This window comes from Portibacter marinus (assembly GCF_021533195.1).
Taxonomy (GTDB): Bacteria; Bacteroidota; Bacteroidia; order Chitinophagales; family Saprospiraceae; genus Portibacter; species Portibacter marinus.
Genome location: NZ_JAJNKB010000010.1, coordinates 1 through 57,671, shown reverse-complemented (window position 1 = coordinate 57,671; position 57,671 = coordinate 1). Strand labels below are relative to the sequence as shown.

At 39.3% G+C, this 57,671-nt stretch carries 54 protein-coding genes (1 of these 54 running past the window's edge); 18 read left to right on the top strand and 36 right to left on the bottom strand.

All coding sequences use genetic code 11. The features are described 5' to 3' along the window. The 8 genes in view from L2567_RS18170 to L2567_RS18135 are tightly spaced (at most 56 nt apart) and all read right to left on the bottom strand, a layout consistent with a single transcriptional unit that may run on beyond the window. Positions 1 to 915, bottom strand: partial view of a hypothetical protein gene (locus tag L2567_RS18170; protein ID WP_235299251.1) — the 5' portion only. 852 nt of this gene lie to the left of the window's left edge; 915 of the gene's 1,767 nt are visible here — the first part of the coding sequence; its start codon is at positions 913 to 915; its stop codon lies beyond the left edge, outside the window. 56 nt (positions 916 to 971) lie between these two features. Beyond that, the gene (locus L2567_RS18165; protein WP_235299250.1) at positions 972 to 2,366 is read right to left on the bottom strand and encodes a hypothetical protein; all 1,395 of its coding nucleotides are present in this window, start codon (positions 2,364 to 2,366) and stop codon (positions 972 to 974) included. Next, complete coding sequence (locus L2567_RS18160) at positions 2,350 to 4,215, bottom strand: lamin tail domain-containing protein (RefSeq protein ID WP_235299249.1); 1,866 nt, start codon at positions 4,213 to 4,215, stop codon at positions 2,350 to 2,352. The genes L2567_RS18165 and L2567_RS18160 overlap by 17 nt, the downstream gene beginning before the upstream one ends. A gap of 27 nt (positions 4,216 to 4,242) precedes the next feature. After that, on the bottom strand, positions 4,243 to 4,395 hold the full coding sequence (locus L2567_RS18155; RefSeq protein ID WP_235299248.1) for a hypothetical protein: 153 nt from the start codon (positions 4,393 to 4,395) through the stop codon (positions 4,243 to 4,245). Between the two features lie 26 nt (positions 4,396 to 4,421). Continuing rightward, complete coding sequence (locus L2567_RS18150) at positions 4,422 to 5,663, bottom strand: SusD/RagB family nutrient-binding outer membrane lipoprotein (protein WP_235299247.1); 1,242 nt, start codon at positions 5,661 to 5,663, stop codon at positions 4,422 to 4,424. A gap of 9 nt (positions 5,664 to 5,672) precedes the next feature. Beyond that, a complete protein-coding gene (locus L2567_RS18145) occupies positions 5,673 to 8,915 on the bottom strand; it encodes a SusC/RagA family TonB-linked outer membrane protein (protein ID WP_235299246.1) in 3,243 nt (1,080 codons plus the stop codon). A gap of 10 nt (positions 8,916 to 8,925) precedes the next feature. Next, complete coding sequence (locus tag L2567_RS18140; RefSeq protein ID WP_235299244.1) at positions 8,926 to 10,419, bottom strand: SLC13 family permease; 1,494 nt, start codon at positions 10,417 to 10,419, stop codon at positions 8,926 to 8,928. Continuing rightward, complete coding sequence (locus L2567_RS18135) at positions 10,406 to 11,017, bottom strand: DUF4886 domain-containing protein (RefSeq protein WP_235299243.1); 612 nt, start codon at positions 11,015 to 11,017, stop codon at positions 10,406 to 10,408. The genes L2567_RS18140 and L2567_RS18135 overlap by 14 nt, the downstream gene beginning before the upstream one ends. A 308-nt stretch (positions 11,018 to 11,325) precedes the next feature. Here L2567_RS18135 and L2567_RS18130 point away from each other — a divergent pair, with 308 nt between their 5' ends. Next, a complete protein-coding gene (locus L2567_RS18130) occupies positions 11,326 to 12,501 on the top strand; it encodes a hypothetical protein (RefSeq protein ID WP_235299242.1) in 1,176 nt (391 codons plus the stop codon). Here L2567_RS18130 and rfbA read toward each other — a convergent pair. Continuing rightward, positions 12,498 to 13,358, bottom strand: coding sequence for a glucose-1-phosphate thymidylyltransferase RfbA (rfbA, locus tag L2567_RS18125; protein WP_235299241.1), 861 nt, complete (start codon positions 13,356 to 13,358; stop codon positions 12,498 to 12,500). The two genes, L2567_RS18130 and rfbA, sit on opposite strands and share 4 nt — an antisense overlap. 158 nt (positions 13,359 to 13,516) lie before the next feature. Here rfbA and L2567_RS18120 point away from each other — a divergent pair, with 158 nt between their 5' ends. Further along, on the top strand, positions 13,517 to 14,644 hold the full coding sequence (locus tag L2567_RS18120) for an ATP-binding protein (protein WP_235299240.1): 1,128 nt from the start codon (positions 13,517 to 13,519) through the stop codon (positions 14,642 to 14,644). Here L2567_RS18120 and rfbB read toward each other — a convergent pair. The 8 genes from rfbB to L2567_RS18080 form a co-directional block, all read right to left on the bottom strand. After that, a complete protein-coding gene (gene rfbB, locus L2567_RS18115) occupies positions 14,637 to 15,695 on the bottom strand; it encodes a dTDP-glucose 4,6-dehydratase (protein WP_235299239.1) in 1,059 nt (352 codons plus the stop codon). The genes L2567_RS18120 and rfbB overlap by 8 nt on opposite strands. Positions 15,696 to 15,697: 2 nt before the next feature. Next, positions 15,698 to 16,957 (bottom strand): sulfate adenylyltransferase subunit 1, encoded by a 1,260-nt coding sequence (locus tag L2567_RS18110; protein WP_235299238.1) that lies wholly within the window; start codon positions 16,955 to 16,957, stop codon positions 15,698 to 15,700. A gap of 130 nt (positions 16,958 to 17,087) precedes the next feature. Then, positions 17,088 to 17,990 carry a sulfate adenylyltransferase subunit CysD gene (cysD, locus tag L2567_RS18105; protein WP_235299237.1) on the bottom strand — a complete coding sequence of 301 codons (903 nt, stop codon included), beginning with the start codon at positions 17,988 to 17,990 and terminating at the stop codon, positions 17,088 to 17,090. Positions 17,991 to 18,014: 24 nt separating this feature from the next. Further along, positions 18,015 to 19,316: a nucleotide sugar dehydrogenase gene (locus L2567_RS18100; RefSeq protein ID WP_235299235.1), complete on the bottom strand. Its 1,302-nt coding sequence runs from the start codon at positions 19,314 to 19,316 to the stop codon at positions 18,015 to 18,017. Next, positions 19,313 to 19,903: an adenylyl-sulfate kinase gene (gene cysC, locus L2567_RS18095; protein WP_235299234.1), complete on the bottom strand. Its 591-nt coding sequence runs from the start codon at positions 19,901 to 19,903 to the stop codon at positions 19,313 to 19,315. The genes L2567_RS18100 and cysC overlap by 4 nt, the downstream gene beginning before the upstream one ends. 6 nt (positions 19,904 to 19,909) lie before the next feature. Then, entirely contained in the window at positions 19,910 to 20,977 is a 1,068-nt protein-coding gene (gene lpxK / locus L2567_RS18090) for a tetraacyldisaccharide 4'-kinase (protein WP_235299232.1), read from the bottom strand. Between the two features lie 83 nt (positions 20,978 to 21,060). Continuing rightward, positions 21,061 to 21,690, bottom strand: coding sequence for an outer membrane beta-barrel protein (locus L2567_RS18085; RefSeq protein ID WP_235299231.1), 630 nt, complete (start codon positions 21,688 to 21,690; stop codon positions 21,061 to 21,063). Between the two features lie 16 nt (positions 21,691 to 21,706). Beyond that, positions 21,707 to 21,931, bottom strand: a complete 225-nt coding sequence (locus tag L2567_RS18080; protein WP_235299230.1) for a hypothetical protein — start codon at positions 21,929 to 21,931, stop codon at positions 21,707 to 21,709. A gap of 235 nt (positions 21,932 to 22,166) precedes the next feature. Here L2567_RS18080 and pgi point away from each other — a divergent pair, with 235 nt between their 5' ends. Beyond that, a complete protein-coding gene (pgi, locus tag L2567_RS18075) occupies positions 22,167 to 23,816 on the top strand; it encodes a glucose-6-phosphate isomerase (protein WP_235299229.1) in 1,650 nt (549 codons plus the stop codon). 16 nt (positions 23,817 to 23,832) lie between these two features. Here pgi and L2567_RS18070 read toward each other — a convergent pair whose 3' ends face one another. The 10 genes from L2567_RS18070 to rho form a co-directional block, all read right to left on the bottom strand. Beyond that, positions 23,833 to 24,372, bottom strand: a complete 540-nt coding sequence (locus tag L2567_RS18070; protein ID WP_235299227.1) for a YkgJ family cysteine cluster protein — start codon at positions 24,370 to 24,372, stop codon at positions 23,833 to 23,835. Next, a complete protein-coding gene (locus L2567_RS18065) occupies positions 24,365 to 25,681 on the bottom strand; it encodes a TolC family protein (RefSeq protein ID WP_235299226.1) in 1,317 nt (438 codons plus the stop codon). The genes L2567_RS18070 and L2567_RS18065 overlap by 8 nt, the downstream gene beginning before the upstream one ends. 5 nt (positions 25,682 to 25,686) lie before the next feature. Further along, positions 25,687 to 28,923, bottom strand: a complete 3,237-nt coding sequence (locus L2567_RS18060; RefSeq protein WP_235299225.1) for an efflux RND transporter permease subunit — start codon at positions 28,921 to 28,923, stop codon at positions 25,687 to 25,689. After that, entirely contained in the window at positions 28,920 to 30,041 is a 1,122-nt protein-coding gene (locus L2567_RS18055) for an efflux RND transporter periplasmic adaptor subunit (RefSeq protein WP_235299224.1), read from the bottom strand. Before L2567_RS18055 ends, L2567_RS18060 begins: the two co-directional genes overlap by 4 nt. Positions 30,042 to 30,043: 2 nt before the next feature. After that, positions 30,044 to 30,499 (bottom strand): MarR family winged helix-turn-helix transcriptional regulator, encoded by a 456-nt coding sequence (locus tag L2567_RS18050; RefSeq protein WP_235299223.1) that lies wholly within the window; start codon positions 30,497 to 30,499, stop codon positions 30,044 to 30,046. A gap of 304 nt (positions 30,500 to 30,803) precedes the next feature. Further along, the gene (locus L2567_RS18045; RefSeq protein WP_235299222.1) at positions 30,804 to 31,580 is read right to left on the bottom strand and encodes a hypothetical protein; all 777 of its coding nucleotides are present in this window, start codon (positions 31,578 to 31,580) and stop codon (positions 30,804 to 30,806) included. A gap of 42 nt (positions 31,581 to 31,622) precedes the next feature. Further along, on the bottom strand, positions 31,623 to 32,357 hold the full coding sequence (locus L2567_RS18040; RefSeq protein WP_235299221.1) for a T9SS type A sorting domain-containing protein: 735 nt from the start codon (positions 32,355 to 32,357) through the stop codon (positions 31,623 to 31,625). A gap of 67 nt (positions 32,358 to 32,424) precedes the next feature. Then, a complete protein-coding gene (locus L2567_RS18035; RefSeq protein ID WP_235299220.1) occupies positions 32,425 to 32,805 on the bottom strand; it encodes a ribonuclease P protein component in 381 nt (126 codons plus the stop codon). A gap of 220 nt (positions 32,806 to 33,025) precedes the next feature. Then, positions 33,026 to 33,181: a 50S ribosomal protein L34 gene (rpmH, locus tag L2567_RS18030; RefSeq protein WP_235299219.1), complete on the bottom strand. Its 156-nt coding sequence runs from the start codon at positions 33,179 to 33,181 to the stop codon at positions 33,026 to 33,028. Between the two features lie 85 nt (positions 33,182 to 33,266). Continuing rightward, positions 33,267 to 34,874: a transcription termination factor Rho gene (rho, locus tag L2567_RS18025; protein ID WP_262913207.1), complete on the bottom strand. Its 1,608-nt coding sequence runs from the start codon at positions 34,872 to 34,874 to the stop codon at positions 33,267 to 33,269. Between the two features lie 254 nt (positions 34,875 to 35,128). Here rho and serS point away from each other — a divergent pair, with 254 nt between their 5' ends. Then, the gene (gene serS / locus L2567_RS18020; RefSeq protein ID WP_235299218.1) at positions 35,129 to 36,406 is read left to right on the top strand and encodes a serine--tRNA ligase; all 1,278 of its coding nucleotides are present in this window, start codon (positions 35,129 to 35,131) and stop codon (positions 36,404 to 36,406) included. A gap of 35 nt (positions 36,407 to 36,441) precedes the next feature. After that, positions 36,442 to 37,011, top strand: coding sequence for a ribosome recycling factor (gene frr, locus L2567_RS18015; protein ID WP_235299217.1), 570 nt, complete (start codon positions 36,442 to 36,444; stop codon positions 37,009 to 37,011). On the opposite strand, the gene L2567_RS18010 is transcribed toward frr, so the two are convergent. Next, complete coding sequence (locus tag L2567_RS18010) at positions 37,008 to 37,808, bottom strand: hypothetical protein (protein ID WP_235299216.1); 801 nt, start codon at positions 37,806 to 37,808, stop codon at positions 37,008 to 37,010. The two genes, frr and L2567_RS18010, sit on opposite strands and share 4 nt — an antisense overlap. After that, the gene (locus L2567_RS18005; protein WP_235299215.1) at positions 37,783 to 38,559 is read right to left on the bottom strand and encodes a UDP-2,3-diacylglucosamine diphosphatase; all 777 of its coding nucleotides are present in this window, start codon (positions 38,557 to 38,559) and stop codon (positions 37,783 to 37,785) included. Before L2567_RS18005 ends, L2567_RS18010 begins: the two co-directional genes overlap by 26 nt. A 72-nt stretch (positions 38,560 to 38,631) precedes the next feature. Between L2567_RS18005 and L2567_RS18000 the strand changes: the two genes are divergently transcribed. The 7 genes from L2567_RS18000 to L2567_RS17970 all read left to right on the top strand — a co-directional run bounded on the left by L2567_RS18000 (position 38,632) and on the right by L2567_RS17970 (position 45,769). Continuing rightward, on the top strand, positions 38,632 to 39,297 hold the full coding sequence (locus L2567_RS18000; protein ID WP_235299214.1) for a GDSL-type esterase/lipase family protein: 666 nt from the start codon (positions 38,632 to 38,634) through the stop codon (positions 39,295 to 39,297). Positions 39,298 to 39,348: 51 nt separating this feature from the next. Beyond that, on the top strand, positions 39,349 to 40,398 hold the full coding sequence (locus tag L2567_RS17995) for an isocitrate/isopropylmalate dehydrogenase family protein (protein WP_235299213.1): 1,050 nt from the start codon (positions 39,349 to 39,351) through the stop codon (positions 40,396 to 40,398). Continuing rightward, a complete protein-coding gene (locus L2567_RS17990; RefSeq protein ID WP_235299212.1) occupies positions 40,395 to 41,030 on the top strand; it encodes a cyclase family protein in 636 nt (211 codons plus the stop codon). Before L2567_RS17995 ends, L2567_RS17990 begins: the two co-directional genes overlap by 4 nt. Before the next feature lies 1 nt (position 41,031). Next, on the top strand, positions 41,032 to 42,363 hold the full coding sequence (locus L2567_RS17985) for a four-carbon acid sugar kinase family protein (protein ID WP_235299211.1): 1,332 nt from the start codon (positions 41,032 to 41,034) through the stop codon (positions 42,361 to 42,363). Continuing rightward, a complete protein-coding gene (locus tag L2567_RS17980) occupies positions 42,360 to 43,604 on the top strand; it encodes an MFS transporter (protein ID WP_235299210.1) in 1,245 nt (414 codons plus the stop codon). The genes L2567_RS17985 and L2567_RS17980 overlap by 4 nt, the downstream gene beginning before the upstream one ends. Beyond that, positions 43,597 to 44,586, top strand: coding sequence for a Gfo/Idh/MocA family protein (locus L2567_RS17975; protein ID WP_235299209.1), 990 nt, complete (start codon positions 43,597 to 43,599; stop codon positions 44,584 to 44,586). Before L2567_RS17980 ends, L2567_RS17975 begins: the two co-directional genes overlap by 8 nt. A 91-nt stretch (positions 44,587 to 44,677) precedes the next feature. Beyond that, positions 44,678 to 45,769, top strand: a complete 1,092-nt coding sequence (locus L2567_RS17970) for a TlpA family protein disulfide reductase (RefSeq protein WP_235299208.1) — start codon at positions 44,678 to 44,680, stop codon at positions 45,767 to 45,769. A 5-nt stretch (positions 45,770 to 45,774) separates the two neighbouring features. On the opposite strand, the gene L2567_RS17965 is transcribed toward L2567_RS17970, so the two are convergent. The 7 genes from L2567_RS17965 to xerD form a co-directional block, all read right to left on the bottom strand. Then, complete coding sequence (locus L2567_RS17965) at positions 45,775 to 46,824, bottom strand: DmpA family aminopeptidase (RefSeq protein WP_235299207.1); 1,050 nt, start codon at positions 46,822 to 46,824, stop codon at positions 45,775 to 45,777. A gap of 130 nt (positions 46,825 to 46,954) precedes the next feature. Continuing rightward, positions 46,955 to 47,305 (bottom strand): hypothetical protein, encoded by a 351-nt coding sequence (locus L2567_RS17960; RefSeq protein ID WP_235299205.1) that lies wholly within the window; start codon positions 47,303 to 47,305, stop codon positions 46,955 to 46,957. Beyond that, positions 47,302 to 47,568 (bottom strand): hypothetical protein, encoded by a 267-nt coding sequence (locus tag L2567_RS17955; RefSeq protein WP_235299204.1) that lies wholly within the window; start codon positions 47,566 to 47,568, stop codon positions 47,302 to 47,304. The genes L2567_RS17960 and L2567_RS17955 overlap by 4 nt, the downstream gene beginning before the upstream one ends. Continuing rightward, positions 47,561 to 48,310 (bottom strand): LPS export ABC transporter ATP-binding protein, encoded by a 750-nt coding sequence (gene lptB, locus L2567_RS17950; RefSeq protein ID WP_235299203.1) that lies wholly within the window; start codon positions 48,308 to 48,310, stop codon positions 47,561 to 47,563. The genes L2567_RS17955 and lptB overlap by 8 nt, the downstream gene beginning before the upstream one ends. 9 nt (positions 48,311 to 48,319) lie before the next feature. Next, positions 48,320 to 49,837 carry an Ig-like domain-containing protein gene (locus L2567_RS17945; RefSeq protein ID WP_235299202.1) on the bottom strand — a complete coding sequence of 506 codons (1,518 nt, stop codon included), beginning with the start codon at positions 49,835 to 49,837 and terminating at the stop codon, positions 48,320 to 48,322. Positions 49,838 to 50,000: 163 nt separating this feature from the next. Beyond that, the gene (locus tag L2567_RS17940) at positions 50,001 to 50,510 is read right to left on the bottom strand and encodes a hypothetical protein (protein WP_235299201.1); all 510 of its coding nucleotides are present in this window, start codon (positions 50,508 to 50,510) and stop codon (positions 50,001 to 50,003) included. Between the two features lie 122 nt (positions 50,511 to 50,632). Then, positions 50,633 to 51,541, bottom strand: coding sequence for a site-specific tyrosine recombinase XerD (gene xerD / locus L2567_RS17935; RefSeq protein WP_235299200.1), 909 nt, complete (start codon positions 51,539 to 51,541; stop codon positions 50,633 to 50,635). 108 nt (positions 51,542 to 51,649) lie between these two features. On the opposite strand from xerD, the gene L2567_RS17930 reads away from it, so the two are divergent. The 6 genes from L2567_RS17930 (at position 51,650) to L2567_RS17905 (ending at position 57,592) form a co-directional block, all read left to right on the top strand. Then, the gene (locus L2567_RS17930) at positions 51,650 to 53,233 is read left to right on the top strand and encodes a peptide chain release factor 3 (protein ID WP_235299199.1); all 1,584 of its coding nucleotides are present in this window, start codon (positions 51,650 to 51,652) and stop codon (positions 53,231 to 53,233) included. A 68-nt stretch (positions 53,234 to 53,301) separates the two neighbouring features. Beyond that, positions 53,302 to 54,108: a pyrroline-5-carboxylate reductase gene (proC, locus tag L2567_RS17925; protein ID WP_235299198.1), complete on the top strand. Its 807-nt coding sequence runs from the start codon at positions 53,302 to 53,304 to the stop codon at positions 54,106 to 54,108. Positions 54,109 to 54,121: 13 nt separating this feature from the next. Beyond that, positions 54,122 to 54,637, top strand: coding sequence for a DinB family protein (locus tag L2567_RS17920; protein WP_235299197.1), 516 nt, complete (start codon positions 54,122 to 54,124; stop codon positions 54,635 to 54,637). A 102-nt stretch (positions 54,638 to 54,739) separates the two neighbouring features. Further along, entirely contained in the window at positions 54,740 to 56,800 is a 2,061-nt protein-coding gene (locus L2567_RS17915) for a heparinase II/III domain-containing protein (RefSeq protein WP_235299196.1), read from the top strand. A gap of 12 nt (positions 56,801 to 56,812) precedes the next feature. Next, entirely contained in the window at positions 56,813 to 57,148 is a 336-nt protein-coding gene (locus L2567_RS17910) for a cupin domain-containing protein (protein WP_235299195.1), read from the top strand. A gap of 45 nt (positions 57,149 to 57,193) precedes the next feature. Next, positions 57,194 to 57,592 carry a DUF2231 domain-containing protein gene (locus L2567_RS17905; protein ID WP_235299194.1) on the top strand — a complete coding sequence of 133 codons (399 nt, stop codon included), beginning with the start codon at positions 57,194 to 57,196 and terminating at the stop codon, positions 57,590 to 57,592. Positions 57,593 to 57,671 lie beyond the last annotated feature (79 nt).

Sequence of the window (57,671 nt, the reverse complement as noted above, 5' to 3'; positions counted from 1 at the left end):
AGGTACATCCTTAGGTGAAATGGGTATTAACTCCGCAAAAATGTTTTGATAATGTAGTTTCCAGATCTTGGTGTTCAGTTTCAAATAGAGATAATTATTCGTAAAGTCAGAAAGCAAAAGTGACCGTTGACCATTTCCCAGAAACTGATTATTATTACCAAATTCTACACCGATATTTTTAGAGATATTGACATTGATGTAGGCTGTTGCATTTAGAAAATCATATCCTCTCAAGGATTCAACCACCCCGGAATTGTAGTTTTTATAAAAGCCATTTCCGGGAATAGCTTTGAATTTGTTAACGTAGTTATTGACATAAGTTGGAAAAACGGCCTGAGATTCAAGTATGTCGGAATAGAAATATACTTTGTCATTGATATGCCCACTTAGAGCTATCCCTCTGCGGTTCTCAAAAGTCAGTTTTTGCTGAGCCAAATCCTGACCTGCCCCGAAATACAAAACAGGATTGATTTTAAGTAAAAACCCTTTGGCTTTAATGAGTGCCAAGTGATTTCTGTTGGCGTAAAAATATTTGAGAATTGGCTTTTCAGGTTCAATAATGTTCAAAATCTCCGAATACTGGTATTCTTTGGACGTATAAAAGGTCTGAGTACTGTCAATGTATTCAGCCTGGAAAACTTCTGAAGTAGAAATATCGTCCCAGAATTCTGGATATGTTTTTATAAGCTTTGTGGCAAGGTACTTTTGGGAACCGGAAAGAGAAACAAAAGTATCAATGGTTTCTCTAAATACACTTCGGGATGAATATTCACCGATGGCTGCATGTAAATCCGACTTGCCTTGTATTTCTAGTTTTCGTGCATAGTCATGGAGGTCCGAATGAAGAGGAATATGAGTGTATTGTGCACTGGACAGTAAAGGCAGAAAAACAAGTATAATTAGAATATATTTCATTTGACACAAATATAGAAAATGGACTCTAACAATACTGAAAGGGAAATAGAGAAGATTTAATCCAGGTTCCCATCTAGCCATGATCTGAATTGCTGAGCATTAAACATGGAATCATAATTATGACCTACGCCGTAGACTATTATTTTTTCACTTTGGTTTGCTTCAGGATAGTATTCCTTTAAAAAGCGAATGTAATTCTCCCCTCTATTAAAACGACTTTTTCCTAAAACAGTGGCAGCACAATCATCGGTATTCAAGGAACCGGTAGTCACTACATCATTATTTCCTAACAAGTACAAAACACGATTTGTGGTAATATTTGTTTCTGTATTACCCAACAATATGTCAGTCATGTAGTCCGGAAAGTTTACATTTCCGTAGGGCCACCAATTGTAGTTAGGGCAATTATTAACATTTTGAAACTCGTTTGACATTTCATCAAATCTAAAGTCTAAAGGGTAATAGAAATATTGGCTGTTTGCAACAGTAAACATCAGATCGAAATCATTAAGATAACGCTCTGGATTTATGAGTGTAGCCAGTATCTGTGACATCATTGCACCGGAAGAATGACCTGCTATTACTACTTGTTCAAGATTGGGAAATACATTCTTGTCTTTAAAATGGTCCAAAAAGCTATAAATAACTTTAGCTGAGCTAACAGACCCACTCCCTTGTGAAAGAGCACCCTGTCTCCAACTGGTCGTCGGCCAAAATATATTGTTTCCCGTGGAGCTAGTATTGGTTTCAAAGAGTGGAGCCAATATCAAAGTAGAGTTGGTTTTGTTTAAACTCTTTATAGTTTTGATCATTGAATTATAGTATTCATCGCCATTTCTGTTTTGGCCATGAATTACCATCACTACATTTCTTACAGAATCTAGTTTTAAGTTCTCTTGAAATATAGGAAAGCTAGCATAATAGGCAAAGTCTAAAAAAATCTCATCTTGTTTTATTCTTAATATCTGGAGACAATCCGCCGCCGCAGACAGGCAAGGTGGCAAATAAGTTGCCACCCCTTCTTCTTGTGTTGTGAATTGAAACAATATAGCTTCATCAAGCTTAAAGCCTTCTTTGCCAATTTCCAGGTTACTAAGCTTGATTTCATAGCGGGTGCTATATTCAAGCTCTCTTTCAATATTAACCTTAGTTGAGGCATTTCTGTATCTAAAATTTAAATTGTTTATTACTTCGACACCATCTTTCAAAAGTTGAAATGAATTTTCAAATTTATTTGTCTCTAATTGACCTGAAAACACTAGTTCCAGATTTAGGTTAATAGACACATTTTCAACTTGATCCATCAGCGGTAAACCATTGACAGAGACGCTAAGCAAATTTAGGTTGTTTTCGGTATCAACATCTTTCTTAGAGCAGCTCAAGCCAAAGGTAATCCACAAAAAGCCTAGTATCCATATTTCCTTACGCACGTTTTTAAAACGATGTGCCATCCGCTTTTGTTCCTGGTGAATATAGAAGCGCTGGATTGACAGTGGTATGCAAAGTAAAACTTCCCTCCAAGTCCGGAGACCTGGTAACAGATTGGTCAGATCCAAAGTCTATTCCGGCACCTTCATCCTGTGTGTCAAAAGTCATAAAAACATTATTATCAGTATCCAGAATAGTAATGACATCATCTGAATTAGATAAATTCATATTTCCTGTTGTTGAAACAGCAACTTGTGCTTCACCGAACGAACCCGTAGGTGTTCCACCCCCGAACAAAACATAAACACCACCTGGTGGTATCACAGTACCTTCAGCAAAAATATGTCGAGGCTCCATAGTTTCTAAATTATTGGCATCAAACAATGTATATCCACTAAGGTCAACTGATTCATCAGAGTCGTTCACAAACTCAATGAATTCATCTTCAGATGCACTTCTCGTTCCATCACCATTGGCATCGCCTGCATCTCCTCCAGGTGGGTCAAACAATACTTCATTGATTATAAATCCTACACCATTGTTTACCGAACCACCTGCAAAATTGGTTCCGTCAGCTTTTTTACCTGGGGAGAAAAAAGACTCTGCATTAGCATTCGTGTGGAGGGTATATGCTCCGTTAATATCAGGACTTCTTGTAATAGATTGATCTTCCCCAAATGATATACCCGCTCCTTCAATCTGAGTATCGAAACTCAGAAAAACATTGCCTTGATTATCTAAAATGGTGATCACATCATCTGCATTTGATAAATTCATATTTCCTGTCGTACTCACAGCAACTTCCGCCGTTCCAAAGTCGCCGCTTGGATTCCCCCCGCCAAACAAAACATAGATGCCACCACTAGGAATGACTGTGCCGTCAGGAAATGTATGTCGAGGTTCGAGAGTTTCTAAGTTATTGGCATCATATAGTGTAAAACCACTTAAGTCAACTTCTCTATCAGAGTCATTTACAAATTCAATGAATTCGTCTTCTGATGGGCTTCTTGTTCCATCTCCATTAGCGTCTCCAGCATCTCCTCCAGGTGGGTCAAACAAAACTTCGTTAATGATAAATCCGCGATCCGGAAATCCATCCATATTGGTATCTACGTCATCATCCAGAATAACAATGGAGAGGACTTGGGGTTCAAGCTCGACAGCGTTTGTAATATTTGCAATAGCAATTTCAACAGACTCAGAACCTTCTATTTCTCCATCTTGAATGGTAGATAAAATGATGGTATCTGTGGTCATGCCAATAGGCAATATCACTTCAGTTTTGCTCAAAGTGTAATCAATATTCTGGGTAGCCTCCCCTGAGATTTCTAAATCAACCGTAACTTGCTCCTCTACTGCCTGACTTAGCGAAACAATAATTACCGCGCTTTCTTGATTTTCACTTACAGATGCATTATCAACTTCTAGCGTCACATTGGGTGGTATAAAAGGAGCAGTGGTGAAGGAAAACTCGAAGTTTTCCTCTAATTCTGTTCCATCCTGACCATAGATTCCCGGCGCAAGACTGATGGTATAATTGGTTTCGAAATCTAAAGGATCATTCGGTTGAATTGTGATGGTTGAATTGGTATTGGCATATTCAATGTCATATGCATTCGAAGACAAGCCTGAAAAAGATAGACCAGACTCGAGCGCTGTTGTATTCAGTGTATGCGAAAACACAATGGTAATTTGAGGATTTTTTGATATGTCTTCTGCACTATTGGAAACATCTTCGCCATCTATAGAAATCGCTAAAATTTTAAGGGTATTATCAGTCAGCAATTCTTCGCGATCACCACATGATATCGCGATTAGTAAAAGTATGAGACTTAGATATATGGTCGTATGAATCTTGTTAAAATATTTCATTGTCAATTTTTTTTCTTCAAGCAATAATTACTGATTGATATCTGTAGGAGTGAACAATCCAGGTATAGGATTAGGAACACTTGTATTTCTGTCTATTTCACTCTGTGGATATAGGAATCTTTGTGGAAGTTCAGACCCCATGTTAGGCTGAACGGGAACTCTAACACCGATTTCATTCAATGTCCTTCTGATATCATTAAAACCCTCTATTTGATTAAAGAAGGTGACAAATCTTCTTCTAAAATTTCCCTTAGAAGCGCGGCTTCCTTATCAATACCATCCATGTTTTCGATTCCTCCGGACGTGAAATCAGCTTCTTCAAATGGATCGTATAGCAAATCAGGAGCAGGCCCGTCGGCAATGTAACCACCTTCGTTCATAAATGCCCTAAAATCATTAAGTCTTATGAGTGCCTCCTCAAATCCTTCACTTCTAAATCCAGCTTCGGCCAGGATTAATAAATTTTCCTGATAGGTAATCAAAGGTGCAGAGGCTGTAGCAGCAGCAAAACCATCTATAGTGTTGGGCTGAACTCCTAGATTATTTCTGTTAAAATAGAAGTTAAATCTTGCGGTTTCATCTGTCTTCGAATGGCCTCTATATAGACCGGGATCTGTATTCTCAAGAGGATCCGAATCAACCAAACTGCTCATAAAATCTGAAACAATCACATCTGCGCCCCTTACTTCTACTGCGAAAAATAAATAAGTCAAATTGGATTCTTCTAATCCACTACCATGTGGAGCATACATGGAACTGCCAAAAGAACTGACCCCATTTTGAGCAGCGCTGTATGCTTGTGCGTATTCCTGAGTGTGCATGAAAAACCTGGCTTTAAGTGTATAGGCCGCTTCTCTCCATCGTTCAGGATCTCCATTGTAATATATATCTGCACCAGAAGCAGGACGGCCGCCTCCGCTTTCCAAATTAGAAATAGCTTGATCTAAAAGGCTTTGCACCGAATTATATACTGCCAATTGTTCCTCATATGCAGGATTTTCGATTTCTATCTTTCCGGCTTCTTCAAAAGGAACATCACCATATAGAGAGGCTGCAGTACCGATAGCATAGGCACGCATCACCTGGGTTATTCCAAGTGTAATACCTTCTATTCCTTCCTGTTCAGCGGCATCCGCAGCTACTAGTGCATTTCGATAGGTATCAACGTAAATATCAGACCACAAAGCGTTAAAGTCACTAGTGGTCAAGGAATAATTGCTAAAACCCAAGTGCTGACGATCAAGTCCGGTGTAATATCCGCTAAAAATTCCTGCTCTTCTGGCGGTTTCTCCCGTTTGTAGTATGATATTCCCTACCTGAGATCCTGTAAGGATGTTTTCATAAGACGCACTTGTTGGATTATTGGGATCCTGATTAATTCCGTCTACTAATCCACTGCAAGCATATAGCAAAGTGGAAAGTAGTATAATGGTTATTATTTTAGTCATAATTTATTTTTAAAAATCAAGAAGAAGACTTAATACATAAGATTTGGTTCCAGGATTATTAAAATAATCAATACCTCTCGCTACGCTTACTCCAGAAAGATTGGTATCCGGATCATTTCCCTCGAAAGGCGACCATAATAGAAGATTGCGACCAGTCAAGGTGAGTTCCATGCCACCTTTTCCAAGAGTGCTATTGGTCCATCCGGGATTCAATCGATAAGACAGGCTCATTTCACGTAGTCTGGACCAGGAGCCGTCTTCAATAAACAATTCATCATTTCCATTGCTAAAAAACCCTCCATCTCCATTATACCAAGACTCAGTTAAAGCGACAGGTCCTGCACCAAAGTCTTGAACATTACCTCTAAAGGTTTCACCTATAAAAATGATATTGCCATTGTATTCTTTGAGATTCCTAGATGCAGTGATTTCGTTGTCAGTACCTTTCCATCTTCCCAAATCAGTTAAGACTGACTTCGTTCCTGCGAAAATATCAGCCCCCTGAAAGGTTTCAAATAGTAAACTTAAGGTAAAGTTTTTGTAGCTGAAACTTGAAATTAACGATCCCTGCCAATCTGGATTAGGGTCGCCGATTACGCCTTCTAGTTCATCTTGCTCAGGAAATCCATTTTCATCATACACGATTGCACCATTTTCATCTCGCAATGTTCTCGATCCCCATAATACACCTAGTGGTTGGCCTTCAATTGCCCTTGAATTCACAGCAGCCAATCCTCCTAAGTTGATGGATTGAATTCCGTTCAGATCAGTGACTTCATTTCTTACTCTGGTAAATGTTGCAGTCAGGTTCCAATTCATGTTTTGATTACGGATGATATCGTAACCTAAGTCCAGTTCAAACCCATCATTTCTGATCTCTGCCCCATTCGCATAAATTTGACTATATCCTCTAGAATTAGCGACTGGAAAGTCAAGTAGTACGTCCTCAGTTACGTTATCAAAGTAGGTAGCACTGAATGAAAGTCTATTCTTTAGGAATCTGAGGTCCGTGCCAACTTCAAACTCCTTCTTGCGCTCAGGCAAGAGTGAAGAATTTCCTCTAAATGCGCTAGGTACAAAACCTCCATTTCCATACAATCCCAAATTCAGACCTCCCCCAAATGAATCATTGAAGGTAGGTGAAACATACACATTAGAGGTATTGTATCTTGCCGGTTGGACCCCCACTTCACCATATGAAGCCCTTAGTTTACCAAAAGAGAAAATATCATTCTGAAGACTACCTAATTTATTAAAATGCCATGCGGCTGAAACTGAAGGAAAAAGAAAAGTATTGTTCGCCGCATCTCCAAATGTAGAAGCAGATTCTACTCTAAGAGTACCATTAACAAACAACATATCGAAGGCATCCAAAGAAAGTGAAGAGTAAACCCCAGCTGTGCGCTCCTGTCCCTGTGAACTCGCGGTTGTGACATTCTCAGGAAGTGCATTGTCCTTATCTCTTACAACACTCGCTACATCCACAAATTGAATGAAATTTACGGTGTTGACACCATTAACATTTCTTGATTTTTGATTATAATTAAACCCTACTAGTGCCGTTGCGTTCAAATTATTGGTCAGATTTCTGGTAGCCTTAGCGATATAATCCATATTAAAAACAGTATTGGTAGCAATGGATTGCTCATAAAGTCCTGAATTGAATGCACCTGCTGCTGATCCCGGAGTAAAGAATTCATTTCTTTTCTCAGAATAATGATCCAATCCCACTCTTCCTATCAAATCTATCCACGAGGTGGGTGATACCGTTAATTCTGCACTGCTAATGAAACGGTCCACTTTTGCTTTATTTTCTTGCTCATTAATCGTCCAAGATGGATTGTTGTATGTGGGAGTTCCATCCGCCGCAATAGGTTCTCTATAAGATCTGTGTCTGTTGGGAACTGGAGAAGCATCTGAATTTCTAAAGTATTCACCACGGTATCCTGTATTATCAAAATCAGGAGGTGTTCGAAGTAAACCCAGATAGAGACCAGAAGAATTTGCTCCTTTTTGTATTCGATTTGACGCCGTACGCGTATAATTAGAAGTTACATTCAATTTAACTTTGTCAGAGAAAAGATGCTTGACATTCATTCTTGAAGTTGTTCGACGGTAATCTGAGTTGTTTCGTATAATTCCTTGTTGATTCATATCACTCAGACTGAAGTAAACTGCAGTTGATTTGTTACCTCCATTGACACTCAAGTTATTTTCAAGAAATTGACCATTTTGAAAAATTTGATCAAAATTACTTTGATCATAAATGGTCTGAGAAGTTTTATCGATAATGGGATAGTAAATGTTTCCTTCCTGGTCCACAAAATACTCACCAGAGGTATCGAAATTGTCTGTACCTCCACTACGATCAGCTATTTTATCTCCCCACGAATCCCTAGCTCTTTGATTCCAAACGCCTCGATCTCCCTGTCCATAGGTTGTTTGTAGGGGATAAATTCTATTGATCACATCCAATGAATAAGTACTTTTCAAGGAGACCCTGGTTTTGGATTGAAAGCTTCCACTTTTGGTAGTTATCAAAATCACACCTCCTAAAGCCTGTGTCCCATACAAGGCTGCAGCTGAAGCCCCTTTCAGTACAGATATACTTTCAATATCATTCGGGTTTATATCATTTAATCTAGACTCCTGACTGACACCTCCTCTGTCGCTATTTCCTCTTACATCATTGCTGATAGGTATACCATCGACAACTATCAATGGCTGATTATCCCTTGTAATGGTGGAAAGTCCACGAATTTGAATATAGGATCCAGCTCCGGGATCTCCTGAATTTCTTGTAATCCTTACACCGGAAGATTTTCCAGCTAATGAATTAAGAACAGTAGGCTCCCCAGATTTTACTATACTTTGTCCGTCTACATTTGAACTGGCATATCCAAGATTATCCTTGTCTTGTTCTAATCCAAGTGCCGTCACCACTACTTCATCTAACACTTTTGCATCTTCAGACATGATGACGTCGATGTTCGATTTTTGTCCTACAATTCGCTCGACTTCCTGCATACCTATGTAAGAATAAGTGAGAACAGCATTTTCGTTTTGGACTTCTATGGTATAAGTACCTTCGATTGAAGTAGTCGTACCATTATCAGTGCCTTTTTCAAAAATATTGACACCAATGAGTGGTAATCCATCGTTTCCTGTCACCAAGCCAGTAACTGTTTGCTGGGCTGTGAGAATGCAACAGGTAAGCATGAATAAAATAGTAAATTGAGTAATTTTCAACATATTCTAAATTTTAGCGATTCTTTAAAAATTGAGGATAATTCATAGGATCGAAATCCCAGAGAAAAGGGAGAAGGTAGTAGACAAACATAGTCAATAAGAGAATGGAGATAATGTTCATCCAGATTCCCACTTTGACCATATCAAATATTTTAAGGTATCCTGATCCAAAGACTACTGCATTGGGTGGGGTTGCAACAGGAAGCATGAATGCACAGGATGCGGCAACAGTCGCACCTACCATCAGAAGATAAGGATGTACATTAATTCCAAGTGCCAAAGGCGCTAGTATAGGAAGCATCATTGCAGTTGTTGCAAGATTAGAGGTTATTTCAGTAAGGAAATTGACAGCGGCTACCAAAATGAGCAGTAAAAGGATGATGGCAATTCCGTCTAAAAGAGACATCTTATTTCCAATAAACCCTGCCAAACCACTGGTGCTGAATCCTTCCGCTAGCGCCAGACCTCCTCCAAATAAAAGCAATATTCCCCAAGGCAAATTGACGGCCTCTTCCCAAGTCAGCAGCTTTCTACCTTTTCCTTTGGCTGCAGGAAGTAAAAAAAGAAGCAAACCACCTACTACCGCGATAATTGTGTCGTCAAGATCGGGTACGAAGCTTTGCAGTAAAAATGATCGGGTAATCCATGCAAATCCAGTCAAAGCGAAAACAATCAAGACTGATTTCTCTTCATAGCTTATCTTCCCAAGCTCTTTTAATTGTCTTTGAATTTCTGGCTTGCCCCCTGGAAAGGATACCACATTCAATTTAAATGCATATTCAGTTAAATATTTCCAACATATAAAAAGAAGAACAATGGCGACTGGTAGTCCGAAAATGATCCATTTGGCAAAGGATAGTTCAACATGATACAGCTCCTCCAGAATACCCGCAAGTACTAGGTTGGGTGGAGTACCAATTAGAGTAGCTACTCCCCCGATCGATGCACTGTAGGCAATAGCTAACATCAACATTTTCCCAAAAATCTGGTTTTCGTTTTCAGGTGTGGAAAGATTATCTTTCAACTGTGCCACAATGGCCATTCCAATAGGCACCATCATGACAGAAGTTGCAGTATTCGAAATCCACATGGAAAGAAACGCAGTGGCGACCATGAATCCAAGCACAATACGCTTCATATTGGTTCCGATATAATTGATAATGGTCAAGGCTATCCTTCGATGTAAATTCCACCTTTCTATGGCAATAGCAATGATAAATCCCCCTATGTAAAGGAATATATATTTATGACCAAATGAAGCAGTGGTTTCAGAAAGACCTAGAGCGCCTGTAAGTGGAAACAAAACAATAGGAAGGATAGAAGTAATTGCAATAGGAATGGCTTCGGTGATCCACCAAATGGCTATCCATAATGTACTGGCTAGCACAGCATGCCCCTGATCACTGAGACCTTCCAATTGAACACCAAAGTGAACGACCAGAAAAACTACCGGCCCAAGAATCAAACCTATTCTTTCTTTACTATATTTTGTTTTAGTTGTTATCAATGCTGTATATTTCGTGCGCTACTTTTTGACAAAAGAGAGCATCTTCAGGTGATAAAATATTGAGATATAACTTTTGCCCGAATTTATCTTCATCTATCAATCGATATGGCAACCCAATAGGATTTTCACCGGATAGAAATTCAAGAAAAACACACGCTGTTAAGTAAGTGCCAATGGTTGATGGATGAGAACCATCTGGATCGTAGAGATCTAATTCCGGTCGTAACTCTCGTGCTCTTTTCCAAGCTAAACCTACTGGAACCACTATCGATTTTATCTCTTTGCCTATATTTTCGTATTCCTTAGAAATGGTGGAAATCATATAAGGATCCCATTTTCTTGACCAGGTCATATACAAATAAACTTCGCCACCTTTTGATCGAATCAGATCGGACCATAATTTAACATAGTAATTCAGGCTATCTGGATGATCAATTGCCCTGAGACTATGATCCTGTAAGATTACCATGTCATATGACTGGGTATTTACCAACTCCTTTGTCTGAAGATTCTTTTCGCCTCTCCAATGCTGACCAAGGTTGGTTCCACCGGCTGTTGATTGAGTAGCGAACAGGTTGATACCCTTTGCCTTGGCCATGGCATTAATCTGCTGAGGTAAATTCCAAAAATATGTATAACTATTTCCTATAAATAAAATATCTGTTGGGGTCTCTTCTTGACTATATGCACAAAGGGAGGATAACAGTAAAATAAGATTTATAAAAAAAAGGATATGCTTCTTCAAAGTAAATTTAGTTCTATATATTTAGTAAATGAGGTTCAATAGCGGCGGTGAAATTAGTTAACTCAAGCGCTATAACAAAAAATATAATTTGTTTGTTTTAAAATTTTACAATATTTTATACTGATTCACACATTTTCACACCTGATATTGCTTGGCATTAAATGGATTTGACAGAAAAATTTATAAGTAAGCTTGAGGAGCGCTATGGTGTTTGGAATAAAAATACCAGCAGATTCGGCACAACGACCTTTGGCGTAATTTCTAAGGATTTAAGCATTAGTGCAAGTCAATTTACAAAATTGATTTATGGCAATGGAACGCAAGGGATGTATGAACGTTCGATCGATAATATTCAAAGACTCATTGAAAAAGAAAATCTTGCCCAGGCACTTGTCAATATCGAAAGGGAAAATCAGCAGATCAAATCTGAATTGGAAAAAAACAGGGCATCTTCAACTATGCTGAGGACTAGATTGGCTCTTTATTGTGTGGGATTTGTAGTTGTAGGGGCAATCTTAGGATGGGTAAGCCAGTATTTCAGTGAATCTTCAAAAGAAGGTCTGGAAATAGGAGTTCATCCTCTTTCTGATTTTTTTGACAAAGACTTCAACGATAGTTATAATTCGCCTTATTTGGATATCAATGAAGTACAAACTTATTGTCCATGTAGTGCATATGAGGGATCATGGTCTCTCAGCGAAGATTATAAACTGCCTATTCCGGGATCACGAAAGCCAGGCGTATACTATCTAGCAAAAAGTGCAGATGTTCGAATGAAGTGTTCACGATTTGATACCATAGGTGTTGGAAAAGGCAGGGTACTCAATGCTTTTGAATACTTAATTAACGAGATTTGGGTTGATACTGAAATGGCAGAGTTATCACCTCAGTTTTTTGATATGGAAGATAAAACCTTTACAGAGGAGTTTAGAAATTTGAATTTTGAAGAGAATAACCAGTTTCAAAAGGTGGCGACCATACATTCCTTTTTCATTGATAAATTTGAGATATACCCTGATTCAATCGTGAGAAAAGGTGAACCTGCCGGTAGATATGCGACCGACATTGATGAGACACTTGCTTCTACCTATGAAATAGACATTAAGTTTATTTTGAATAATGTATTAGGAAATTTAATTACTACCAATTGTTCTGCGACTGAAAACGAATATTGTGACCCCAATGATCTAAAGGAGAATGAGAGCACGATTGATTTTCAATGTCAATATACCATCAAAGCAGAAAATTTAGGAATAGGTGGGGGATACCCATATACTAAAGGATACAGGTTAGTGAAGCAGAATTACGGAGACAATCTAATTTGTTCGTGTGATTAACAAACTCGCATCAGGTACTCACCATAACCACTTTTAATAAGCGGGGCTGCCAGACTTTTAAGTTGGTCACAATCTATAAAACCCATTCTATAAGCGACCTCTTCGATACATCCGATCTTATAATCCTGGCGTTGCTCGATGACTCTGACAAATTCAGAGGCGTCTGCCAGGGACTGAAAAGTTCCAGTATCTAACCAGGCAGTACCTCTATTCATTATTCCCACACTGAGTTGATCCGCTTGAAGGTAAGCTTGATTCACGGAAGTGATTTCATATTCACCACGAGCAGAAGGTTCTAGATTTCGCGCAATATTCACCACCTGATTGTCATAGTAATATAATCCAGGCACGGCATAATTAGATTTAGGTTTTGCTGGTTTTTCTTCAATAGAGATGGCCTTTTTTTCTTTGTCGAATTCAACCACCCCATATCTTTCCGGATCATGAACCGGAAAAGCAAATACTCTCGCGCCTTTCTGGATACGCGCACTTTCCTGTAGAAGTTGAGACAACCCCGAACCCCAAAAGATATTATCACCTAGTATTAATGCAACGGAATCTTTTCCAATAAAATCGGCTCCAATTACGAACGCCTGAGCTAATCCATTAGGTGTATGCTGCACCGCGTATTCGAATCGGCAACCCAATTCTTTACCATCTCCCAGTAGTCTTTTAAAAGAAGCCTGATCTTCAGTTGTAGTGATGATTAGTATTTCTTTGATTCCGGATAGCATAAGCACTGAGAGCGGGTAGTAAATCATCGGCTTATCGTAGATAGGCATCAGTTGTTTGGATATGGCCTTTGTGATAGGGTATAACCTTGTTCCTGATCCACCAGCGAGAATAATTCCCTTCATTGATTTATACTTTTTATGAAGAGGGTGCAAAAATGAAACCAAACCTAAGTGTGCTTAGTAAAAGATTAATAGATTCATAAAATATATACCGTAATGTATGTTTCATAATATATGAATCATATAATATGAATTTTACTTAAAAAGGCTTATATTAGAGTATGGATAACCCATTCGAATTGTTTAATTATAGAGGTCCAGACTATTTTTGTGACCGAGAGGATGATCTCGAGCTGCTAAATGAGGCCTTTCAGAATAGGAGAAACCTGGTGCTTTTTTCTGATCGCCGACTGGGTAAAAGTCATCTTATTCATCATTTTCATCACCATCTGGAAACCCAAAAGAATGTTATCACCATATATCTTGATGTTTTAAATACAAGATCTGATGAAGATTTTATCAATGCATTTGTATCCGCGGTCACCAGAAAATTTTCAGAAGAGGAATCTAAGCTATCCAAAATAATCAAAACATTTCAAAGATTTCAACCAAGCATTAAGATTGATGCCATTACCGGTAACCCTGAATTGAAATTAGAAATTAAAGATGGTTCGGATGTAAGTGCCTCCATGACCGGTGTGATGGAGTTGTTAGAAGAATCCCGGCAGACCATCCAAATTGCCATCGATGAATTTCAGGTTATTGAAACCTATAAGAACGGGTCATTGATAGATGCAACCCTAAGAAGTCACCTCATTAGTTCTCCAAAATTACACTTACTTTTTTCCGGTAGCGAGACCCATCTCTTAGCTGGATTATTCAGTACTCAGAAAAAACCTCTTTTTGGGTCTACCGCACAAATGACCATCCACAAAATTGGATATGCGCCCTATTTTGAATTTATTAAGAAACACTTTGAAGAGAATGAAAAAACCATTAGAGATCAACATATACATGAAATCTTGACCTGGAGTGAAACTTATACTTTTTACACCCATTTTCTTTGTAATCAAGTATTCGGCAATACCAACAAGGAAGTAGACCCATACATCTTGAATAAATCAAAACTACAGTGCCTGAAACAATTTGAGGTGAGCTTTTTACAATTGGAGAATATTCTTCCTAAGAATCAGTGGAATTTATTGGTTGCAGTGGCTAAAGAAGGTCAGGTAGATCAAATAACCAAACAATCTTTCCTGTCTAAATATGGATTTTCAGGATCCTCAGCACTTCAATCTGTTGAAGCTTTGCAAAGTAAACATCTGCTTTTTGAAAAACTGGATAACAACGAGAACTACTATTATACTAATGATATATTCTTCAAAAGATGGGTAGAGCAATTCAGGTAAGCTTTCCTTCGTACATTTTTTCATAATAATCGCGATATGAGCCACTGGTTACATTCTCCAGCCAATCCTTATTCTCCAAGTACCAGTCTATGGTCAGACTTAGTCCCTCCTCAAACTGTAAAGAAGGCTCCCAGCCTAGTTCTTTCTTAATTTTACTTGCATCAATGGCATAGCGCATGTCATGACCGGCTCGGTCTTTAACATACGTGATCAATTTTTCAGAAGTGCCTGGTGAACGTCCCAGTTTTTGATCCATCAACTTACACAGCAACTTTATAAGATCGATGTTTCTCCACTCATTATGACCTCCTATATTGTAAGTTTCACCCACGGAACCTTTATGAAAAATGTTGTCAATTGCTCGCGCATGGTCTACTACATACAACCAGTCTCTCACATTAACTCCTTTGCCATATACCGGAAGTGATTTCTTCTCTAGTATATTATTGATAAAAAGGGGTATCAATTTTTCAGGAAACTGATGCGGACCGTAATTGTTGGAGCAATTAGACAGTACCACTGGAAGTCCATATGTATGGTGAAAGGCTCTTACAAAGTGATCAGAACTTGCCTTCGAAGCTGAATAGGGACTTCTGGGATCATAGGCCGTATCTTCATAAAAAAAGCCTTTCTCTCCGAGCGAGCCATATACTTCATCTGTGGAAACATGGTAAAATAAATGTCCAGGTTGAGATCCCCAGTTATCTCTAGCTGCTTGAAGAAGACTCGCAGTCCCTAAAACATTAGTTTTTATGAAAATCAAAGGATCAGAAATAGATCTGTCGACGTGAGATTCTGCTGCGAGATGTATAACGTCAGATATAGCGTGCTTTTTAAAACATTGACCTATAAAATCCAGATCTGTAATATCTCCGTGAATAAAATGATAATTATCTGCACTTTCTATATCCTTGAGACTTTCCAAATTACCAGCATAAGTCAATGCATCTAAATTGTAAATCTGGTAATTCGGGTATTTTTGAACAAATAACTTAATGAGGTGTGAACCAATGAAGCCTGCTCCGCCTGTAATTAGAATGTTTTTTCCCATAATTAGATGATCATACCAGCAGCCACGGTATTGTTGGTTGCTTCGTCAATAATGATAACGCTTCCTGTAATGCGATTCTTGCGATAGGCATCAACGAAAAGTGGTTTGGTAGTTCTGATGGTTATCCGGGCAATCTCGTTCATGTTTATTTCCTTATTTTCCATATCTCTGTGAAGAGTATTGATGTCCAGGCGATATTTGATTTCTTTTACGATACATCTTACTTCCTGGGTGGTATGTAAAACTGCATATTTACCTCTTAACTGCAGCGATTTATCTGAGCTGAACCAACAAATCATCAAATCTATATCCTGAGCAACTGTTGCTGAATTATTAGGCCTCACAATCATATCACCCCGACTGATATCGATGTCATCTTCAATAAGAATGGTTACGGACTGGGGTGGAAAGGCTTCTTCCTGTTCGCCATCAGGTCCCTGAATCTTGGAAATTTTTGAGGTAAAACCGGAAGGAAGCAACATCACTTCATCTCCCTTTTTCAGAACGCCTCCTGCCACCCTACCGGCGTAACCTCTATAATCGTGAAAATCGTCATTATACGGTCTGATGACTGATTGTACGGGAAATCGGACATCAATAAAATTATGATCACTTGAAATATGCACATTCTCAAGGTAGTAAATTAGCGTAGGACCTTCATACCACGTTGTCTTTTTAGAGCGATTTACTACATTGTCACCTACCAGAGCTGAGATAGGGATAAAAGTGACATCGTTGATGTCGAGCTTTGCTGCGAATGACTCAAAATCATCATGGACCTGATCGTATATTTCCTGGCTATAATCCACCAGATCCATTTTATTGATACAAACTACAAGATGTGGAATTTGAAGTAAGGAAGCGATTATGGCGTGACGTTTGGTTTGTTCGACGACACCATTTCGGGCATCAACGATAATCAGTGCAACATTCGCTGTAGAGGCACCAGTCACCATGTTACGGGTATATTGTATATGCCCTGGTGTATCCGCAATAATAAATTTCCTTTTCGGAGTGGAAAAATAGCGGTAGGCAACATCTATGGTGATGCCTTGTTCCCTTTCTGACTTCAATCCGTCTGTCAGCAATGCGAGGTTCACATTTTCCTCACCTCTTTTTTCACTTGCCGTCTTGATGGCGTCATATTGATCCTGATAAATCGATTTACTATCATAAAGCAATCTTCCGATTAAGGTTGATTTCCCATCGTCCACGCTACCAGCGGTGGTGAATCTTAGTAATTCTGAACTCTTATATTCCATTTAGATCTATGTCTATTTTTTATATGGTATTCCTGTTTTATTTGCGGACTGAAGCCCAAAAAGTGGTTTTCATCTTGGACTAAAGTCCGGGGTCCCGTACTTAATAGGACTAAGGTCCATGGTTCTATTTCTAGAAATAACCGTGTTTCTTTCTATCCTCCATGCTCGTTTCACTCCTTTTATCATCGGTTCGTCCACCCCTTTCTGTCATTCTGGTGGTCGATACTTCTTTAATGATGTCTTCAATTGTAGCAGCATCCGACTTCCAAACGCCCGTACATGTCATGTCACCAATAGTCCTACATCTAACCACCTCCTCGAACACTTCTTCCTCCGGTCGTTTGTTAATGTATTCACAATCAGCCAGTAATGTACCGTCTCGTTTAAAAACCTTTCTTTTGTGAGAAAAATAAAGTGATGGAAGTTCTACCTGTTCCACAGCCAGATACTGCCAAACGTCCAGCTCTGTCCAATTACTGATGGGGAAAACCCTGAAGTGCTCTCCGAATTGATGTTTATTGTTGAATAGATTCCAAAGTTCAGGGCGTTGATTCTTCGGATCCCATTGTCCAAACTCATCTCTATGTGAAAAGAAACGCTCTTTAGCTCTGGCCTTTTCTTCATCTCTTCTGGCTCCTCCAAGCGCTGCATCAAACTTTCCTTTTTCTAATTCGTCCAGGAGGATGGCGGTTTGTAATCCATTTCTCATGGCATTAAACCCCTTCTCCTCTGTAACCAGACCATTTTTGATCCCTTCCTCTACTGAGCCTACAATCAATTTTAACCCTAATTTTTCAACAAGGTCATCTCGATATTTAATGGTCTCCGGAAAATTATGACCGGTATCAACATGAAGCAAAGGAAAAGGAATCTTAGCCGGGTAAAATGCCTTGTAAGCTAAGTGTACCATCAGGATAGAATCTTTTCCTCCTGAAAACATCAAGACCGGATTTTCAAACTTAGCAGCCACTTCTCTGAGTATGAAAATGGACTCAGACTCCAGCTCTTTTAAGTGGTTAATATGATAGCTCATAAATAAAATTGAGCCGCAAAATTACTATAACCTCCAATAAGTCATAGCTTTTTCCCACTTTTCTTTGTCGTATATACCTCTAAGATCGATGAGAATGGGGTTTTCCTTAGTCATTGATTCATAGGAAGATATGTTCATATGTTTGTACTTTTCGTGACCCACAGCAACAATCACCAGGTCATAATCGGTAGAGATTTGATCCACCATCGAAACACCATACTCATGTGCCACTTCATTAGGTGAAGCGTGCTCATCTGTGATATGTACATGAATGCTGTATGAGGTCAATTCTTTATAAAGATCGATAACTTTTGAGTTCCTAATATCGGCAACATCTTCTTTAAAAGTAACACCCATGATCAAAGCTTTGCACTCTCCCGGGTTCTTTCCTTTTTCGATCAACATTTGCGTAGCTTTTTTAGCAACAAACGCTGGCATACCATCATTGATCCGCCTTCCTGCAGCAATCACCTGCGGATCGATACCTAATTGTTTGGACTTGTGAAGCAGATAGTAAGGGTCTACCGAAATACAGTGCCCACCAACCAGGCCAGGGTGAAAGTTAAGGAAGTTCCACTTGGTCCCAGCTGCCTTTAGAACTTCATTGGTATCAATGTTCATTCTTTCGAAGATCATGGACAGTTCATTCATCAATGAGATATTCAGATCTCGTTGCGTATTTTCGATAACTTTAGCAGCTTCTGCAACCTTGATTGATGAAGCCTTGTGAACTCCTTCTTCTAAAATATGATTATAAATCTTTGCAATTTGCTTTAGAGATTCTGCATCACTTCCACTTACGATCTTAGTAATTTTTGTCAATGTTCTGACTTTGTCCCCCGGATTGATCCTCTCTGGAGAGTAGCCTAGTTTAAAGTCTTTGTTGACTTTCAATCCACTGAGCTTTTCCAGAATCGGAAGGCAGTCTTCTTCCGTGCAACCAGGATAGACTGTAGATTCATAAATGACATAGTCGCCCTTTTTTAAGACTTTTCCCACAGATTTAGAAGCACCCAGGATAGGTTTAAGATTGGGTACTCGAGACTCATCGATGTCAGTAGGCACAGCAATCACATAGAAATGCGCTTCCCTTATGTCTTCTGGATCTGATGTGAAGATGATGGATTTATCTTTAAATGCTGATGAATCTAATTCTTTCGAAGGATCTATTTTATTTTTCATCAATTCTATTCGATGCTCTGCGATATCGAATCCAATTACATCAAAATATTTAGCAAATTCTAAAGCAATCGGTAGGCCAACATATCCAAGGCCAACCACACATATTTTCTTCTTTCTCTCCTGAAGCTCTTTATAAAAACTCATGTAATCTTATCTTTAATAAATGTATATAGTTGTAACGAAGATTCTTCTACGCTATAATTTTCTGTATCAATTTCTAATGATGGGTTGTGTGGAATCTCATATGGTGAATCAATTCCCGTAAAGTTTTTTATTTCACCTGATCTGGCTTTAGCGTAAAGTCCTTTTACATCTCTCGATTCACATTCAGCTAAAGATGTACTTATATAGACTTCATAGAAGTCATCTTCACCTATGATTTGTTGGGCTTTTTGTCGAATTTCTTTTGTGGGGCTAACGAAACTATTGATACAGACGATACCACAGTTGACAAACAACTTGCTTACTTCTGCTATCCTGCGTATATTCTCAGCACGATCATCGAGGCTGAATCCAAGGTTATTACAAATTCCGGACCTGATGTTGTCTCCATCAATGATTTGCACCAAATATCCTTCATTGAAAAGCAATCTCTCTACCTTTTCACCTATTGTGCTCTTACCCGAACCGGATAAACCTGTAAGCCAGAATACTTTTGCTTTTTGATTTAATAATTGCTCCTTTTCGCTCCGGCTGACGATGCGATCAAATATGGGATGTATGTTGTCCAATCTTTTCTACACTTTAAAGTTAAGAAGGTGACTCTTGATCATATCATCAAAAAGCTTGCCTTCTTCGAATAAAAACTCAACCTTAATAGGGAGCGCGAAAATAGGAAGTTGATTTGACAAAATAAAGTCGCGGTGGAGATCTAGTCTCATCGCATCTTTTTCGGAACTGAGTAAGATCTTTTTAGGATTGGAAATTTGATCATAAGTTTCCTTGATGACAGAAATTTCATGTTCGGTAAAGTAGTGGTGGTCTTCATACTGAACATGTTCAACTTCACAACCTAACGATTCTAAATAATAACTTAGATAATCCGTATTGGCAATGGCTGAGACCATTAGAATAGTCTGATCATCTTGTATTTTTACCCGCTCTGAGGGTTTGTATATATGGTAAGGATCCCCGTACAAATATTGTGAAAAAAATATTTTCTGGTGAGGCTCAGGATTGATTTGCGAAATGATTTCATCTCTATGGGTTTTATCAAATCCAGGTCGACACTTAGTCACTATAATGACATCAGCCCTTCTATATGCTGATCTCCATTCCCGTAGCCGACCTGAAGGCAGTAGGAAATCATTGGTAAAAAGCTTGGTTTGTTCGGTCAATAGAATATTTAAGCTGGGATCTACAGCCAGATGTTGAAAGGCATCATCTAACAAAACGGTATTGATCTGGGGATACTTTTTTATCATTTCAGGAATGCCTAAGGCCCTTGACTCAGAAACAGCTACGATGATATCTTTAAATTTTCTTCTAAACTGAAGCGGTTCATCTCCAAATTGGTTGGCATCGCCTTTCGTTTCTACAAACAAAAAGCCTTTGGTTTTTCGTCCATAACCTCGACTGAGCACTGATACATTGATATAAGGTCTTAGAAGGTTGATTAAATATTCCACATGTGGTGTTTTTCCGGCTCCGCCAATGGATAAATTACCTATGCTGATCACCGGAATATTGAACTCTGATTGTCTGATCAGACCTATTTGAAAGAAGAAATTTCTCATGCTGATGGCCATACCATAAAGCAATGAAAAGGGCGCAAGCAGTATTTTTATTAAAACATTCTGAACCATAGAGATTATTGCTAAGATGCAAGGTAAGAACAATTGAAATGGAAATTGTTTTCAAAGGGCAAAAGATATCAATGGATTGAAACTCACCTAGGCTCCCAAATGAAATAGTGATATGCCAATTGAAGGCCGGTGCTAACCACTCTCCTGGAGGGCGCCTGTGTTGAAATGGGATCTAAAGATGCAGAATTGTACCACAGAAAATTAAGATTACCCCCTCTGCTGAGATTCAGTTGTAATCCTAAACCTAAAGCACCTCCTGTCAGAAATCTATTGTAGTCACCAAGAACTGGAACTGGATCTTCAGAGTTAACGGTCAAAGTAGCTTCGTTAAGTAAGCTAAAATAAGGGCCCGCTATCATTATAAATGAAAAAGATCTTTCAATAGAAGAATTCAGTTTAAGATAGACTGGTAATTGGATGTAGGAAAGATTCAATTCATAAGATACTTCTGGATCAACAGCTATATCATTATATTTCTCGCCAAGTGGGCTATATAGAAATCCTGTTCTTAATCCGATATAATCGTTGAAATTAAAACCTGCATCTACCCCTATTGCGAAGGAATAGGGAATTTTGATGGCTCTATCTGATGGAGACTGATCGTAATATAATCCATAAATCTGAGGAAGTATGGTCGCACCTGCTTCTATTCCTCTTTGACCTTGTAGGCCGGTCGTCAACAGTAAAATGATGAAGATCAATTGGGTTTTCATCTCTTAAAGCTACGACTTATTCATTAGGGTCGCAACCTTGTAAAGTCATTTTTACCAGAGCTCCGGCTGCTATATCAAAAAGGTGTTTTACATCTATGATGTTTGCATTAAATTCAGCTCCAACGTTGACCTGTATTGCTTCACTCAGCATAATGGAGTCCCTGGCAAAATACATGGCGTATTCTGCAATCATACTAAGTCTTTGATTCAGGGGACCATAAATTTTTTCATAGTCACCCATGTCTAAATCATCGTTTTGGGGTCTGGAAATACCGATGATCTCCGTTGATGGTCAATTTGTCAGTCCTGAAATATCAGCATCGATGGACTTAGCAAAGAAGGCTAAGAAAAAGTAAAAGGGTAAAGAACTTCATCATTGTTCAATATCTAATTTATCATACATTTATGAAATCGTTTTGAAGACAAATGCAAAAAGAAATAGGCTTTTCCGTAAAATTGTATCAAATCAATAGAAAATGTTAGATAGAATCAGCCCCAATAATACAGATGCCTGGAAAGCACTTGGGAGCCATTATGATGAAATGGTAGATGTGGAGATGAAAGATTTATTCAAGGACAAAAATCGATTTAAAAGTTTTTCTTTACGTCTGGACGATGTTTTGGTAGATTATTCTAAAAACATCATCAGCGAAAAAACGATGAGTTTGCTTGGGAATCTGGCTCGCGAGTGTGGAATCCACGATGGCATAAAATCCATGTATTCAGGAGAGAAAATTAATGAAACCGAAGACAGAGCGGTGCTTCACATTGCATTGAGGAACTTATCTAATGATCCTATCATCGTAGATGGTGAGGACGTGATGCCAGAGGTTAAAAAGGTGATGCAGCAGGTTGAAAAATTTGTAGGGAAGCTTCACTCTGGAGATTGGAAAGGGTATTCGGGGAAGAAAATCAAGCATATTATAAACATTGGAATCGGAGGATCTGATCTTGGTCCTGTGATGGTATCTGAGGCATTAAAACCGTACTGGGTAGAGGGTATAGAATTACATTTTGTTTCAAATATCGATGGAACGCATATTGCAGAAACTTTTAAAAAGATAGATCCCGAGACATCATTGTTCATCATAGCATCCAAGTCTTTTACGACCCAGGAGACGATGACGAACGCAAGGACTGCAAGAAAATGGTTTTTGGATAATGGAGGATCAGAAGAAGTTATTGCCAAACATTTCGTAGCAGTTTCAACAAATGAAAAAGATGTTCGTGAGTTTGGGATCGACACTGCAAACATGTTTGAATTCTGGGATTGGGTAGGAGGAAGGTTTTCCCTTTCCTCAGCTATTGGACTACCCATTGCCTGTGCAATTGGGTTTGACCATTTTCGTAGTTTGCAGAAAGGCATGCACAAGATGGATCTGCATTTTAAGACTGTGGAGATCAGTAATAATATACCCATAACATTGGCCTTAATAGGGATTTGGTATACAAATTTTATGGGCGCGTCCACTGAAGCTATTCTTCCTTATGATCAGTATTTGCATCGATTTGCTGCCTATTTTCAACAGGGTAACATGGAGAGTAATGGAAAATCGGTGGACAGGTCCGGACAACCGGTAGATTATGAAACGGGACCGATCATATGGGGTGAACCAGGGACCAATGGTCAACATGCCTTCTATCAATTGATTCACCAAGGCACGAGACTCATACCATGCGACTTTATTGCCCCGGCCATCAGTCATAATCCCATTGGAGATCATCATAAAATTTTACTGAGCAATTTTTTTGCGCAAACGGAAGCATTGATGAAGGGAAAATCGGAGGATGAAGTGAGACAGGATCTGGAAAAATCAGGCAAGTCACCGGATGAAATCGAAGAGTTGTTGCCGTTTAAAGTATTTGATGGGAACCGGCCTACAAATTCCATCTTGGTCAAAAAAATCACACCTGAAACTCTGGGCATGCTCATTGCTATGTATGAACATAAGATTTTTGTACAAGGCTTTATTTGGAACATTTTCAGTTTTGATCAATGGGGAGTTGAACTTGGAAAAGTTTTGGCGAGCAATATACTGCCTGAGCTGAAAAATGATCAAAAGATCAGTTCGCATGATTCCAGTACCAATGGGTTGATCAATACCTATAAGGAAATGAGGAAATAGTGAGTTGGTGATTTCCCTATCCTTCACCTTGAAAATCAGGGTTGTTAAAGTGTTCCTGAATGTATTCAAGGTTCAATTCCATTTTGTCGAAATCTTTCCAAATGCGGTCATCAGTCGCACAAGAATACTCTGAGCACACTCTTGGCCTGTTTTCATATATGGTACATGCTCCTGAAACTTTATCTTTATGCGTGCAACAGCCACCTTCGTGTCTGATAAAGTAGGGACAATTTACTGCTACATATTCTTTTGCAGTTTCTTTATCTATTCTTACCTGGATTTCTGGATGTAATTGTTCCTGATTTTCAATCATTCGCTGTTTTAGGTTTTCAACAACCTTGTAAATGGCTTTGGAAGAAAGTAAACCATTCTCAATCAAAGCGTCTGCAATACCATAGGTAAAAGCTTCAATTTCATTGATGCGCGCGGAGTAATTGCTCAGATTGGTATGCGTATGCATTGAGCAACTGAAGTTATTACAACCATATTGGATCACAATCAATGTCTTTCTCTGATAAACCTTATACAAATGATTGTGAAATATGATTTTACTCAAATTTTCCCACTAAAAAGTCAATCTCGCTTTTAGTCACTATAATGGAATATATCGCATTGACCTTAGCAAACGCAGCATTGATGTATTGGTTTTGAACGTTTCTGAAATCGATAGAACTGATCAGTCCTCCCTTAAAGCGCTCTTCTGTAATCGTCAGGTTTCTTTCTGCCAATGCTATTTGATCATCAGATAACTTTAAGATTCTCCTTTGATTATTATAATTGTCCACCAATATCTCAAGTTGGTTGCCGATAGTAGCCACTGCTTGTTCTATAGAAAGCCGATCGATATCTTCCTGAATAATCGCACTGGCGATATTATCTTTTCTGATGCCGCCGTCGTATAATCGCCAACTGGCAGAAGCTCCTGCACTTCCATTTAAGCGGTTGCTAAAGAGTAAGTCATAAGGTTCACCAGTCATAGGATTTTCAGCAAATATTTTGAAGGCGTTTTCAGCGGCACCCACAGATGCGCTTACGCTTACCGTAGGGAGCATGCTTGTTCTTTCAATTTGGGTATTGAGTCGATCGAGGTCTGCTATTAATTGAAGGCTTTTTAAAGTGTAATTCTCTTCCTGTAGAACTTCTTGTAATGCTTCAAGTCTTATCTCTTCATCCTGTAATTGCAATCTTTCAGGGAAAATATAATTGGCAAAGCCGATAATATTCAGGGTATTGTAAAGATTGCGCTTGGCAATTTCTACCTGTTGATCTTGATTAACCAGGTTAATAGAATCCGATAACACAGCATTTTGAAATTGTATCAGGTTAAAGCTATTGGTAGCGCCGAAGTCCCTGCGTGTTTCCTCATAAGCAAGTCTGACTTTAGATAAGTTTAAAGTGGACTGCAATACAAGAAGTCGCTCTTTTTGAAAAAGTACTTCGTGATAGTCCTGATAGATATTTCGCATTAATTCATGAATTCCACTTTGCTTATTTAACTGCTGTTGTGTAACTGCGAGGTCTAATTGGTCCTTTACAATTTGCACTCTACCTCCGGCATATACTACCCAGTTTATACCCAGATTGGCACTCAGGGAACCATTGTAAAATTCTCCTCGAAGGAAACTTGCAGGGTTATTATCCTGAGTAATGGTATTGTTAAAATTAGCAGTGAGGTCAATTGTAGGCAGCTTTCCTGCCCGAGCCCAGGTATTGTTGTTCTCAGCAATTAAAATTGACTTCTCATCAATACTGATTTGAAAGTTATTTTCTAGTCCTATCGCTATGGCTTTAGGAAGTGTCATAACCTCCTGCCCATTGACATAAAGACCAGTCAAAAAAAGGATGGAATATAAAATTGATTTCATTTTGTTCATATTAATGCAAATACCGAGCTCGCCTTGAATAATCCAAAAACCAGCATTCCAAAAATGAGTAAGGCAACCAGACCGGCAAATAGAAATACCAGGAAGTTGGATTGACGTCCCGGATAGGCTGGTTCTACCATTTCTCTGCTGGGCTTTTCACCTTCATAGGCATGTATGGCCGTCCGTTTAATTCTATTGACAATCATTAGTAATGCCGGGATTAGGACCAGGAGTACAAAAGTTCCGAAAAGTAAGCCATATGCAACAGAAATAGCCATTGGTATTAAGAATTGTGCCTGAAAGCTCTTCTCCAGAATCAGCGGTGCCAAGCCAGCAATGGTAGTTATAGAGGTCAATAAAATAGGTCTGAATCTAGAACGTCCAGTTTCTATAACCGCTTGTTGCTGCGGGACGCCGTTCTTTATCTTTTCATTATAAGTGGTGATAAAGACCAGGGCATCATTAACAAAAATACCGATGAGCGCAATGACTCCGAGTATTGAAAATAAGGATATGGGCAAACCATGTATATAATGACCGGCTCCCACACCGATAAAACCAAAGGGTAGCAAAGCGAAGACGATCAGGGCCTGGCTGACTGATTTAAAGGTTAAAATGATGACAAAAAGCATCATAAGAAAAATGATGGGCATCACCAGTTGTAAAGAATCCCTTGTTTTAGCCTGTTCCCGTTCCTGACCTTCAAATGAAGCAACAACTCCGGGAAATTCTTTTAGTGTTTCCGGAAGAATGACATTTCTGACATCTGACGTTACATCACTGATACTTACCTGATCATTAGCCACGTCTGCTTCAATTCTTACTTCTCGGGCTCCCTCTATTCTATTTATATTGATAACCCCTCTTTCTGTGTTAAAGGTGGCCAATTCTTCCAATGGAATGGACTGACCATCCGGAGTTCGAATGCGCATGTCTGAAAGATCCGAAATATCAGACCTATCTTCTTCACCATAGCGCACCCAGATTCTGACTTCATCCTCACCTCGTTGAATTCTTTGAGCCTCTGCACCAAAGAATCCCTGGCGAACCTGGCTGATAATATCACTTAGCGTAAAACCGAGGTTGTAGGCTTTCTGAGTCAATTCCAATTCAATTTCCTTAAGACCTTCCTGATTGTTGTCTACGATGTCCTTTAGATCAGGAATTTTTTCCAGATTGGCCTTGACCGCATCCACAGCCGCAGAAAGTTGGTCTCCATCTTCTCCCAGTAGAGATAGGGATAATGCCTTTCCAAAAGGAGAACCGCTTCCAAAAGTAAAAGTTTCTGCCATGGGCAATGGCCCTACTTTTTCCCTGATTCGTCCGATGATTACATTTGCAGTGACATCTCCCCTGGTTTCTCCTTCTAACAAGGCCACATTCAAATTGCCTTCATAACTTGAAGGCCCTATCGTTTTCTGAATATTCTCTATGGGATTGATGCTATCACCGAAAAATTCCTCTTTAAGCTCATCATTTACCGCTACAACTGCATCCTCTATTCTATTCAAAACATCGAGTGTGATGTCTTCCCGAGTACCTGAGGCTAATTTCAACTGTACCTGAAAATTTTCTCTAGGGATCACAGGGAAGAAAGTAGACTTGATTAACCCTCCTGATAAAGCTCCGGCAACAACGAATAATCCCGCACAACAGATGGCCAGTGTAGGCCAATTATACCGTACCGCCCAGTTCAATATCGGACCATATAATCGGTCCTTTAGAAAAAGCATCATATTGTCCAGGCCTCTCTGAATCATATTAGGCTTTCGGTCTCTAGCCAAGGCTTTCGAATGTGCAATATGTGCAGGGAGAATTAATGCACCTTCCACCAAAGAGAAAACCAATGAAAAAATTACGACAATGGCCATTTCGCGGAAGAAGTCACCCAATCGGCCATCTATGAAAAAGAAGGCGGAAAAAGCGATAACGGTAGTGATGATTGCTGAAAATACAGCTGGAAGCACTTCCATGGTGCCATTCAACGCAGCTTTAAATGCAGGCTCGCCATCCTCATAATGCTGATAAATGTTCTCTGCGATTACAATACCATCATCCACTAAGATACCAATGACGATGATCATCCCGAAAAGTGAGATGACATTGATGGTAACACCTATCAAACTCGCAAAAATAAACATGCCTGCAAAGGAGATTGGAATGGCAAGTGCTACCCAGAAGGCCAACCTGTAATGGAGAAACATGGCTAAAAGAATCAAAACGATAATGAATCCTGTAATTCCATTGCTGGTTAAAAGGTCAATCCTTTGTCTTAAAGTGATAGATCCGTCACGCAATATGGTGGCATCTACTTCCGGGAATTTCTTTTCGAACTCTTGGAGATAGGTTTTGACCTTGTCGGTCACATCGAGCATGTCCTCTTCTAATGTGTTTTGCACCACCACGACTACGGCAGGGTTGCCATCAACGTATGTTCTTTGTGGTCGGTCGGTAAATCGATCTTTAATGTCTGCTATCTCGTAAAGTCTGACCACACCTCCGTCTGGATTTGTTTTGATAACGATGTCTTGTAGATCGGCAGCATTGTATTGTTTATTATTGGCACGAATCAACAACTCCTCCGTTTCAGTCTTAATGGTACCTCCAGTCACCTCCAAATTGGTTAATCTGATTCTGTTTGCAGCCTCTGAAAATGTGATATTGTTGGCTCGTAAATCTTCCTCCCGAAAAGTAATTTCAATTTCCTCATCTGGGAAACCAGATAACTCCACTTTTGACACATCCTCTAAGGCTCTGATGTCATCTTCTGCTTGCCTGGCTATGGTCTTGAGTGTTTTTAGGGGTACATCTCCTGAAATAGCAAAATTGATGGCAAAACCCAGGTTTTCTTGTTTGAAAATGACCAGTGGTTCCATGTCCACAGGAAAACTACTGATTCTGTCTACCGCATTCTTGACATCTTGCAAAATGACGTCAGTGTCGAAACCCTTTAATACTTCGACATTAATATTGGCAGAATTTTCAGAAGACACTGAAGTGACTCGTTCCACACCAGTTAGACCTTTAAGGTTTTCTTCAATTTTGGAAACAATGCCTTCCTCCACCTCCTCAGGTGATGATCCCGGATAAATGGCTTGAATGGCGATTAATCTGCTTTCCACTTCCGGGAAAAACGTGGTCTTCATCTGCAAGAGTCCGATGATGCCTACAACGAATAGTAAGATCATCAGTATATTTCCTGCGATCTCGTTATTGATAAAGTACTTTACTACACCTTTCATATCTTCACTTTTTGTCCTTCGTAAAGACCCGCCAATGAACCCGTAACTACCGCTTCATCTGGCTCAAGGCCCCTTACTAAAACATAATCGGAAACCCGCTTTATGGATTCAATTTCCTTTGCCCTAACGATGGAATCTTTAACCACATAGATAGTCTCAGGATTTAAGAAAATATCTTTTGGAAGCTTGATGACATCTTCAAGTGTGGAACCACTTAATGTCCCTTGTAGGTACATACCATTTGTAAGCCCTCTACCCGAAACGGTGATGTAAATAGGTATGTTCTGAGTAGTCGGATCTATCTGGTTGCCAATTCTGCTCACTCGTCCGGTCCAATCCTGACCGAGTTCTCTGGATTCTAATTTGACGCTTTGACCTGTCTTGATATACTTTAATTGGTTCAGCGGTATCGGCGAGGTCATCTCATAAACAGAGGTGTTGATCATGGTGGCTAGAACTTGTCCGGGACTGATGATAGAACCGGGAAAAACATTGGACTGGGTGACGATACCTGAAAACGGTGCGTAAATTTTATAATCTTTTAACCTGGTTTCCAGACTTTTAATATTATAGTATTGATTGTAAATGTTGCGACCTGCCACAAAATACTTTTCCTGGTCAGATGTGGGATCGGGAAGCGGTTGAATGGGTTGATCTACTTCAAAACCACTTAGATATTTTTCCCACTTCGTAAAGGCTTCCTCGTAATCGAATTTCAGGTCAGGCATCATCTGGGCAATGCTTGTAAAAAGTGCACTCTTTTGTGATTGAAGATTGAAAATGGCCTCTCTGTCATCAATAGCGTATAATAAATCACCTTTTTTAAAGTATCTTCCCTCTCTTACGTTTGCTGAATTTTCTTCCATTACACCTGTCACTTTAGAACTGATGGAGACGCGTTCGTAAGCCTGAATTCTTCCATCTACCTCGATCGTATTGGGGATGTCTTCTCCGGAAAAATAGTCGACCTTTACAGTTCTTAATTCTTTCTTTACTTCAGCACTTCCTACTGTTGATTCTTTCTGGCTGGAAAACTTTCTGAAAATGAATAGTCCCGCCAACAATATTATGATGGTTATGATGGCAGAAATGATGTTTTTTCTTGTGCCTTTTTTCATATTTAATACGCAGTTTTGACTTTGTCTTTAAGGTTTAGGTAAATGGATTTGAGTACGCTTTTAGCGATGTTGATTTCTTCGTCTGAGTGTTCTTGTAAATATTTTGATTGGTAAAAAAGGGATTGCTTCTCTAACAGCTCTCTGAATTCATGACCTTTTGCTGTCAGAAAAATAAGCTTATTTCTTTTATCATCAGGATCAACTTTTTTGGTGACCAGACCATGGTTCTCCAGCGCTTCTAACATTTTATTTACACTACTTTTAGTTTTCACCATTGAGGTGCCTAGTTCTTTTTGAGTAATGCCATCGCCAGACCATAGATCTGCCAGTATTCCTATACACGAGACCGGGAAATGATAACCTTTGCTTTTCAACATAGGCTCCATAAATTGATCCATTAAACGCGCCACTCGATGTGTTAAAAAACCAAAATGATGATAAGGGTTAAAATCTGCCAACAATATTAGTTCATTTATGAACTATTAGGACAGACAAATGTGGGAAAGGTTTAAAAAATGTGATTTTTTTGTGCTTTAGAGCCGTGATTTAACATATTTCGTGGTGACACTCTTTAATTCATCAGAAATTCTAATGAGATCCATTGCAGAAGGATAGTTCTCAAAATTAAATGTCTTAATGGACTTTTATTCTAGCATCAGGTGTCATATACAATTGTACAACTTTTACCTGAATGGTAATTTTTTTTATAGTTATTGATCTATATATATAGACACCATTTATTGTTAAAAGCTTTGATTTCCCTTAAAAATGACCTTGTAGGCCAAGCGTCAATGAGATTCCACTTAATTGGCTTGCACTGAGGCGAGCACCGGCGCCAAATTTAATCCCTTTGCCCTGCTTGGCCAGGTCTCCTGCCATTTTTGCAGCTTTGGAGATGTCTGCTATGTTGTCTTTGTTGTGATCGTAATATCCCATAGGATCATTTAATGGGGCCATGGGTCCCTGCATCATCATGTTGGTAGCTGCATCTCCTCCTGATTGCATGGCCATACTGAAGGGTTCAGGCATGGGAGCCAATGGTGCGCCCAGGCCAAGACTTAGAGAAGCTGATTGTCCAAGTGGATTTACGGAGAGGCCAGCATTAAAAGCTCCTTGCTTATAACCTGCACCTAGTGTGAAATCAGAAGCTCCGGGTTGGTAGGAAGCACTTCCTGAAAAGGGCCCTTTAGAGACGCCTAAACTTAATGATGAACCATATTTATAACCCAGTCCTGTGCTAAAGTCGCCCTGTGAATACTTAAATTTTGTACCGCCTGTATCGGCCATCAACTTAAATCTCCAGAATGACATTTGTAATTTTGGAGGAAGTAGTTTGATATCAATATCCACACCTGAATCATCACCTGATTTCTTCTTTTCATTTTTTGTCTCTTTCTTTTGAATGGGTGATTTAGAGGAAGAAACCGGACTAGCTGGTGGTTTGAGCATGGCGGTTTGTTGGGCTGTTTCCTTTGTTGGTTCAGCAAAGGCAATGCTTTCGGCTTTTCTTTTATCCTCTTTTTCTAAGAAGTCAGACATGATACAAACCTAAGCTATATCTTTTTCATTGTCAAGTGGTTATCAATATGTCAGTGCTACAGCCGTCACCATACTGACACCTCTATATTCAAATTGTACAAAGTAAACAGCAGATGACCAATCAGCAGCTTGAATGATCATATGATCTTGGTGGTCGTTCATTTTTTTTGAAAATATCAATTGGCCCAGAGAATTATAGATATTGACATTACTGTGGTTAAGAGGGTTGGTCAAAACAATATGGATTTCATTATATTTTACGAATATTCGATCTACCAGAGAATTATACACTGATAATCTAGCATTACACAGATCGTGAATTTTCAGTCTAAATTCATCGATATGAATTCTTTGGTAAAGACGACCATTGTCAAGAATAGTACCATGTATCCAATTTCCCATTCTTCTGAGCATCACTTCAGTGCAATTGAAAACTTTAAAAATAGGATATTTTGTATCAGGACTACTTTCAGTATTTCCAATGACAAAAATTAATCGATCTCCTATATTCGCGAAATTTTGGAGATTATACGAACAATCACCTTGAGCTTTATATGATAAGTATTTTGGAAATGTATTCTTTATAGCCTTAAATACCTCCGTAACTTTGAAATCTATTGTATGATAATAATCTTTCTTACTAATTTCCAAAACCTCCAGCTCTACTATGTTTGCAGAGTTTTGCGCATTGATGCAAAACGAATTAAAGTAGCAGTCACAAGCATATAAAAAGTTGGGAAACATCGCTAATAGGAAAATATAGATACAGGTTTTCATCTATAGTTTATAGACGTGAGTGATCGTCCAATGGTTGGTCAGATCCGAAGAAAAAGAAACCTCAACATTATTTTAGTACAAACTTCCTTTCTATTTTTTTCCAGGCCTTCTCGATTTGGTGAAAGGTCATTTTCTCTTGTCCGGTATAAATCATGATTCCGTAGCCACTCAATTGTCGCTGGTCAATGTGATCAATAAATGAATGTTTATTTAACCTGTAAGCTTCTCTCATTCTTCGTTTCAAAAAGTTTCTGTCAACCGCTTTTTTAACTTTACGTTTTGGAACCGTAAATGCAATTTGAAACGTAGGCAAATGCTCATCTCTGTCATGGAGAATATATATTAAGCGCAGTGGATATGCAGAAACAGTTTCAGCATCTGAGAATAAGGACTCAAACTTTTTCTTGTTGGTAAGTCTTTCAGATTTAGGAAATGAAAAATCCTGCATGTTGCAAGTTAAAGATAATTTGTTGTATGTATAACGATAAAAAAGGATGAGCTCTCTGGTATTGATTTTAATACAGAATGGTTCTATTTCAGGAGATGTGCATTAAAAAGGGGAGGTTATTAAGCAAATCTCCAGATAAGTTAGAATTTAAGGCAAAAAAAATCTGAAAGCAGCGTGAACCACTTTCAGATATATATCATAGTATAAAGTAAGATGAAACTTACTTCAATTTACTTTCGTCAGAAACTGTAAGTTTAAGTCTGCCTTTAGCTCTTCTAGAGGCCAACACTCTTCTTCCATTCTTCGTGCTCATTCTTGATCTGAACCCGTGCTTGTTCGCTCTCTTTCTTCTGGATGGTTGAAATGTCCTTTTCATAACTATAAAATTTTCTTAATTCTAACCTCTTTTTCTCAAGGGAGTGCAAAGGTAGAATTAATTATCGAATTTCCAAAGCTTTAGACTAAGAATTCATTGATATCAAGAACTCCTCATTGTTTCTGGTTCCCAACATATGCTTTCTAAGGAACTCCATCGCTTCATCCGGCTTCATATCTGCCAGATGCTTTCTGAGGATGAACATCTTCTTAAGCACTGTTTCTCCAAGCAATAATTCTTCTCTTCTGGTACTGGATTTCGTGAGATCAATGGCTGGATACAGACGCTTGTTGGCCAGTGATCTGTCCAATTGTAATTCCATGTTACCCGTACCTTTAAATTCTTCAAAGATCACCTCGTCCATCTTAGAACCTGTATCAATTAAGGCTGTTGCCAGAATAGTAAGTGATCCTCCGCCTTCTATATTTCTAGCTGCTCCGAAGAACTTCTTAGGCTTATGAAGTGCATTGGCCTCCACACCACCTGATAGTACTTTTCCACTCGAAGGTGAAACAGTATTGTATGCCCTTGCTAATCTGGTAATCGAATCCAGTAGAATGACAACATCGTGTCCGCATTCTACCAATCTTTTAGCTTTTTCTAAAACCATATTGGCTACCCGAACGTGATTTTCAGCAGGCTCATCAAAGTTTGAAGCCACGACTTCTGCTTTTACACTACGCTTCATATCTGTCACCTCTTCCGGACGCTCATCAATCAATGCTACAATCAAATAGCATTCAGGGTGATTCTGCGAAATGGCATTTGCAACATCTTTCAACAAGAAAGTTTTTCCTGTTTTAGGTTGAGCAACGATCAATCCTCTTTGTCCTTTTCCGATAGGTGAGAACAAGTCAATCATTCGGTTACCATAATCCTTCCCTTCAGGGTGCGAAACAATATTAAATTTCTCTTCAGGAAAAAGAGGAGTCAGGTAATCAAACGGTACTCGCTCACGAATCATTTTTGGTTCCAGGCCATTGACTCTGGATACCCTTAACAAGGCAAAGTATTTCTCACCTTCTTTGGGAGGTCTGATGGCACCTACAACGGTGTCTCCTGTTCTGATTCCAAATAATTTAATCTGAGATGGAGAAACGTATATGTCATCCGGAGAAGTCAGATAGTTATAATCAGCGGAACGCAAAAATCCGTATCCGTCAGGCATCATTTCAAGAATTCCTTCTCCTTCGATCAAACCGTCGATCTCTACATTAAAGACATCTTCTTTCTCTTGCTTTTGATTCTTGTTGTCGTTGTTCTTGTTACTGCTGTTATTATTACCACTATTGTTGCGGTTATTATTCTTGTTATTGCTCTCTCTGTTGCTACTGCGGCTCTTCTTATTATTGTTGTCGTCTTCCTTTTTATCCTCTTTCTTGCTGCCACTATTCTGACCATTAGAATTCTTAGCTGGAACCTCTTTTTTTGCTGGTTCTTCCTGTTTCTTTTCCTCTTTCTTAGGAGCAGGTTTGGCTTTAGCCTGTGGTCTTTTTCGTGGTGCAGGCTTCTTTTTCTCTTCATTTGGAGCTTCAGTGCCACTATCTTTTCCTTTTTCAATGGCTTGTTGATCAAGGATTTTATAGATAAGTTCTTGCTTGCTTAGTCGCTTGTATTTGGTGAGGCCAATGTTCTCGGCTAGTTCCTTAAGTTCAGGTACTAGCATGTCATTCAACTGCAAAATATCGTACATAGTTTTCGATTAGAAATGATAAATGTTAATTTGATATGGAATAATTATAATAATTTAATTACCTAATGATCGATCCTCGAAGTAAGTGGAATAAATATTAATAGGAAATTAATCGAATACCTAGTGGTATTGGTTTGCGTGGCAAAAATACACTTATATTTCGAATTACACACTGTTAAAGTGATTTTAATTTACAAAACGGACCAATTATTAGATTAATCTGTAATTTCGTCCTCTTAAATTGAACACAGTATATGTTAGAGGTAAATAAGATAGAGGAGCAACAGGAAAGAATTAAAGAAAGCCTTAAAAAGCGAAATTGGAGTGCAACCAAAATCGCCCTGGTAGATGAAGCCATTGACCTAAACCATCGAAGAAAAGATCTGCAAACTGAGGTTGATCAAAAGAAATCTGAATTGAACAACCTGTCTAAGGAGATAGGAAATTTGTTTAAAAGTGGGAAGAAAGAGGAGGCCAATGAGCTCAGATCGAAGGTCAGTGATCTCAAAGCAGATGCAGATGAAAAAGAGGCTGAAATGAACCAGGTCATTAATCTTCTCGAGGATGCCTTATTGTCTATTCCGAATACATTACATGAAAGTGTTCCTGCGGGAAGTTCAGAAGAGGATAATGAAGTTTACAAAGATTATGAGGGAATTTTGCCGAATATGGGTGATCAAGCTCTTCCTCATTGGGAGTTAGCGGAAAAATACAACCTTATAGATTTTAAGTTAGGTGCCTTGATTACAGGTTCAGGTTTTCCTTTGTTCAGAGGTAAAGGTTCCAGACTACAAAGAGCTTTAATCACTTACTTCCTGGACGAGGCTGCTAAAGCTGGATTTGAAGAAATCGTTCCGCCGCTATTGGTTAATGAAGAAACAGCGAGAGCAACAGGACAATTACCGGATAAGGAAGGCCAGATGTACCATGTGACCGAGGATAACCTGTATCTCATACCTACGGCTGAAGTTCCTATTACCAATATTTTACGAGGTCAAATCCTGGAAGAGACAGATTTTCCAATTAAGCTGACAGGATACACACCGTGTTTTAGAAGGGAGGCAGGTTCTTATGGAGCTGATGTTAAAGGATTAAACAGGGTTCATCAGTTTGACAAAGTAGAAATCGTACAAATTGAACATCCGGACAGGTCATATGATACGCTCCATCAGATGGTAGAACATGTAGAAGGCTTATTAAAAAGCCTGGAACTGCCATATCGTATTCTCAGACTCTGTGGAGGAGACACCGGATTTACATCAGCTTTGACCTATGATTTCGAAGTTTATTCCGCCGCACAAAAACGCTGGTTAGAAGTAAGCTCGGTATCTAATTTTGAAACGTTTCAATCAAATCGGCTAAAATTGCGTTACAAAGATAACGAAGGTAAAAAGCGCCTGGCACACACCTTAAATGGAAGTGCCTTAGCGCTGGCCCGCATTATTGCTTGCATTCTTGAAAACAATCAAAATGAAACCGGAATAAAAATGCCTGCAGTGCTGGTGGACTATTTAGGCTTCGAAAGAATCTAGAAAATTATTTATATTAGAATCAAATTTTTCGAATTATGAGTGAAGAAATGAATGTTGACGAAAAGATGATCGATGGAGAAGGTGAAATGGAACATGCTTTAGATCATTTAAAATCTGAATTGTCAAAGATCAGAGCAGGTAAAGCCTCACCCGCTATGTTATCCAGTATTATGGTGGACTACTATGGTTCATCGACGCCATTGATGCAGGTGTCTAATGTCAATACCGCCGACTCCAGAACCATTACCATTCAACCTTGGGAGAAAAGCATGTTGGCACCCATCGAAAGGGCAATCTTTGAGGCCAATCTCGGACTTACCCCTATGAATGACGGAGAATTTGTCAGAATTAACATTCCACCATTGACTGAAGAAAGAAGAAAACAATTGGTGAAGCAAGCTAAAAACGAAGGCGAAGAAACCAAGATTTCTATTAGAAGTGCCCGACATAAGATGCTTGATTTTATCAAGAAAGAGGTGAAAGCAGGTTATCCTGAAGATGCGGGCAAACGAAAAGAAGAAGATGTTGAGAACTTGACTAAAAAGTATTACAAAAAAGTAGATCAATTGATAGAAGCTAAGGAAGAAGACATCATGACAGTCTAATCAATAGACGTCTTTTTCATACAGTTGTTCTCCAGGTAGAAAATATTTTGATTAAAAATATATGCGGTCTTCACTTTTAGTGAGACCGTTTTTATTTCCCTTTCTTCCGCAAATGCATTGTCCAGCAGCAGCCGATAGATCGCGCCTTGTTTCATATAATACATGCGGTTTTTATCGAGAAAAACTGAGCTTATATCCCCGGGTATAAAGTTGCTGAAGGTTCCAAAGTTGTCAAATACCGCAATCCCATTGCCCTCTTCCACCAAATAAACCATGTTGTTGTGCTCAATAATGTAGTCTGGCTGAATATTCAATCGGTGATAGCTTTCAAGTGGATTGGATTCAAGTAGGAGTTTATTATTTCTTGAAATCTTCTTTAGTCTGTAGTCCAGACCATCATAAATCCACAGATTATTATCCCTCGAACTTCCAATAGCTAAAATGTTAAGTTCACCTTCATATCGAGCCAATTCAGAAAGGGTGTCGTCTACATAGACGACCTTTTGAAATCCGTCAAAAAAGATCGCGATTTTTTTCGGGTTGGTCACATCGATATAAGAAATATCACCTAAAGTGTTGTTATAGTATTCAAATTGCAAATTGAGGTTCTGGTCATAAAGCCTAAGCCTGTTTTTGAAGTCAATGGTGTAAATACTACCAAACAGATCTACCTTAAAATCGCGAACAGGGTAGTCGATCAGGGAACAATTAAAGTCCTCGATAACCTGCTTAGATGTTGTACACCCAGTCAGGAATAGGACCAGGATAAAACTAAGGATATATTTTCCCTTCTTCATTTTCAAAAAATAAAAGATTTAATTCATTTCCGTCGAATCGAGCATAACTGTATTGAGTCAGCCAGTCTCCAAGGTTAATATATCTTGTTTTTTGATCGGAAAGTAGATAATCTATCGGTAAATGCCGATGACCAAAAACAAAATAATCTACAGTATTATTTTTAATGTAAGTTTCACAAAACCTCACCAACCATTCCCGGTCAGGACCCAGGAACTCCAGTTCTTCCATATGGGTCTTCTCTCTGCTTTTCTTACTTAGTTTCCGCATGATTCGAAGACCGATGTTGGGATGAATGGCACCGTACATCTTCTGAAGAACCGGATTGGTGAAAATCTTCTTAATGGTTTTGTATTTCTTGTCTCCTGGCCCCAGTCCATCTCCATGACCAAGAAAAAAACTTTTGTCATTGTGAGTGACCCGAATGGGATTTTTATGAACCGGAATATTAAACTCGTCTTCAAAATAACGGAACATCCATATGTCATGATTACCTGTAAAAATTTCAATCTTAATTCCCGAATCTCTTAAATGGGCAATTTTGCCCAAAATTCTAACATAACCTTTCGGGATGACACGGTTATATTCAAACCAATAATCAAATATATCTCCGAGCAAATAAATGGTGTTCGCATCTTTAGAAATCTCATCAAAGAATCGCACCAGCTTTTTCTCCCGTTCTTCGCTGGTCAATGCCCCATCTGTACCCAGGTGAAAATCTGATGCAAAGTATATGATTTCCTTTTCTTTCATTAATGCGGCTAAGGTAAATCATTTTATCTATCTTGTTCAAAGACAAAAATGGTTATTTATAAAAGAGACAGGATGCGAATTTTAATGATGCTGATAATAGGTTTTTGGTTTTATGTCAATGGGGCGGCACAAGACGAATTGAAATGGAAAAAGGAAATCGAACGGTTGACTGCTATAGAAGTTCAAGAAGTAGAAAACGCCGAAGGATTAATTCTTCTGACCGGTAGTTCAAGTGCCAGAATGTGGAAGAACTTTGGGGATGTTTTCCCAAATTATAAGACGGCAAACCATGGATTCGGAGGCTCACAGATGCATGAGTTGTTGTACTATCTGGATGATTTGGTCATCCAGTACAATCCCGATATCATCTTGATTTACGAAGGAGACAATGACCTCTCCGCTGGAAAAACGATTGAGCAAATCATGCTGACCACTGAAGCGGTTGTAGACAAAATTAAGGATGCTTTGCCTGAAGCCGAGATTTACTTCATTTCACCTAAGCCCAGTCTTGCCAGATGGAATCTTGAGCAGGAGTACGTGGACCTGAATGGTAAAATGAAAAGTTATAGTGAGCAAACACAAAATGTCCATTTTATAGATGTTTGGTTTCCGATGTTGAATGAAAATGGAAAGCCCATGGAGGATATATTTATTGAAGATGGCTTACACATGAACCAAAAAGGTTACGAAATCTGGAAAAGTGTGATCCTAAAAAAGGTAGCCCACACTACAGAATAGTTGATTCAAGTGATGTTGTAACTTTATTTGAAACAAAACGAAAATTCAAAGATGGGTTACAAGATTGCTGTGGTAAATGGCGACGGAATAGGGGAAGAAATAGTACCTGCTGGTGTCAGAGTGCTGGAAGCTACTGCGAAAAAACATGGACTAGATCTTGAATTTCACGAACACGAATGGGGAGCTGGGCATTATTTGAAGCACGGAAGCTTTATGCCTGAAGGTAGCATTGAGGTTATTCAATCATACGATGCGATATTTTTTGGTGCTGTAGGCCTGCCAGAAGTTGATGACCGGCTTCCATTCAAGGATTTCACAAACAAAGTTAGGACCAGCCTAAAGCAATATGTCAATTATCGTCCGGTAAAACTTTTTAGAGGAGTCGAAAGTCCATTGAGAAATAAAACGGAAAAGGATATCGATTTTGTTATTATTCGTGAAAACAATGAGGGTGAGTTTGTGCAGAGTGGTAGAATTTTATATCCTGACGAGCCTCATGGAATGGCAACAGATACTAGTATTTTCACACGAAAAGGTACGGAAAAGGTAGCGCATTATGCTTTCAAGTTAGCGATGAAACGCCATAAGAAATTAACCAATGTGACGAAGTCCAACACATTGATCCATACTTTACATTTTTGGGATACTGTTATTGCTGAAGTAGCTGAAAACTATCCAGAAGTAGAATATCAAAAAATGTATGTGGACAACGCATCCGCCAGTTTTGTATTGAGACCAGAATGTTTTGATGTCATTTTAACTACCAATATGATCGGAGATATATTGTCCGACCTGGGAGGCGCTATTATGGGAAGTCTCGGACTAGGTGGAAGTGGAAACATCAATCCTGAAAAAGTGTATCCTTCCATGTTCGAGCCCATTCATGGTTCAGCACCGGATATTAAGGGTCTAAACATCGCGAATCCTATAGGTCAGATATGGTCCGCTTCAATAATGCTGGAGCATTTGGGAGAAAAGAAGGCAGCAGAAAACATGGTAGAAGCTATTCATAGAACCACATCTAATGGACGATTGACAAAGGACCTGGGTGGTGATGCTACTACTACTGAAATCGCAACGCGAATTATTGACCAATTATGAGTGAGCAACGTATTATAGATCTTACGCAAACCTATCAAAATGAAATTAAAGGGGTAGAGATTACTCAGGCAAAATCATTAGATAAAGATGGCTGGAATGCTTCGAATTACACTTTGTATTCACATGTGGGAACCCATATGGATGCGCCATTTCATTTTGGCGTTAATGATCAAACCATTGATCAGATTCCAGTAGCGAGATTTATTACTCCGGCATGGATAGTCAATGCTACAGATGTTGAATCTAAAGGTCTGATAGAGGTCAGACATCTGGGTGCACTTTTAGCTGAATTTAAACAGGGAGAGAGTTTGATCATTAAAACTGGTTGGTCTTCGAAATGGGGAACAGACTCCTATAGAGACGATTTGCCTAGAATCAGTAAAGCGTTTGCTGAATGGTGTGTTATCAATAAAGTTAATATCCTGGCAGTAGAACCACCTTCAGTTGCAGATGTACATAATTTAGCAGAAGTTACAGAGATACATCAAATTCTATTGGGAGGTGATGTCATCATATTAGAAGGATTGACCAATGTACAAGCCCTCTCTACCAGAAAAGTTACATTGATTGCTATGCCTTTAAAGATCAAGAATGGTGATGGAGCGCCAGCGAGAGTAGTAGCCATACAATAATATGGAAGCACTTTTATCATCTATCAAAGAGGGCAAAAAACTCCCCAATCTGTATCTGGAGATCAGAGACCACCTGGTCCACTCAAAAACAAAAGTTATTGTAATAGATGATGATCCGACTGGATGTCAAACAGTGTATGATGTACCATTAATGACGATTTATAGTCGGGAGGCATTGCAGGCATTTATACATTCGGATAGATCAGTGCTTTTTATCTTGACGAATTCACGAAGCAAGAATGGGAAGGAGGCATTTGCGATCAATAAAAAGATAAAAAATGATGTCGAAACTGTTTCTTTCGAAGAAGGTCTTCAAATATTATATATCTCACGTTCAGACTCTACGTTACGAGGCCATTTTAAAGATGAGGTCAATGCATTGAAAGATCCTCATCAAAAATGTCTCTTTATACCGGCATTTTTCGAAGGAGGGAGGTATACCTTCGAAAATCAGCACTATGTGAGAGAAGGTAATACCTTTCAAAAAGCTTGTGAAACACCCTTTGCTAAAGACCAATCCTTCGGTTATGAAAGTTCTTATCTGCCGACCTATATTTCGGAAAAGCTTGGAGAGCAAGTTGAAGTAGATTTTTTATCCATTGATGAAATTAGAAACACTACTGTTACTGCACTGGCTGAAAAAATCAATGATTCATCATCGGAATTCATAGTTGTAAATGCTGCAGCCTATATTGATCTTCAAAGAATTGCACTGGCTTCTTTGAAAGCAAAGAACAAGTTGCTGTACAGAAGTTCGGCTTCTTTTGTCAATGCACTGGGAGGTATCAAGCCTCGATCGCCTTTGGATATACAAGATCTTCGCATAGATGGTCATTTTCCAGGCTTAATCATCATTGGTTCATATGTTCCTAAAACCACCAGACAGTTGCAGCAGCTCAGAATGCTCAATGGTCTGAAATTCATTGAAATGCCCACCGAAGCCTTACTTTCTCATAAGGGTATTTTATCTATTAGAGAGGAAGCTAACCATCATCTTGGAAATGGAAATACCACCGTGCTTTATACCAGCAGAACGGCGGTGGATAGCAATGACAAGCAAGAAGCCTTAGAGATCGTAAATCAAGTAGCTGCCGGCGTCGTGAAAGTAGGACAAGGCCTCAGATTATCCATATCCTACCTGATCGCAAAAGGTGGAATAACCTCTAACGATGTGGCGACTGAAGTATTGAGAATCAAGCAAACCAAAGTCTTGGGTCAAGCTATGGCAGGGGTTCCGGTATGGGAAACATCTGATTTCCCATTTATCGTATTTCCTGGAAATGTCGGCGATGACATGACGTTGTATGAACTGGTCAAAAAGCTCGAAAAATGAAACGATATGGATTTTTTATTGGTACATTTTTAATTACGATATTATTATATGTAGACCGAGCTTGTATTTCTTCTGCCAAAGAAGCCATTAGTGGAGATTTGGGTCTATCTGATACGCAGATGGGGTGGGTTTTGAGTGCCTTTGCGCTCGGATATGCTTTATTTCAAGTGCCGGGAGGTGCCTTTGGAGACAAATATGGCCCCAGAAAGGTGCTCAGTGCCATTATTGGACTATGGTCACTGTTCACCGCACTTACTGGCCTGGCCTGGAGTTTTGTTTCCATGGTATTTTTCAGGTTTATTTTTGGTGCGGGAGAAGCCGGAGCATTTCCTACGATTTCAAGAGCTGCATTTTCATGGGTGCCTTTAAATGAGCGAGGTATTTTTCAGGGTATCAACTTCTCGGGCTCAAGGCTTGGGGCGGCATTTGCATTGCCCTTGGTGGCCTTCCTGATATCCAGTTGGGGCTGGCAAAACATTTTCTTCTTTTTTGGGGCAATCGGTATTTTATTTGCAATCATTTTTTACATCATTTTCAGGGACAAACCTGAAGACCATCCAGCTTTGAGTCAAGATGAAAAGGCATACATCATGAGTAATCGCCAAAAAGAAAAAGTGATCAAAAGCGAACCGCTGGCTTTAAGTAAGATTTTATCCAAGTCAAATATGTGGTTGGCTATGGGTCAGTATGTCGGTAGCAATTTCATATTTTTCTTTACACTCACCTGGCTTTTCCCATTCATAAAGCAGAAGTATGAACTGGATCTTGTCAATGCTGGTTTTTATGCCATGCTGCCATTGATAGGTGGTGCGATTGGAAACTGGGTTTCAGGGGCAATGGTGGACGCTATTTACAAGCGTGGTCATTTTCGAAGATCAAGACAAGTGCCTGCTATCATTGGGTTTACCCTGGTGATTGTCGGCGTCCTGTCCAGTCTTTCTATGGATACAATACTGAGTGCGGTACTGTGCCTGACCATTGCTATTTTTGGAGCAGACATGACGCTGAGTCCTTCGTGGTCCTTCTGTATGGACATAGGCGAGGAAGATTCTGGCAAAGTAAGTGGGATGATGAATATGGCTGGAAATATTGGTGCATTTACAACTGGATTGGCCTTTCCTTATCTGATGGAATGGACAGGCTCTAACAATACCTTCTTCTATGTTGCTGCTGCATTGGGAGCATTGGCAATTGTATGCTGGTTATTTATGGATCCCAATAAAAAAGTAAGTGATGCTTAAAGGGGCGTGTATAGGGGCCGGATATTTTAGTACCTTTCATTTTGATGCCTGGAAAAGGATAGAAGGGATCGAAATAGTAGCGATTTGTGATAAGAATCTGGAAAGGGCTGAGAATGTGGCAGGTCAATTTGGATTTAAAAATGCTTACGCAGATGTGCAGACCATGTTTGAAAAGGAAGAAATTGATTTTGTTGATATTATTACTCCGCCTGAAACGCATCATGAATTGATACAAGCGGCCATCAATGCGGGAATCGATATCATTTGCCAAAAACCATTGGCCACTGATTTTAAAAATGCAGAAAAGATAGCCGGTTTGGTTGCCCAGTCTAAAGTGCGCTTCATGGTTCATGAAAACTGGAGGTGGCAACCATGGTATCGAGAAATCAGGAAGTTACTTGTAGAAGAGGAGATCATCGCCATACACCATAGAATGAGAATGGGTGATGGTTGGCAAGTGGATGCCTATCTTAACCGCCAGCCCTATTTTAGGAAAATGGATAGGTTACTCATACATGAGACCGGCATCCATTTCATTGATACTTTTAGATTTTTAGCTGGAGAAATCAAGAATGTACAGGCAACTTTCCGAAGACTCAATAAAAATATCAAGGGCGAAGACTTTGCCTGGGTCCAATTTGAATTTGAATCAGGTGCGTTGGGTTTTTACGATGCGAACAGATACAATGAAAGCCGGGCAAGAAATCCGAGACTAACATTCGGGGAGATGTTGGTGGAAACGAGAAGTGGATCTATTCGCTTGTACGAAGATGGAAGGCTTACTGTTCAGAAACTGGGTCAAGGTGAGTTAGAGCATCAATATCATTTTGAGGACAGAGGTTTTGCCGGAGACTCTGTTCTATTTACGCAGCAACACTTTATTGATGGTCTGAAAAATAATGCTGAATTTGAGACCAACCTACCAGATTATATGAAGAGTTTGAAGGTGGAAGAAGAAATTTATCAATCAGCTGCCCGGTAAGTATTTTTTTATTTAGACGAAAAAGAGGGTTCCAAGGTATGCAATACGATTTAAGATTAGTCGTTCCGATACAATAGAAGCCAAAATCTAAATGCATAAACATTTTATTCTCTTCTTTTTCCTTTTGTTCAACAAATCAAACTTCGCACAAAATACCATTGATCTGATAGATACGGTAATTACTGATCAGCGTGTGACCATGACGCTTTCTCAATCAAGCCCTTTTACTCCCGAAATAGATAGCCTAGTAGATCATCGCCATCAAGAGATTCGGACATATGTCTCAAATATTAGGACATTTGTCCCCGACTCTTTGGTGGTTAATGCTGTACATTATGACAGCAATTACTTGTACACTTTTATTGATCTTCAAAGCCAGGAGAAGAAGGTTTGCGTTCAGAACAAAGCAGGATCATTTGATACATTTGCGGTAAAGGATACCATGAGATTGCGCTTTAATAGCAGATTACCAGGTATTGAAGACTTCGAATTCAAAGTCGAAGTGGATGATATTACAGAAAGTACGGTTACTTTTCAGTTTTTAGAATCTCAATATGCATACATTGAAGAACTGGACAAGTATGTGACAGTTTGGCCATTTATTCCGGGAAGTTATATTGATTTAGATGATAAAGTCCAGTTACATGAAGCTTATTCTGAATTGATTTGGTTGCAAAAGGAAGCACCGTTGGATTCTAATAAACAAATCAGATTTTACGACTATGACTATTTAAACAGAAAGATTTCCTATCAGATATCTCCATTGGATTCAGCCTTGATAAGTCATCGAACCAATACCTACGTTGATTCGTTATTGGTGCCTCGCGGAAAAGCTTTTTTGCTTTATTTCGGTGGTGAATGGTGTAGGCATTGCAGAGAAAATTTACCTCTTTTGAAGAAAGCAAGCCTTCATGCTGGGAAACATGATGTCCATACCCTAGCGATCCTAACCCATACCAGGTACAACTTAAAGGAAACAAAGGATTACTATAATCGACATTTATTTCCCATAGACAGTAAGATCATTCCGCTAACAGATTCTCTTCTTCACGAATTAAAGATCACCTATTATCCTTCTTATATTTTGGTGGATAAAAGCGGATTAATATGGTTTAGATCGGATGTTAAGGGTGATGATTATCACCATGAGCTGTATCAATTAATTACTCGTTTAAATGACTAATTATTTTACTTATCCTTGATCAATTTCAGGATGTCCTCCACCGGCAGGGCTTTCCTAACATGTCCATCTACTCCTGTCATGTCTTCTGCCGCAAAGAGTGAATTTAAAATGGCTTCTTCCGTAGCTTCGATAACGGCAAGAAATAAGCCGGAGACTTCGTCGTTTCGCAAGTATTGATTATGATTGATAGGATCTTCCGAATGATATGGAATGTAATTTTCCTTGGCATTAGAAACCGCAATTACATAATCTCCACTTCCATTGGACGCAATCCCACCCGTTCTGCCCAGGCCCAGCATAGCCCTTTTAGCAAGCCTTTCCAGATTTCTGGCATCTAGTGGAGCATCTGTGATGACCACGATCATACAAGAACCATCTGCGTCGTATTGGTATCTGCGTGAATATTGGTCAAGCACTTTACCGATGGGTGTTCCATTCAATGTGAATACGCCACCAAAGTTGGTTTGTACCAAAACGCCGACCGTATAACCACCCTGACTTTTTGGCAATACTCGTGATGAAGTGCCGATACCTCCTTTATAACCGAAACAGGTTGTGCCGGTTCCTGCACCCACATTGCCCTCTTTTACCTGTCCAGTTTGGGCACTTTCAATGGCCTCTAACACATGTCCCTCTTTCACGGCTCTTTGTCTGATATCATTTAGGTATCCATCATTGGTCTCACCAACCACTGGATTGACAGATCTGACACTTTTATTTTCAGGCTGATCTAAGGTGTAAGTAATTAAGGCATTAGCGGCAGTTGGCACACTAAGTGTATTGGTAAGTATGATGGGCGTTTCAAGATTTCCCAACTCTTTCACCTGTGAATAACCCATCAATTTTCCAAAACCATTTCCCAGATAAATGGCCGCCGGAAGCTTGTTCTGAAAAAGGTTTCGATCATGGGGTAAGATTGCCGTCACACCAGTCCGGATATTGCTGCCTTCTATCAAAGTTTTATGACCCACCGAGACACTGGATACATCCGTGATTGCATTCAACTTTCCGGGTCGAAGCACGCCGATTTCGATTCCATAGTCCCTTACTCTCATATTTTGTGCATTCATACCACTTATAAAATCAAATATAAGCAGGACAACAGTGAGTAACGATAGGCTTTTCTTCAAAGTTTGATACACCATTGTTTTCTTTAAAATTAGTAAATATGTGGTAAAGTAGAAACTACTTAGGAGGCTTTTCAGTCAGGCTATCTCCTAAAATAGGCTTGATTGGTGTACTATCCAACTTTAAGGTGTCAAATGGTTTTGCAGGCTTAGCTGGTTTTCCGGGAGCTCTGAGGCTATCGCCAATATTAAAATTGACTTGTCTATAAATGATGGAGTCAACATATCGCTCTGCCTTGTTCACAATTTCAGTTCTGCATTTTTTCCATTCTTCTGCTCTTCTATCCGCCAGTTTTTCGTCAATGTATTCCTTCATGAGCTGCTGTTGAGACTTCATTGGCACTTTCTGAAAGCTTAGACCCATTAAAAAGATCCCAGACAGCATCAATATTTGTAGTGCAATTTTCATCTTGTCGGAATATACTTTTCAATCTCTTTCAATCTGACTTCTGAGATGCTATCCACAGCTTTATCGAAGGTGCTTTGGTAGGTCAATTGGCAAAGTGAATCTACTTCTTCAATCACAAAGCGAATTTCTGTTCTTAAAATGGAGTCTGCAAGAATCCTGTTTGAAGTGGTCAATTCAGGCTCTTCTTCAGTACAGCCATTGGCATAAAAAACAACCAAAATAATAGCAGAAATAAAAAAGAAATATCCTTTTAAATTATTCATCGTCTACCTGGATATATTTCCTTTTCAACTCAAAGTTCTTACCTAGATATACCTTTCGAACCATCTCATCAGCTGCCAGATCCTCAGCTGATCCGGCTTTCAATATTTTACCCTCAAACATGAGATACGCCCGATCGGTGATGGACAAAGTTTCTTGAACATTATGGTCGGTAATCAAGATGCCGATGTTCTTTTTCTTCAACTTCGCCACGATGTATTGAATGTCTTCCACTGCGATGGGGTCTATTCCGGCAAAGGGCTCGTCAAGCAGTATAAACTTGGGATCAGAGGCCAATGCGCGCGCGATCTCAGTTCTTCTTCGTTCTCCACCCGACAAGGAATCACCCATATTTTTTCTGACCTTATGGAGTGTAAATTCATCGATCAGGCTTTCCATTTTAGCCCGCTGTTCTTCTTTTGAAATACCAGTTAACTCCAGGATAGCCATTAAATTATCCTCAACACTCAACTTTCTGAAAACACTCGGTTCTTGCGGTAGGTATCCGATCCCCCTTTGAGCCCTTTTATACATGGCCAGATCAGTAATCTCCTCATCATTGAGATAAACGTGGCCAGAAAATGGCTTGATGAAACCTACTGTCATGTAGAAAGTGGTCGTTTTACCGGCACCGTTTGGCCCCAGTAAACCTACAATTTCACCTTGTGCTACATTGATGGATACAGAACTCACCACTTCTCTCCTTCCATAGCGTTTGATCAGATTTTCTGTTCTAAGAATCATATCGCGAATTTACGGTTTCCATTCCACTTTTGCTTCCAACTCCCAGTTTTGTCTAAGTTCTTCCAGTTTTGTTTCCTGCCAGACTTCACTTTGAGTTTTTTTCCAATAGTCTCCTGGATCCCATCTTCCATTTTTGTTGGCATCTAACGTCAGTCTTACGCTATATGTTTTGGGCGGTAAAATGTCGAACCTAAATTTCGCCTGGTTTTCTCCGGAGATGAGTCTTCTTCGAATTTCTTTGTCGCCATCCATTAATTGCATGATGTATTGCTGCTCTGCATTAAGACTATCGATGGTTAGGTCAATGATTCCGAATTTTTCCCTGCTTTCAGGAATGACCAGTTCAGTGATTGTATCATTAATGGATCCGTTCACCATTGATACTCCTCCGGGTTCAATGTAGAGTGCCATGGTATCACCGAAAGAGAAATTATATTCAATCTTAACTTTGCGAGGATTCAGGCTGTCCAGAACGATCGATTCTATAGGCCTGATCAAGCTATCTGACAGTTCAAATTTCGAGGAATCAATACTATTTATGGCATAGGGAAACTCAAATTCAATGGGTTGGCCAGGTTCAAGTCCACCATTTCTTTTCAAATTCGATTTACGGTAGTTGAAGGGTTCTATGTCACCGTCAAATACGCGTCTTTTGTAGGTAATGGTATCTTCAAGAATATAAAATGTATCATTGGGTATGCTGTTATCGTGCCACAATATTAAGCTGTCCTTATTAATCTCCGTTAGCCAATAAACAGAATCCCGATAATTACCGACTGTAATATTTATGGGTTGTCCACGAAATTCAAACTTCATTTTAAATGGAGAGAATTCTTCGTCGAGTAGTTCAATAGCCAGTAAGGGTTCGAATATATTTAAGCTCAATGGAGGAGGAGTTGAATCTGTTGTGTAAATGAATGAATCTAGAAAGCCTATGGCTTCTCCTTCATCATACTTCAGATTCAAATTGCCATCATTCAGAACAACCACTTTAAAAGTGTCAGACCTTAGGTTTTGAATTTCGAAGCTGCCTGATTTGTTGGTTTTTGCGAAATAATAAGGAGCTTCTTCGAAAACGATGGAATCGCTGAGTTTATCGTAAAGCATGACATAAACATCTTCTGCCGGCTCACGCGTTAAGTCATCAACGACCTTTCCCGAGATGCTGAGGGAATCAATGACATCACCTGTGCTGAAGACGTATCGAAAGTTGGATAACGGATTGCCTTCATTTAAGTCGACGATAGCATCTCCAAAGTTAATCGTGTAAGTTGTATTTTCTTTCAGTGGTGCATTTTCAGGAAGTTTGATGGTTAATTTTTTACCGCGCTGTATGATTTCAGGTCTGGTGGCCAGAGGAGGAGAATAGACGATCTGCTCAAATGCATTTTTGAGTTGTATAAATTCGTCGAATCTCAAGACTATTTGGTCCAAATCAAAGTTAGTAATGTAATTCGGCGTAGATCTTATAGTGTCCAGTTCCGGCGGTGTTTCATCTTTTTTACCGCCCAAAGGCGCCTTTTGCACAGCACAGGAATAGGTGAGCAAAATAATAAGGGCAACTAATATGGAACTGACTAATTTCAAAACGCCTGCAAACCTAAGTGAAAAATAGATAAGATTGCAGTATAACGCACGTGATCGCATTAAAAATGCTAAAAGAAAGTTAATATCTTTTCAAGTCATTGCTTTATTGTACTAGGCTGGCGAAAAATGTACCTTGTTCATAAGTGGTAAATTCTTGTAATGATGGATGAGCGTTATATTCAAGCTTAAAGCTCATCTCAAAAGTTCCTCTTATGATAGCAGAATCTGAAGATATTTCATCAATAGTGATGAATGCTGGTATAGCTGTTGTGTCAAGCCCGTATGAGCAAAAAACGGCGTCATAGTCTATGCATGCCAATCTGGCATAAGGCTTTGCGTTTTTTTCTTGCAAATCCTTATCATATTCTAATTTATGATCTCCCAGCTGAAAAGGAATATTCGTAAAATTGAATTCCTTCATAAAGTTATGAGAAGTTATTCGTATGCTAATGTTTTTTTTATGTGCACTAAGAAACCGAAAACTGGCTTCCTCTGCAAACCATTCTTCACCGTCCTCTAGAGCACATGAAGCCATATTTTCGCCAATGATGCAAATTTGCTTTTCGCAGGAAAAGAATAATAACATCAAGGAGAATAGATACAGGTTCTTCATATGTGAATTGTTGCTTAGTTCTAACCATTTAGACTGCTTATTTTAGAAAACGGTTGGTTAGGATACATTATTACTATTTATGACAACTGAGTTCTACTGTAAAAAATAGCTTTTAAATGGTTTTATTTTCTATTTCTCGGATGGTGTGTCATCATCACGTCTCTGAGGTACTCAGAATCCAAGTGAGTATAGATTTCCGTAGTCGTGATGCTTTCATGACCCAGCATATCCTGCACAGCTCTTAGATCTGCTCCACCTTCCACTAAGTGAGTGGCAAAGGAGTGCCTGAAAGTATGCGGGCTTACTTTCTTTTTTATTCCAGACTTAATTGTCGCTTGCTTGATGATGGTAAAAAGCATTACTCGGGTCAACATTTTTCCCCGGCGGTTCAGGAAAATGTGATCTTCAAAGCCTTTTTGGATGGTTTTAAGCTTCGATCGGTAATAATTCAGGTAAATTTGAATCTGTTCTATGGCGGCTTCGCCAATAGGTACCAGCCTTTCCTTATTCCCTTTTCCGGTGACCCTGATGAATCCAATGTCAGGAAAGAAATTGGTGATTCTTAAATCGATTAATTCTGAGGCTCTCAGCCCGCTGGCATAAAGGGTTTCCAGCATTGCCCTGTTACGATGTCCATGATCTTCACTTAAATCAATGGATGCGATGATTTGTGTTATTTCTTCATAGCTGAGCACATCAGGGATCTTTCTGGCAAGCCTGGGCCCATCCAGTAGTTCTGACGGATCGTCCTGAATCAAATCCTCTAGCAACAAGTATTTAAAAAAAGCTTTTACACCAGAAATTATTCTTGCCTGTGATCGGGCTCCCAGACCCAATTCATTGACATAAATAATAAATGAAACCAAATCGTTATAATCGAGATGCAGCGGCGTTTTATTGATGTTTTCCTGACTCGCGAAAGAGGCTAGTTTCTGGATATCTTGCTCGTAAGCAATCACGGAATTAGCAGATAATGACCGCTCCAGCTGAAGATAGCTTTTAAAACCAATAATGGAAGATTTCCAGTCCATTGAGCAAATTTAATATATATACTTAAATGGACAGAAAAGTTGGCTGATGTGGAACTGAAAGCTAAATAAAAATCTTCGTACATTTGCAGCCTTAAATTTACGTATGAAATGGGTTTAGTAGCGGAGATCGAAAAGCGTAAAACCTTCGGAATTGTTTCGCATCCGGATGCAGGTAAAACAACACTCACAGAGAAGTTGCTGCTATTCGGAGGGGCAATTCAGGTTGCAGGAGCGGTTAAGTCAAATAAAATAAAGAAGCATGCTACCTCTGACTTTATGGAGATAGAGCGTCAGAGAGGTATTTCTGTTGCAACGTCAGTGATGGCTTTTGAATACAGGGATAAACAGATTAATATTCTGGATACACCCGGACACAAAGACTTTCAGGAAGATACCTATCGAACATTGACTGCAGTTGACAGTGCCATTGTAGTTATAGATGTGGCCAAAGGTGTGGAAGATCAGACTGAAAAACTGGTAGAGGTATGTCGAATGAGAAAAGCGCCTATGATCGTTTTTGTCAACAAGCTCGATAGAGAAGGAAAAGACGGGTTCACGCTTTTGGATGAGATTGAATTAAAACTGAAATTGAGGGTATGTCCACTTTCCTGGCCTATAGGCATGGGACAGCGGTTTAAAGGCGTTTATAATATCTACGAAAAAAGTCTGGTTCTTTTTATGCCACATGGCAAGCAAAGCGAAGATGATGGTGTAGTCGAGTTCGAGGATCTTTCCGACCCGGAATTGGATAAAATCGTTGGAGAAGAATTGGCTGAGGAATTGAGGATGGAGGTCAATATGATAGAAGAAGTATATCCTTCTTTTGATAAGGACGCATATTTACGGGGAGAATTGAGCCCTGTGTTTTTTGGGAGTGCAGTAAACAATTTTGGAGTAAAAGAAATGCTGGATTGCTTTGTAGACATTGCACCGAACCCTTTACCACGAATGACGGAAGAGCGGCCGGTAATTCCCACGGAAAAGAAGTTTACAGGTTTTGTGTTTAAGATTCATGCTAATATGGATCCCAAGCATCGAGACAGAATTGCATTTTTGCGAATTTGCTCCGGTAAGTTTGAAAGAAACACAAATTATCTTCATGTCAGGCAGGGTAAGAAAATGAAATTTCCAAACCCCACAGCATTTATGGCTTCTAAAAAGAGTATACTGGATGAAGCGTATCCCGGAGATATTGTCGGCTTGTACGATTCAGGTAATTTCAAGATAGGAGATACCATGACAGAGGGAGAGGAATTGCATTTTAAAGGAATACCATCATTTTCTCCGGAGCAATTCAGATATGTGAACAATGCCGACCCTATGAAATATAAGCAATTGGAAAAGGGTCTGGATCAATTGATGGATGAAGGTGTGGCACAGTTGTTTACGAAGTTAGAATCCAATAGAAAGATAATCGGAACGGTGGGCGCTCTTCAATTTGAAGTGATTCAATATAGATTGGAGCATGAGTATGGAGCGAAGTGTTCATATGAGCCGATCAATATGTATAAAGCATGTTGGATAAAATATGATGACCCCAAGGCTTTCAAGGCTTTCAAGGATAGAAGAAGAAACGATCTGGCTACGGATAAGGACGGGAATTTGGTTTTTATGGCAGAAACGGCTTGGGCATTGCAAATGGCACAAGACAAGCATCCTGAAATTCAGTTTTTCTTTCAGAATGAAAATTAACAATTGGATCTAGAGTCATGAAAGGTTGAGTTGCAATTCCTGAATAATATAAATCATAAAGCAAAACAATGAAAATACTGATTATCGGAGGTGGAAATATGGGATTGACATTTGCAAAAAGCTTTCTGCACTCTCATATCGTCACACACGATAAAATGCTCATTCTTGAAAAATCACTCAAAAAAGCAGAGGAACTTAAAAAATTAAACATCGGTACGGTGTATGGTGAACCTGGTGATTATATTAAAGAAGCTGATTTATTAATTTTTGCAGTGAAACCCCAGGATACCACAGCTTTGTTTGCAAGCATCAAACCATTTGTAGATCATCAACAGGTAGCTTTGTCGATCATGGCTGGAGTAAAGATAGAGACCATCAGTACCGCGCTGGGTATCAATAAAATCATTAGGGCAATGCCCAATTTGCCTGCTCAGGTGGGAGTAGGCATGACTGCCTTTACATCTTCTGAGGCAGTGACGAGAATCGAATTGGTCATGGTTCAAAACCTACTGAACGCCACTGGCAAAACCATCTATGTGGAAACGGAAAAAGCCATTGACGCGGCTACAGCCATTTCCGGTTCAGGCCCTGCGTATGTATTTTACATCATGCAGGCCATGATTGATTCAGGAAAGAAAATGGGATTCTCACTTTCTGAATCTGAATTGCTGACCTACCAGACTTTTCGGGGTGCCGTTGAATTGTACAACAAGTTTGATTTGTCTTGCGATGAGTGGATCAAAAAAGTATCTTCTCGAGGCGGGACCACTGAAGCGGCATTCAATACATTTCATAACGACGCATTGCACCTAAAATTTCAGGATGGATTAAAGGCGGCACTACGCAGAGCAGAAGAGCTAAGTAAAGGGGATTAAAATACCTTAGTTTATGTTAGATAAATATCATCAAATTTTCATTCAGGATATAAAACGAAGGATTTTCGACGAGAATTGGTCCCGTGTAAATAAGTGCCTTGAAATTTTAAATGAAGAACAGGTTTGGTATAGTCAAAATGAAAATGTAAACAGTGTCGCAAATTTGATCTTACATATTTGCGGTAATCTGAGGCAATACGTGTGCTCGGGTATCTTTCGGGAAAAGGACGTTAGAGATCGTGATCGCGAATTTTCTGCAGAGCCTGGACGATTTGATAAGAAAGAACTAAAATCAATGTTCGCAGAGACAATGGAGGAGCTAGGTGAAAAAATAGAGCTGCTGACTCCAGAAATCTTGACTCAGAATTATAGTGTCCAGGGTTTTCAGGAGTCTGGTATTGCTATAATGATACATATCACAGAACACCTATCATATCACGTAGGCCAGATCACACATATTACCAAATCTTTGGAGAATATAGACACGGGATATTACAAAGGGATAGATCTCAATGCGAAAGATTGTTAACTTCGCTCAAAAGGGTGCTGCTTGCCAATTGGCCCTTCACTAATATTTCACATTCAACTTGTTCAAATTTTATCTACTTTTAGTACCATACACTTTAAGGAGATGAATAAGAAAAATTTCAATGACCTCGTAAGCACTGTATCGCTTATCATACTAATAAGCTTAAATCTTATTGGTCAAAACCCAATTCAAGTAGACTGGAAAGTTAATAAGACACTTGAACATCCGTACCTATTCTTTTCCGAAAATGACATACCAGTACTCCGGCAACGCATAGCTTCTTCCAGTGAGGCTTCAAAAATCATGCAAAAGCTCCAGGTAGAATGCAATCGTCTATTATATACTCCGGTAGGTCATCCACCTCCACAATCTAAGAATCCGAGATACGATGGCGACGGCCAGTACAATTCCTGGATTCGATTGTTGCGCGATGGAATGGTAGAACTTGCTTTCATGTACCAGATGACAAAAGAACAGTGGTATGCAGATAAGGCCTTTGAGTTTGCAGAAGCCTTATGTGATGAACCTAAATGGCTCATCAAAGCCCACGAGTTTCCAATTATTTATGATCGGATATGGCCATGGAATGCACTTAATGACGATGATCAGGTTGTTTTCAACTATGACATCAGAACAGGTGACATTGCATCAGAAATGGCCATGGCATATGACTGGCTCTATTCTGCGCTCAGTAAAAGACAGCGGGATCAGATGCGTGGTGCTATGCTTGAAAAGGCCATACTTTTAGCAAGAAATAATTACGATTACCACTGGTGGTCCACTTCCTATAAATGTAACTGGAATACCATTTGCTGGAGCGGCATGGGTTTAGCATCTATGGCTCTTTTAACAGAAAACCCTGAACTAATCGATGTAGTAATTGAAACTTATAAGAGAAATACGCTATTTCTGAATGAACTTGGAAATGATGGAGGTTGGCAGGAAGGAAGAGGATATTGGGCGTATGGCATGAGGGCTGCGATCTATTATATTGAAGCGATGGACAGATTGTCAGATGGAGTATATAGTCTATATGAACATCCAAAACTTAAAAGCTATCCCGTAGATTTTGCGCTGTATGGACTGACAGGATATTTCGGAGATGGAAAAGGAGATGTGGTAGGATCTACCCATCTGATAAATAAGTTGATAGAAAAAACCAACGATCCTGATGCTGCCTGGTATCGGTCTGAATTAATGGGCAAGGGGAAAGATCTTTTTGATATCATATGGCCTGTCCCGCCAGTCGATCCCATAGAACCTAGCGTGGCCTCCAGACATTTTTCGTCTATTGACTGGGCATTTATGCGGACAGATTTTTTAGACAAAGATCATTTTACAGTTGCGTGCAAAGCAGGGTATAATGATGATCCACATCATGGCCATTTGGACATAGGTCAATTTTCCATTTATTGGAAAGGTCAGTACTTTATCACCGACCATGGCAGAGGTAAGTATGTCTATGATGAAAAGTATTTTAACAATGCGCGTTGGGATTATCCTATCGCTAATAGTGCCGGACATAATGTGGTATATGTCAATGGTGAGCAGCAAATATCTGCCAAGTATAAGGATGAGCCCTGGAAAGAAGGAGTGGGCGGCAAAATTTTAAATTTTAGAACGGCACCTGATTTGGATTATACGTTGATGGATCCCAGCAAGGCCTATCCCGGGAATGAATTGAAATCATGGAAAAGGCATCTGGTTCTGGTGAAGCCAAATGTACTTGTACTTTTGGATGAAGTACATAGCGATGCAAATGCAGAGATAGAAGCCAGGTTTCATCCTGGTGTGAATTTGGAAGTACATCAGAACTTCTCGACACTAAAGGATGATCATGGAAATTTGATGGCCATATTACCATTCAATGGTCAACCTAAAATGGAGTCAGGCAGTCATGCTTATCTACCTGTAAAAAAAGATGCGGAGTTGATTTGGATACCATACATGAGTAGTATTCTTAAAGCTACTAAAACGTCCACCATCATGGGTCATGTCATTGTTCCTGTGGACGATATTGAGCATGCCAGTCAAATTTTAAAGGATATAAGTTTCTCAGATTGTCAGACGAAAAAAAGTAAACGCTTATCTTTCAAGTATCAAAATCAAGATATTGAGTTGACTTTTGAAGAAGGAGAGAATGGACTTGTATTAAAAAAATAAAGATTCACCATTATGCCTGTATTAAAATTTGATGATGTGGAAGCTGAAGTAGTTAGGCCTGGTTTACAGCGTAAAATCATCCACACCGGAGAACTAATGACTGTTTTAATTGACTTTACAGATGGACCCTGGGATGAGAAAGAACCTCCCCATTCTCACCCACATGCTCAGACCTCTTACGTGGCAGAAGGTGAAATCATATTTTATTGTGAAGGCGAAGATGAACAACATCTTAAAAAAGGTGACATGTTCTACGTATATCCCCATAAAAATCATACTGTGAAACTTTTGACCAAACATGTTAGGTTGATTGATAGTTTTTCTCCACTACGAGAAGATTTTTTGTAAGTTCCAAGGACTTAAAACATACATCTCTATTTTAAAATGGAAGCTGTGATTCAATTTCTAGGACGTTTTCACCCCCTAATCGTTCATTTTCCGATTGGGCTACTCATCATTGCCTCCTTTTTTGAAGTGCTTACCTTTGTAGATAGATGGAAGAGTCTGAGAAGCGGTATTGTTCTATTGGTTTATATTGGAACGTTGTCTGCTATTGTTTCTTCTGTCTTTGGATACTTTTTAAGTATTAGCGAAAACTATTCAGGTGAATTGGTTGATTTACACTTCAAACTCGGTATAGCCACCAGCATCTTTTCCATCATCGCCTCTATATTGCTGCTAAATGCATCGAAAACCGGATATAAAAACTTGTGGGGATTCAGGTTAATCTTGTTTGCAACAGTCGTGTGCCCTGAAGTTCCATCGGGTACTAAGTTAATCAAAAGTGGTTAATGGAAATAGATGGAGCATGTTGTAATTGAGATGAAAGACCTCTTCAAAGGTTGGATGGAAAGGAAACGAGCTGACTCCA

Coding starts and splice junctions, on each gene's coding strand:
- L2567_RS18060 (WP_235299225.1), bottom strand. CDS start 28,923: ATGAAAGGTGTAGTAAAGTACTTTATCAATAACGAGATCGCAGGAAAT.
- L2567_RS17955 (WP_235299204.1), bottom strand. CDS start 47,568: ATGAATAATTTAAAAGGATATTTCTTTTTTATTTCTGCTATTATTTTG.
- L2567_RS18065 (WP_235299226.1), bottom strand. CDS start 25,681: ATGAAATCAATTTTATATTCCATCCTTTTTTTGACTGGTCTTTATGTC.
- L2567_RS17915 (WP_235299196.1), top strand. CDS start 54,740: ATGAATAAGAAAAATTTCAATGACCTCGTAAGCACTGTATCGCTTATC.
- L2567_RS18160 (WP_235299249.1), bottom strand. CDS start 4,215: ATGAAATATTTTAACAAGATTCATACGACCATATATCTAAGTCTCATA.
- rho (WP_262913207.1), bottom strand. CDS start 34,874: ATGTACGATATTTTGCAGTTGAATGACATGCTAGTACCTGAACTTAAG.
- L2567_RS17975 (WP_235299209.1), top strand. CDS start 43,597: ATGCTTAAAGGGGCGTGTATAGGGGCCGGATATTTTAGTACCTTTCAT.
- L2567_RS18150 (WP_235299247.1), bottom strand. CDS start 5,663: ATGACTAAAATAATAACCATTATACTACTTTCCACTTTGCTATATGCT.
- L2567_RS18000 (WP_235299214.1), top strand. CDS start 38,632: ATGCGAATTTTAATGATGCTGATAATAGGTTTTTGGTTTTATGTCAAT.
- xerD (WP_235299200.1), bottom strand. CDS start 51,541: ATGGACTGGAAATCTTCCATTATTGGTTTTAAAAGCTATCTTCAGCTG.
- L2567_RS18135 (WP_235299243.1), bottom strand. CDS start 11,017: ATGGCCAAGGCAAAGGGTATCAACCTGTTCGCTACTCAATCAACAGCC.
- pgi (WP_235299229.1), top strand. CDS start 22,167: ATGTTAGATAGAATCAGCCCCAATAATACAGATGCCTGGAAAGCACTT.
- L2567_RS17970 (WP_235299208.1), top strand. CDS start 44,678: ATGCATAAACATTTTATTCTCTTCTTTTTCCTTTTGTTCAACAAATCA.
- L2567_RS18100 (WP_235299235.1), bottom strand. CDS start 19,316: ATGAGTTTTTATAAAGAGCTTCAGGAGAGAAAGAAGAAAATATGTGTG.
- L2567_RS17965 (WP_235299207.1), bottom strand. CDS start 46,824: ATGAGAGTAAGGGACTATGGAATCGAAATCGGCGTGCTTCGACCCGGA.
- L2567_RS17995 (WP_235299213.1), top strand. CDS start 39,349: ATGGGTTACAAGATTGCTGTGGTAAATGGCGACGGAATAGGGGAAGAA.
- L2567_RS17920 (WP_235299197.1), top strand. CDS start 54,122: ATGTTAGATAAATATCATCAAATTTTCATTCAGGATATAAAACGAAGG.
- serS (WP_235299218.1), top strand. CDS start 35,129: ATGTTAGAGGTAAATAAGATAGAGGAGCAACAGGAAAGAATTAAAGAA.
- frr (WP_235299217.1), top strand. CDS start 36,442: ATGAGTGAAGAAATGAATGTTGACGAAAAGATGATCGATGGAGAAGGT.
- rfbA (WP_235299241.1), bottom strand. CDS start 13,358: ATGAAGGGAATTATTCTCGCTGGTGGATCAGGAACAAGGTTATACCCT.
- L2567_RS18035 (WP_235299220.1), bottom strand. CDS start 32,805: ATGCAGGATTTTTCATTTCCTAAATCTGAAAGACTTACCAACAAGAAA.
- L2567_RS17960 (WP_235299205.1), bottom strand. CDS start 47,305: ATGAAAATTGCACTACAAATATTGATGCTGTCTGGGATCTTTTTAATG.
- L2567_RS17985 (WP_235299211.1), top strand. CDS start 41,032: ATGGAAGCACTTTTATCATCTATCAAAGAGGGCAAAAAACTCCCCAAT.
- L2567_RS18120 (WP_235299240.1), top strand. CDS start 13,517: ATGGATAACCCATTCGAATTGTTTAATTATAGAGGTCCAGACTATTTT.
- L2567_RS18055 (WP_235299224.1), bottom strand. CDS start 30,041: ATGAAAAAAGGCACAAGAAAAAACATCATTTCTGCCATCATAACCATC.
- L2567_RS17980 (WP_235299210.1), top strand. CDS start 42,360: ATGAAACGATATGGATTTTTTATTGGTACATTTTTAATTACGATATTA.
- L2567_RS18145 (WP_235299246.1), bottom strand. CDS start 8,915: ATGTTGAAAATTACTCAATTTACTATTTTATTCATGCTTACCTGTTGC.
- L2567_RS18165 (WP_235299250.1), bottom strand. CDS start 2,366: ATGGCACATCGTTTTAAAAACGTGCGTAAGGAAATATGGATACTAGGC.
- rfbB (WP_235299239.1), bottom strand. CDS start 15,695: ATGGGAAAAAACATTCTAATTACAGGCGGAGCAGGCTTCATTGGTTCA.
- cysD (WP_235299237.1), bottom strand. CDS start 17,990: ATGAGCTATCATATTAACCACTTAAAAGAGCTGGAGTCTGAGTCCATT.
- L2567_RS17930 (WP_235299199.1), top strand. CDS start 51,650: ATGGGTTTAGTAGCGGAGATCGAAAAGCGTAAAACCTTCGGAATTGTT.
- L2567_RS18110 (WP_235299238.1), bottom strand. CDS start 16,957: ATGGAATATAAGAGTTCAGAATTACTAAGATTCACCACCGCTGGTAGC.
- L2567_RS18005 (WP_235299215.1), bottom strand. CDS start 38,559: ATGAAAGAAAAGGAAATCATATACTTTGCATCAGATTTTCACCTGGGT.
- L2567_RS17910 (WP_235299195.1), top strand. CDS start 56,813: ATGCCTGTATTAAAATTTGATGATGTGGAAGCTGAAGTAGTTAGGCCT.
- lpxK (WP_235299232.1), bottom strand. CDS start 20,977: ATGGTTCAGAATGTTTTAATAAAAATACTGCTTGCGCCCTTTTCATTG.
- proC (WP_235299198.1), top strand. CDS start 53,302: ATGAAAATACTGATTATCGGAGGTGGAAATATGGGATTGACATTTGCA.
- L2567_RS18040 (WP_235299221.1), bottom strand. CDS start 32,357: ATGAAAACCTGTATCTATATTTTCCTATTAGCGATGTTTCCCAACTTT.
- L2567_RS18080 (WP_235299230.1), bottom strand. CDS start 21,931: ATGGGTGACTATGAAAAAATTTATGGTCCCCTGAATCAAAGACTTAGT.
- L2567_RS18045 (WP_235299222.1), bottom strand. CDS start 31,580: ATGTCTGACTTCTTAGAAAAAGAGGATAAAAGAAAAGCCGAAAGCATT.
- L2567_RS18010 (WP_235299216.1), bottom strand. CDS start 37,808: ATGAAGAAGGGAAAATATATCCTTAGTTTTATCCTGGTCCTATTCCTG.
- L2567_RS18085 (WP_235299231.1), bottom strand. CDS start 21,690: ATGAAAACCCAATTGATCTTCATCATTTTACTGTTGACGACCGGCCTA.
- L2567_RS17990 (WP_235299212.1), top strand. CDS start 40,395: ATGAGTGAGCAACGTATTATAGATCTTACGCAAACCTATCAAAATGAA.
- lptB (WP_235299203.1), bottom strand. CDS start 48,310: ATGATTCTTAGAACAGAAAATCTGATCAAACGCTATGGAAGGAGAGAA.
- rpmH (WP_235299219.1), bottom strand. CDS start 33,181: ATGAAAAGGACATTTCAACCATCCAGAAGAAAGAGAGCGAACAAGCAC.
- L2567_RS18130 (WP_235299242.1), top strand. CDS start 11,326: ATGGATTTGACAGAAAAATTTATAAGTAAGCTTGAGGAGCGCTATGGT.
- L2567_RS17940 (WP_235299201.1), bottom strand. CDS start 50,510: ATGAAGAACCTGTATCTATTCTCCTTGATGTTATTATTCTTTTCCTGC.